Raw genomic sequence first — 56,444 nt, forward strand, 5'->3', positions numbered from 1 at the left:
CGAGCAGCTCCCGGTCGATCGGGGCGCGGTGCAGCTCTTGGAGTCGAGCCACCGCGCGGTGGCCGGTCACGTCCTCGAGGGCGATCTCGCGCAACTCGTCGATCGCCGCCTCAGGATCCTCATGCCGCGCCCACAGGCCCTCGCCGTTGAGGACCGCCAGGCCACCCAGCCTCGAGAACTCCACCGCCGATTCGGGTGAGACCACCGCGTCGGTCGGGTGGGTCATCACGGGCAGGTCCATCCGGTAGGCGTCGATCTGCCAGGACGTCGACACCTCCTTGGAACTGCGGGTGCGGCGGGAGGGCACGATGTCCACCTCGCCGAGCCCGTACATCCGTCGGGCCTCGCGACCCATTCCGATCTCCACGACGTTGCGCACGCGGCTTCAGTCCTTGACGTTGTAGTTGGGGGCCTCGACGGTCATCTGGATCGCGTGGGGGTGGCTCTCCTTGAGCCCCGCCGCCGTGATCTGGACGAACTGGGCGCGGTTCATGTCCGGTATGGTCGCCGATCCCGTGTAGCCCATCCCCGCACGCAGCCCGCCGTTGAGCTGGTGCAGGACCTGTGCGACGTCGCCCCGGTACGGCACCCGTCCCTCGATGCCCTCGGGGACGAGCTTCTCCTCGGACAGCACGTCGTCCTGGAAGTACCGGTCCTTGGAGAACGACTTCTCCTGTCCGGGCTTGCCCCGTCCGCGCATCGCGCCCACCGACCCCATCCCGCGGTAGACCTTGTACTGCTTGCCGTCCACGAAGATCAGGTCGCCGGGCGACTCGGTGCAGCCCGCGAGCAGGGATCCGAACATGCACGCCGAGGCGCCGGCCGCGATCGCCTTGGCCACGTCGCCCGAGTACTGCATACCGCCGTCGGCGATCACGGGGACACCTGCGGCATGGGCCGCCACGGAGGCCTCCAGGATCGCGGTGATCTGCGGCGCACCCACCCCCGCCACGACACGGGTGGTGCAGATGGAACCGGGGCCGATGCCCACCTTGATCGCGTCCGCACCCGCGTCGATCATCGCCTGGGCCGCGCCTCGGGTGGCGAGGTTGCCGCCGATCACCTGGACCCGGTCGCCGAGCTCGCGTTTGACGCGGGCGACCATCTCCAGCGCGTTGCGGTTGTGGGCGTGAGCGGTGTCGACGACGAGGACGTCCACGCCGGCCTCGGTCAGGGCGCCGGCGCGCTGCCAGGCGTCCTCACCGGTCCCGATGGCCGCGGCCACCCGCAGTCGACCGTCCGAGTCCTTGGTGGCGTCGGGGTGCTTCTCGGTCTTGACGAAGTCCTTGACCGTGATGAGCCCGGTGAGACGACCGTCTCCGTCCACGATCGGCAGCTTCTCGATCTTGTGACGGCGCAGGAGCCCGAGCGCGGCCTCCGCCGTCACCCCCTCCCGCGCGACCACCAGCGGTGCGCGGGTCATGACCTCGTCCACCCGCCGCGACTTGTCCACCTCGAAACGCATGTCGCGGTTGGTGATGATGCCCACGAGCTCACCCCGCTCGTCGGTCACCGGCAGGCCGGAGATCCGGTAGCGGGCGCACATCTCGTCGACCTCGGCGAGGGTGTTGGCGGGAGCACAGGTGACCGGATCGGTGACCATCCCCGCCTCGGACCTCTTGACGGTGTCCACCTGAGCCGCCTGGTCGGCCACCGACAGATTGCGGTGCAGCACCCCGATCCCGCCCTGGCGGGCCATGGCGATGGCCATGCGTGCCTCGGTGACGGTGTCCATCGCGGACGACACCAGCGGCACCCGCAACGTGATGTCGCGGGTGAGTCGGGTGCTCGTGTCGACCTCGCTGGGGACCACCTCGGAAGCGGCCGGGAGCAGCAGCACGTCGTCGAAGGTCAGGCCCACCATGGCGACCTTGGTGGGATCGTCGCCGCCGGTGCGCACGGGGCCTCGCGACTCGCTCATCTGCCGTCCTCCTGGGGGTCGTCTCGGTCTGGAGTCCGAGGATAGTGCGTCCGGGGTCCCCGGCTCGAACCGTCGGCCCCGCCGGGTGGCGTGCACGGGTACGGTGAGGGGGTGAACGATCCCCTACGGCACGGCATGCCGCCCGACCCGTTCGCCGGCGATCCGGATGATCCGACGGCGGAGCTGGCCGGGCTCGACCCCGTCGACGACGGCATCCCGTCGGGCCCGCTCGACGCGGAGGAACGCCGCGCGATCGAGGAGGACCTGGCCGATCTCGCGGAGTTCCGCGAGCTCCTGGCACCCACCGGCGTCAAGGGCGTGGCCGTGCAGTGCGAGGACTGTGCCGAGGAGCACTTCCACGAGTGGGACATGCTCCGCGCCAACCTCATGCAGCTCCTCGAGGACGGTTCGCTCTTGCCCCACGAGCCCGCGTTCGACCCGATCCCCGACGACTACGTGTCGTGGGACTACTGCCGCGGGTACGCCGACGCGGTGCGTGCGATCCGCCCGCGCCGGCTGCACTGGCGCCGCTGAGGGCGGGTTCGCGGCCCCGGGTCCCGCCCCGGGAATCGCACCCCCGGTGCGCGGTCTAGCCGGGTATCACACCTAGCCCGTGGGTGGCGCGGTCGCCGGTGCACTGGTGGCCGCCGGTCCCGAGGTCGGGACCTGGGTCACGGTGGTCCGGGTCGGGGTCGGCGCCGGGGTGGTCCCTGCGACCTCGCCCGGGTTCGGACGGCCGGTGGTGGGCGCCAGGAAATCCTGGATCCGCTGGGTGTCGACCGGTATCTGCAACGTCGTCGAGATCCGTAGCCCGTCCAACGGCAACGGGATGACCGGCATACCCGGCGGCGGCGGCGGGATGAGGTTCGTCGGCAGCGGCACGGGCACCCCGGGAACGAGAGTCGCGGGGCCCTGGCCCGGTCCGGGGGCCGGGGCGGGCGCCGGTTCGGGTGCGGGAGCGGGGGACGGTACCGAGGTGGGCGTGATCCGGCTCAGGTCGCGCCGGATGGCGTCGCGGCGCTTCATCAACTCGACGCGTTCCGAGGCGTCCGCGACCTCGTCCAGCCGGCCGGACACCTCGTCGAGGAGACGCTCGGCCCGCTCGCGATCACCTTCGCGAGCCGCCAGATCCGCTGCGGCCAGATGCTCGGTCAGGTCGCTGACCAACTCCACCTCCCCGGCACGGTCGGCGAAGATCGTCTTGGACACGCCCCACAGCGGGTCCCCCGGCATGGCACTGTGCGCGGCCACCGACAGGCCGCCGACGATCACGGCGGCCACCGCCGCGGCCCCGATCACCGCCTGCCACAACGCGGGACGTTGGCCGTGGTGGTGTTCATGGGACCTGGCCCAGCCCCGGCGGGGCCACAGGCGGGAGACGTTGGGTGCGAGTGCGACCCCGATCTCCTCATCTCCCGGCAGCTCGGGCAGGGGTGCGGAGTCGAGCTCCCCCCGCCAGTCGGCGAGCAGCGTCGCGAGGGTATCGGTGTCGGTGGGACGGCCGCCCGCCCCGAGGGCGTCGAGGAGCTGGTCGTCGCGCTCCACCGCCTCGGGGTCCGGGCCGTGCCCGTCGAGCGAGGCGGCGTCGTCACGGGTGCCGGGGCCGACTTCGTCGTCGTTCATCGCCATCGCTCCTCTCCGTCCTGCTCGATCCTCGCCCGGAGCTGCTTCATGGCCCGGTGTTGGGCCACGCGCACGGCTCCGGCCGTGCTGTCCACGATCTCCGCGGTCTCCTCCGCCGAGAGTCCTACTACCACCCGCAACCGGATGATCTCCCTCTGCTTCTCCGGCAGGGTGTCCAGGAGTCGGCTCATGGCCCTGGTCACCTCGCCGTCGAGGATGTGATCCTCCGGCCCCGTCTCCGTCGAGAGCACCTCCGGCAGGTACTCCACGGGGTCCGACTTGTTCCGTGCGGCGCCCCGGTGCGCGTCCGCGACCTTGTGTGCCGCGATCCCGTACACGAATGCCATGAAGGGACGTCCCTGATCCCGGTACCCGGGCAACGCCGAGAGCACCGCGATCAGCACCTCCTGTGCGACATCGTCAGCAGAAAGGTTGACCCTCTCCGCACCCCCGACGCGAGAGCGGCAGTACCGCACCACCCCGGGACGAACGAGCTCGAGCACCCGCGTGGCCGCACTGCGGTCTCCTCTGACCGCGGCGGCGACGGCGAGCTCCAACTCGTCTGCTGTACCTGTCATCGAATTAGGGGGGCCTCTCGTTACACGGGTGTGCTACGGGGCACGGCCTTTCTGTCGGGGTGCACGCCGGGGTCGCGCGGTCGGGTCCGGACCGTGGCGGCCGGCGGGGCGTGGGCACAGGATACTTCCACGGCACCTGTGCGGCAGGGCATCCGGTGAGGGCCCAGCCTAACCTCTCGACGCCGGACGGGACGACACCCCGGTCGTTCCACGACGACCGGGCCCCGGCTCCCGCGGGATGCGGGAGCCGGGGCCCGGTGTGGGAGAGGTCAGTGGGACAGGTCAGTGGGAGTGACCGGCGTGCGAGTGTCCGCCGGGTGCCTCCTCCTCGGGCTTGTCCACGATCGCGGTCTCGGTGGTCAGGACCATCCGCGCGACGGAGCAGGCGTTGACGACGGCGGAGTGGGTCACCTTCACCGGGTCGATGACGCCCGCCGAGACCAGGTCACCGTACTCGCCGGTGGCGGCGTTGAAACCGTCACGCGGACCGAGGTCGGAGACCTTGCTGACCACGACGGAACCGTCTTCTCCGGCATTGGCGGCGATCCAGAACAAGGGAGCAGACAGTGCCTTGCGGACCACGTTCACCCCGACGACCTCGTCGGGGTCGGAGATGCCTGCCGAGAGACGGGTGAGCGCCGCGGCCGCCTGGACGAGCACGGAACCACCACCGGCGATCACGCCCTCCTCGACGGCGGCCTTGGCCGAGTTGACCGCGTCCTCGACACGGAGCTTGCGCTCGGTGAGCTCCGTCTCGGTGGCCGCGCCGACCCGGATCACCGCGACGCCACCGGAGAGCTTGGCGATGCGCTCCTCGAGCTTCTCGCGGTCCCAGTCGGAGTCGGTCGCCTCAACCTGCCGGCGAAGCTGCGCCACCCGGGCGTCCACATCGGCCTGGTCCCCGTCGCCGTCGACGATGATCGTCTCGTCCTTGGAGACGGTCACGCGGCGGGCGTGTCCGAGCACCTCGAGGCCACAGTCGGAGAGCTTCATGCCCAGGTCCGGGCTGACGACCTGACCCTTGAGGACGATCGCGAGATCGTCCTGGAAGGCCTTGCGGCGGTCGCCGAAGAACGGCGCCTTGATCGCGACGACCTTGATGGTCTTGCGGATCGAGTTGACGACCAGCGTCGACAGCGCCTCTCCGTCGACATCCTCGGCCACGACGAGCAGCGGCTTGCCGGTCTCGGCGACCTTCTCGAGCAGCGGGAGCAGGTCCGGGAGGGAGCTGATCTTCTCGCGGTGCAGCAGGACCAGGACGTCCTCGTAGATGGCCTTCTGCTCGTCGGGGTCGGTGACGAAGTAGGGGCTGAGGTAGCCCTTGTCGAAGGCGATGCCCTCGGTCACGGCGACCTCGGTGTGCAGGCCCTGGGATTCCTCGACCGACACGACGCCGTTGACACCCACGGCGTCCATGGCCTCGGCGACCATGCGGCCGACCTCCGGGTCCCGGGAGGAGACCGTCGCGACCTGTGCCACGGCCTCGGACCCCGACACAGGGGTGGCGGCGGACTTGAGGAACTCGACGACCGCGGCCGAGGCCTTCTCGATGCCCTTGCCCATGGCCATCGGGTTGGACCCGGCGGCGACGTTGCGCAACCCCTCGCGGATCAGCGCCTGCGCGAGCACGGTCGCGGTGGTCGTGCCGTCGCCGGCGACGTCGTTGGTCTTGGTGGCGACGCTCTTGACCAGCTGGGCACCGAGATTCGCGAACGGGTCGGAGAGCTCGATCTCGCGGGCGATGGAGACACCGTCGTTCGTGACGGTGGGGCCACCGAAGGCCTTGGCCAGTACGACGTGCCGACCCTTCGGGCCGAGCGTGACCTTGACGGTGTCGGCGAGCTCGTCGACACCGGCGAGCATGCCCTTACGGGCCTCCTCGTCGAACGCTATCAACTTGGACATTGATGGGACTCCTGGAAGGAAGTGGGTGTGCGGGACGGACGGGTCGTGCTGCCTGCTGGACCGGCGGGACACCGGCGAGACACCACCGCCCCGGCGGGGCCGGACACTGGCCGACACCACCGGGGCGGGGTTCTACCGACTCACGTCAGTCGATGACGGCGAGGACGTCGCGCGAGGAGAGGATCAGGTACTCCTTGCCCTCGTACTTGATCTCGGTTCCGCCGTACTTGGAGTAGATGACCTTGTCCCCCTCCTTGATGTCCATGGGGATGCGGTCGCCGTCCTCGTCGAAGCGGCCCTTGCCGACCGCGACGACGGTGCCCTCCTGGGGCTTCTCCTTGGCGGTGTCCGGGATGACGAGGCCGGACGCCGTGGTGGTCTCGGCAGCGGTGGCCTCGACGAGAATCTTGTCCTCAAGCGGCTTGATCGCCACGATGGATCCTCCGTGTGTAGATGGCTGATGTGCTCAGGGGGCGGGGCTCCGGGTGGCGTCGTCGCGGGTGACGCGGCCGGGTCCATGCCTATTGGCACTCTATACGTGCGAGTGCCAGCACTCAAGTGTCCCGGGTGCACGATCCTGTCGCGTTCGCGGATGGCGAACACCGCCCGGCCCCACTCGCCCGACTCGAGCTCCGGACGTGTGCGCGACTCCCGCGTACGATCAGCGGCAGGCCCCGCCAGTCCGGGAGGAGTCGACGTCCATGTCAGGTACCCCCTGCGGTGGCGCGGGCGCGTCCGGTCGTCGCGAACCGGAGGACCCCGCGCACGGCTCCCGCACCGGGCGACCCGAGGTCGACGATGTCAACGAGGTCAACGGGACGGCGCTCGCGGCGGTCGTGTTGGCGGTGGGGAACGTGGTCTTCGGGTCGTTTCTCGGGCTGTTCCTGCCCGCGTTGCCCGCGGTCTTCGCGCTCGCCTCGGTCGTACTCGGTCATCTCGCCCTGGCCAGGATCCGTCGCACCGGTCAGGCCGGGCGCGGGCTCGCCCTCACCGCCCTCGCGGTGGGCTACCTGTGGCTGGTCGTGATCACTGTGTTGGTGTCGGGAATGCTGCTGTTCACCGGGTACGGTCTGGCCCTGCTCGGGTTCTGACGCGCACACCTCACACCACCTGCGTCACCCCGACAGTGAGCCCGGGATCCGCGGCGACGGTCAGGGAACTGGGCCCGGCGCCGGCGGCGAGGAGTGCTGACGCCACCGCGACGACCATCGCGCCGTTGTCCGTGCACAACCGCGGTCGGGGCACCCGGAGGCGGATGCCGGCCGCAGCGCATCTCTGTGCCGCCAGTTCGCGAAGCCGGGAGTTCGCCGCGACACCGCCGCCGACGAGCAGGGTCCGCACACCCAGGTCGGTGCAGGCCCGCACCGCCTTCATGGTGAGCACGTCCGCCACCGCCTCCTGAAATGATGCGGCGACGTCGGCCACCTCGAGCTGGGACCCGTCCCGCTCGGCGGCCTCGATCCGACGCGCGACCGAGGTCTTGAGACCGGAGAAGGAGAAATCGTGCCGGGCGTCCCGGGGCCCGGTCATGCCGCGCGGGAAGGGTATGGCCGCGCCGTCCCCCGACGCCGCTAGCCGATCGATCACCGGACCGCCCGGATACCCCAACCCCAGGAGCCTCGCGACCTTGTCGTAGGCCTCCCCCGCCGCGTCGTCGACCGTCGAGCCGAGTTCGACCACCGGTTCGGTGAGGGACCGCACGTGCAGCAGTTGGGTGTGCCCACCGGAGACCAACAGCGCCACGCACTCCTCGAGTGGTCCACCGTCGAACCCGGCCACGGCGACGTGTCCCACCAGGTGGTTGACCGCGTAGAACGGCGTGTCCCACGCGGCGGCGTAGGCCTTGGCCGCCGCGGATCCCACCAACAGGGCACCGGAGAGTCCGGGGCCGATGGTCGCGGCCACGGCGTCGGGGCGGTCCACGCCCGCCTCGGCGAGCGCCGCACGCACGGTCGGGACGAGCGCCTCGAGATGCGCGCGGGAGGCGATCTCGGGCACCACCCCGCCGAACCGCGCGTGCTCGGACATCGACGACGCGACCACGTCGGCGAGCAGTTCCGCACGACCGTCGTCGTGGACCCGCGCGATCGCCACACCCGTCTCGTCACACGAGCTCTCGATCCCCAGTACGGTCCTCACGGGCCGCTCCCCCCTCTCTCGTCGGGTCCGCCGCGCGCCGGGCGCACCATCAGGTGAGCGTCGGCCATGCTCGGACGGTAATACCGGGGCCGCAGCCCCACCACCTCGAATCCGTGGGCCTCGTAGAGCGTGCGGGCCGGGACGTTGTCGGTGCGCACGTCCAGGAGGACGGGAGCCGCCTCGGCATCCGCCACATCGAGCAGCATGCGCAGCAGGGTGCGTCCGATCCCCCGGCCCCGATAGGCGGGGTCGACGCCGATGGTGTGGACCTCGAACTCCCGGTCCCCCTCCCGCCCGAGCGCCGCCAGCACGGCGTAACCGACCAGCACGTCCTCGACACGGGCGGCACGACAGGTGGTGTGCCCGGCACCGATCTCGGACAGGAACGCGGCGGCCGACCACGGCCCGTCACCACGGAAGAGCACCCGCTCGAGGTCCGCGCAGCGCATCGCGTCGCCAGCGACCAACGGGTCGTAGACGACGCCGGCCACGTCGGTACTCTCCGACCTCCGGCCGCTCACCCCCGTGGTCCGCCGGGCTCGGTGCCCCGCAGGGCGGGCGACGGCTCCACCCGGCGGGGCGGCACGGCATCCGGTCGGCGCAGGTAGAGGGGCTCCAGCGGGGCAGGAGCCACTCCGTTGAGAAGGTCCGCGGCGGCGGCCGCGACGAGCCCGGCCGGGTCCGGTGAGACCAACCGGTCCGGCGCGACGGTCCCTCCGCCACCCGTCCCCGCGCGGGGCGTCCGGCCGACGAGCTCATCGAGTCGGGTGGCGTCGCCGACCACGTGGTCCACCCCCTCGGTGGAGATGTCCGCCGCGGGACCGACCGTGGGGCCGGCCACGCGGCGGCCGTCCGGGGAGTATCGCGCGTGGTAGGCCTCGCGGCGCCGGGCGTCGGTGACGACGAGGAGGTCGCCCGTCACCCCGGCCGCGCGCGCCCGCCACGCTAGGCCGTCGAGCGAGCACACCCCGTACACCGGTCGGCCGAGCGCATCGGCGAACGCCGCCGCGGTCGCCATGCCCACCCGGAGTCCGGTGAACGGCCCCGGCCCCACGCCCACCACCACCGCGTCGAGGTCGTCGGGGACCAGGTCCGCTTCCGCGAGGCAGTCCAGGATGTGAGGGGTGAGCAGCTCGGCGTGCGCCCGCGCGTCCTCGGTCACGCGCGTGGCCAGGGTGATCACGGCCGGGCCGCCGCCCCCCTCCACGAGACGGCAGACCCCTGCCGTGACGGCGGGGGTCGAGGTGTCGACGGCGAGGACCAGCACGGTGGTCAGGGTACCGCCGGGCCCGGTGCCCGATCGGCCCGGCGCCAGGTGGCCGAGCGCACCTCTGTCTCGGCACCGCGGTGGAGAGTGACGACGAGTGGCGCCGCGACCAGGGACTCCACGAACCCGGCCCCCCACTCCACCACCACCACGTCATGGTCGAGCGAGGAATCCAGGTCGAGGGACTCCAACTGGTCGGCCAGATCACCGGACGAGGGCTGCGACCCGTCGGGGTTCTGACCCCCCACCAGTCGGTAGGCGTCCACGTGGACCAGTCCGGGGCCGCCCGGGGCTCCGGGGGCGTGCCGACGGGCGATCACGAAGGTCGGTGAGGTCACCCGGCCCCGGACGCCCAGGCCGGCGGCGATCCCGGCGGTGAGTGCGGTCTTACCGGCACCGAGGGGTCCGTCGAGGACCACGACGTCGCCGGCCCGCAGCAGTGCCGCGAGTTCCACGCCGAGCCGACGCGTGTCCTCCACGGTGGGGAGGGACCGCGCTCCCGGTACCCCGATCGTCACGACGCCGTACTTCGGCGCCCCGACGGCCCGTGCGTGCGCGCGCGCCACTCGACGACGGCGTCCGCGATCAGGTCACCGAGGACCTCCGACACGTGCGCGGGCTCCTCCAGCATCACCATGTGTCCCGCCCCCGGGACCACCACGAACTCGGCGTCCGGTAACGCCTCGGCGATGTCCACTGAGCGGTCGAGGGGGGTGAGCAGGTCGCGGTCACCGCACAACACGGTGGTCCGCACGTCCCGCAGGACGGGCACGGCCGCGGACTCGTCGTGCTGGGTGAGGGTCTCGAAGAAGTTCGCGATGGTCAGCATGTCCGTGGACGCGATGAGCCTGTCGACGAACCGGGCGACGGTCGGGCTCATCTTGGCCGGGTCGCCGAACGAGCCGCCGTAGATGAACGGGGAGATGATCGCCCCGAGGGCCTTGCGGCTGCTGGTGAACACGGCCGGCGTGCGGCCGGCCAGACCCACGAACCTGCTGACGGCCCGGCTGTCGAGTACGGCGCCCAGGCCCGACTCCGACAGTTCTGCCATGGCGGTGGCGACCAACCCCACACCGAGCACCCGCTCGCGGACCGCCTCGGCGTGACGGGCCGCGTAGCCCAGTACCGTCATCCCCCCCATGGAATGGCCGATCGCCACGATCGGGCCGGTCGGGGCGGTGGCCGAGATCACCGAGTTGAGGTCGGCCGCCAGCTGGGCGATCGTCGAGTTCTCGCGCGAGCTCTTCCCGCTGAGCCCGTGACCGCGCTGGTCGTAGAACACCAATCGGACCTCGGACCCGAACCGGTCCTGGAGGTGCCGGCGCTGGAAGTGCCAGGAATCCATCGAGAGCGTGTAACCGTGGGCGAACACCACGGTCATCGGCGCGTCCGTCGGGCCTGCCTCGCGCACCGCGAGCGGGACCCCGTCCGAGGCGGCGACCATCGACCCCCGGTCGACCCCGAGCTCCCACATGTCCTCTCCGGCCCACGGGTCGCTCGCCCGGCGCCCGGGGAGGAGGGTGCCGACGGATCCGATCGTCGCGGCGCCCAGGGCGCTCAGGCCCGCGGCGAGTCCCCCGGGGGTCCGGATCTGCTCGTCGACGGTCTCGGCGTCACTGGCCTGACCGCCCACCAGTTCTGGTGATCGGACCTCGACGGGCTCGCTCGCGGGCGACCTGGAGGGGCGCCGGGGGAGCCGGAGTCGGGGCATCGACCTCCGGCGCCCGGGCGAGTCGTCGTCTCCACTCATGTCGACCCCTCCTTCCGCCGGTCCGGGGCGTGGCGGGTCCCGAGCACGTGATGGCGCACAGCGCGACCTCGGACCGCGGTGACGACCTCGTAGTGGATGGTCCCGAGGGAGCGGGCCCACTCGGCGGCGGTGGGTCCGCCGTCGGAACCGTCGCCGAACAGGACGGCGGTGTCCCCCGCCCGTACCGCCTCGCCCGGGTCGGGGCCCAGGTCGACGACGAACTGGTCCATGCAGACACGTCCGACGTTGGGGTAGCGACGCCCGTTGATCTGCACGTCGAGACCGCCCGAGAGCAGGCGCCACACGCCGTCGGCGTAGCCCGCCGCCACGAGAGCGACGGTGGTGTCGTGCGGCGCGTACCACGTGTGCCCGTAGCTCACCCCCTGACCGGCGGCGATGCGCTTGACCATCAGCACCTCGGCGGAGAACGTCATCGCCGGGATCAGGTCCGCCTCGAGACCGTCGACCGGGTTGAGTCCGTAGAGCGCGATCCCGGGGCGGACCATCTCGAACCCGTCGTCCGGGCGGGTGAGGGTGGCCGCGGAGTTGGCGTGGTGGTTCACCGGGCACTCCAACCCCCGTTCACGGGCCTGCGCCACGCACGCGTGCAGCCTGGCGACCTGCTGGTCGATCACCGGGTTGCCCGGGTCGTCGGCGTGGGCGAAGTGCGCCATCAACCCCGTCACCTCCACGAGGCCCTCCTCGGAGGCGGAGATGAGCCGGTCGAGGAGGGCGGGCCACTCCTCGAGCGTGACGCCGGAACGGGCGAGACCGGTGTCGATCTTGGGCGTCACCCTCGCGCGGCGTCCGGTCCGGCGGGCGGCCTCGAGCACGGTGTCGAGGTGGCCCGGGCTCGGGACCGCCAGATCCACATCTGCTGACAGCGCCGCGCCGACGTCATCACCGACCCCGTACAACCAGGCCAGGATCTCGGAGTCGATGCCCGCGGCACGCAGCTGGAGCGCCTCGGCGATCGTCGTGACGCCCAGCGCGTCCGCACCACCCCGCAGCGCGGCGAGGGAGACGGGCACGGCCCCGTGGCCGTAGGCGTCGGCCTTCACCACGGCCATGACCCGCGCACCCCGCGCGGCCCGCGTCAGGACGCGGGAGTTGTGCTCGATCGCGTCCAGGTCTATCTCGGCGCGACACGGCGACTGGGGGACAATTGGACCCATTTCGTCCATTCTGCCAAACCTCGGCCGGGAGAGGCCATTCACGCTCCGCGGATCGCGGAGATCGCCGCCGGGACCGCGCGCAGCAGATCCCCGGCGCCGATCGGCGCGCCGGGACCGCCCGTGCGTCGCGCCGCGGCCCGCGCGGCCTCGCCGTGGACCACCGCCGCGGCGACCGCCGACCACGCGACCTCCCCGCCGGAACCCGTTCCGCCGGAGTCCACGCCGCTCCCGCCCGGACCGTTCGCGAGCAGGGCGCCGACCATCCCGGACAACACGTCCCCGGAGCCCGCCGTCGCGGCCCAGGAGGAGCCCGGGTCGACCGACCAGGTGGTCTGCCCGTCGTCGACGAGCGTCACCCGCCCCTTGAGCAGCACCGTCGCCGGGATCCCCCGGTTGCGCAGATCCGAGACGTACCTGCGCAGGGCGCTCGGCCGGTCCGACCGGTCCCACCCGCCGGTCAGCCTGTCGAACTCCCCGGCGTGGGGGGTGAGCAGTACCGGGGCCCTCGCACTCCGCAGCACCACGGGATGACTCGCGATGCAGGTCAGTGCGTCGGCATCCAGGACGGTCGGTCGTGCCCGGGCCAGGATGGCCTCGATGTCGGCGACCGCCGCCGACCCGGTCCCCGCTCCCGGCCCCACGACCCAGGACTGCGCGGTGCCGGTCTCGGCGACCGACGGGTGGCACACCACCTCCGGACGAGCCGCGAGCACGTCAGCCGCTCCGGAGCCGACGTACCGGACCATCCCCGACGTCGCCGCCACCGCGGCCGAGGCGCACAGCACGGCCGCTCCGGGGAACCGGCCGGATCCCGCCCGGATGGCGACCACGCCCTGGGTGTACTTGTCGTCCTCCGGCCCCGGGACCGGCCAGGCGCGGCCCACCTCGGACGGGTCAGGGCGGTGTACCGTCAGCGGCCCGGAGGCGGGTTCCGCCAGTCCGATGTCGACCACCTCGACCCGGCCGCACGTGGGCGAGGCGAGCAGGTGGGCGCGCCGGAGGGTCCCGAACGTGACGGTGACGTCCGCCCGGACGTGCGCGTCGTGCACCGTGCCGGTGTCGGCGTCCACCCCGCTCGGGAGGTCCACCGCGACGAACGGCGACCCGGCCCGGGCGAGCGCGGCGACCCTCGCCGCCGCGGGCTCGCGCAGCGGGCCGGATCCCGCGAGCCCCACGACGCCGTCGATCACCACGTCCGGCGTGGCCGCCGCCCCGGAGACCTCGTCGACCCCGCCGGTGGTCACCCGACCCCCGGCACTGCGCAGGGCCCGCAGCGCCCGCGCGTGGACCCGGTCGGGGTGGAGGAGGACGGCCTCCACCCGGCACCCGCGCCCACGCAGGGCCGCGCCGGCGTAGAGGGCATCGCCGCCGTTGTCGCCGCTGCCCACGAGAAGCACGACCGAGCGACCGTAGACCCCTCCGGTGCGACTCCTCAGGAGCGCCGCGGCGTGGTGGGCGACCCCCGAGGCGGCGCGGCGCATCACGGCGTCCGGGTCGCCCGCCGCCTCGGCGGCCTCGATGAGCGGGCGTTCAGCGGTGCGGATCGCCTCGACCGGGTGCGCTCGCAACATGACTTCTACGATTCCAGACGACGTCAGACCCGGGGGCGGGTCACTCCACCGTGACGGACTTGGCCAGGTTGCGGGGCTTGTCCACGTCGTACCCGCGGGCGGCGGCGACCTCGGCGGCGAAGGCCTGGTAGGGGATCGTCGCGAGCAGCGGCTGCAGGAGCGTGGTCGAGGCCGGGATCGGGATGAAGTGATCCGACAGCGGTCGCACCGCCTCGTCCCCCTCCTCGGCGATCACGATGGTGCGCGCACCCCGGGCCCTGATCTCCTGGACGTTGCTCACCAGCTTGGAGTGCAGAACCCCACGTCCCTCGACCGGCGGCATGACGATGAAGACGGGCAGGTCGTCCTCGATCAGCGCGATCGGACCGTGCTTGAGCTCGCCCGCCGGGAAGCCCTCGGCGTGCATGTACGCCAACTCCTTGAGCTTGAGCGCGCCCTCGAGCGCGGTCGGGTAGCCGACATGGCGGCCGAGGAACAGCACCGACTTCGACCCGGCCAGCTCCCGGGCGATCTCGCGGACCGGGTCCAGGGAGTCGACAACGTGCTGGATGGCCTCGGGCATCTTCTCGAGCTGACGGAACTCGGCTGCCACCTCGTCGGGGTACTTGGTGCCGCGGGCCTGGGCCAACGCCAGCCCGACGAGATAGTTGGCGGTGATCTGGGCGAGGTACGCCTTGGTCGAGGCCACGCCGATCTCGGGTCCGGCGTGGGTGTACAGCACCGCGTCCGCCTCGCGCGGGATCTGCGATCCGTTGGTGTTGCAGACCGCCAGGACCCGGGCCTTCTGGGACTTGGCGTGCCGCACGGCCTCGAGGGTGTCGGCGGTCTCGCCCGACTGGGAGATGGCCACCACGAGGGTGGATCGGTCCAGCACCGGGTCGCGGTAGCGGAACTCCGAGGCGATCTCGACCTCGCAGGGCAGACGGGTCCAGTGCTCGATCGCGTACTTGGCGACAATGCCGGAGTGATACGCGCTGCCGCAGGCAACGATGAACACCTTGTCGATGTCCCGCAGGTCCTGGTCGCTGATCCGCTGCTCGTCGAGCACGATGCGACCGTCCTGGAAGTGGCCGAGCAGGGTGTCGGCCACCGCCTTCGGCTGCTCGGCGATCTCCTTGAGCATGAAGTAGTCGTACCCGCCCTTCTCGGCGGCGGCCAGGTCCCAGTCGATGTGGAACGGACGGCCCTCCGTGGGCTCGCCGGCGAAATCGGTGATCTCGTACCCGCCGGCCCGGAGCACGACCACGTTGTCCTGCCCGAGCTCCACCGCCTCACGGGTGTGTTCGATGAACGCCGCGACGTCCGAGCCGAGGAACATCTCGCCCTCCCCCACTCCCAGCACCAGCGGCGTCGACCGACGGGCCGCGACGAGGGTGCCGGGGTGGTCGGCATGGCTGAACACCAGGGTGAAGGCGCCCTCGAGTCGACTGAGAACGGCCCGGCACGACGCGACGAAATCTCCCGCGTGGGGACCGGACCCCATCTCCCGGGCAAGCAGATGGGCGGCGACCTCGGAGTCGGTGTCCGAGACCAACTCGACTCCGGCGGCCTCCAACTCGGCGCGCAGCGGGGCGAAGTTCTCGATGATGCCGTTGTGCACGATCGCCACGTCGCCGGAGACGTGCGGGTGTGCGTTGCGGTCGCTGGGGCGTCCGTGGGTGGCCCAGCGGGTATGTCCGATCCCGGTGGTCCCCGGGAAGCCGTCGTCACCGGCGGAGGCCAGCGCGGCCTCGAGGTTGGCGAGCTTGCCTTCCTTCTTCTCGACCCGAGAGCCACCCGACCCGTCCAGCACGGCGACCCCGGCGGAGTCGTACCCGCGGTACTCCATCCGCCGCAGGGCCTCGACCACGACAGGGAGGGCAGCCTGATGCCCCACATAACCGACGATTCCGCACATGGCCGCTAAGTGTAGCCAGGCCGTCCCGACGCCCCGGCACCGTCGACCCCCCGGAGGCGATACTGTGGCCCCCGTGGCCACCAAGACCAAAGCTCTGCTCGACAAGGTGAACCGGCGGGGCCCCCACGGGGTCGATACGGGCGATCTCGGGTTCACCGGGACGCCGGGCGCCGTGTTCGTGCCCCGTGACGCACCGTCGCCCGCCCCGGTGGTGGGCTTCGCCCACGACTGGACCAAGGGTCCCCGCGACTACACCGACACGCTCAAGCACCTCGCCTCGTGGGGCTTCGTCGTGGTGGCGCCCGCGACCGACCGGTCCCCCCGTCCGAATCACCAGCACTTCGCCGACCATCTGTCGGCCGCGATCGAGGACGTGCTCCAGGCCAAACTCGGCCGCGGGGGCGTCCGGGCGGACCCCCGCCGGATCGGACTGGCCGGTCACGGTCTCGGCGCCGGGGTCGCCGCACTCCTGGCCTCCCAGCGCACCGATATCGGGGCCGTGGCGATGGCGTTCCCCACCGAGACCGTTCCGTCCGCCGCCGATCGGGCGATGACCATCGACGCGCCGGGCCTGCTCCTGTCGGCCTCCGGTGGCGTGCACGCCGAGGACGCGCGAGCGCTCCACCTGGCATGGCGCGGTCCGATCGTGCACCGGCGTCTCGAGAAGGCCATCGAGACCGGCCTGGTCGAGGGCGCGCCGTTGATCAAATACGTCGGGCTCGCGGACCCGGACCGCCGGACACAACGCACGGTGCGGCCGCTTCTGGCGGGTTATCTCCTGACCACGCTCGCGGGCGATGCGACCTACTCGGTGTTCGCCGATCCGGAGAAGACGCTCAAGGACACCGTCACGGTGACCGACGCGATGCTGGACGAGGAGGACGACGACCTCATGGCCGGCGGGCCGCCGCTACTCAGACTCTTCAAGAGCGTCACCGGGAGCTGAGCCGGCTCTCGAGCCCGGCCGGCCCGGGCCTCGTCAGACGGTGGTGTCAGACCGTGGTGACGAGTCCCGCCAACCGCTCGGCCACCCTGCGGGCGCAGTGCGCGTCCTCCGCTTCCACCATGACGCGGACCAGCTGCTCGGTACCCGACGGGCGCAGCAACACCCTGCCGGTCGCGCCCAGTCGCGCCTCTTCCTCCGCCACCGCGTCGCCCACCACCTCGGACGACACGACAGCTGCCTTGTTCTCGACCGGCACGTTGATCAGGACCTGCGGGAGCACCGTCATCACGCCGGCGAGCTGGGCCAGGGAGCTGCCGGTCTCCGCCATCCGGGCCATGATGCGAAGGCCGGTGAGGACCCCGTCGCCGGTGGTCGCGTGGGCGGGGAGGACGAGGTGACCGGACTGCTCGCCGCCGAGGCTGTACCCACCCTCACGAAGACGTTCCAGAACGTAGCGGTCCCCCACCTTGGTCTCGGTGACGTGGATCCCCGCGGCCTGCATCGCCACCTTGAGGCCGAGGTTGCTCATGACCGTCGCCACGAGAGTGTCCTCCACGAGCTCTCCGGCGTCCCGCATCGCCAGCGCGAGGATCGCCATGATCTGGTCACCGTCGACGACGTCACCGGAGGCGTCCACGGCGAGGCAACGGTCCGCGTCGCCGTCGTGCGCGAGGCCGAGATCCGCTCCGTGCTCGCGGACGGCCGCGCGCACGTCGTCCAGATGGGTGGAGCCGCACCCGTCGTTGATGTTGTACCCGTCGGGGCTGGAGTGGAGCTCGATCACGGTCGCCCCCGCACCACGGTAGGCGCGCGGCGCCGCCACGCTCGCCGCCCCGTTGGCGCAGTCCACCACCACCCTGAGCCCGTCCAGCCGCCCCGGCGTCGCGTCGAGCAGGTGCCGGACGTACCCGTCCAGCGCGTCCTCCGACGGCGCACGTGAGATCCGGCCGACCTGCGCCCCGGTGGGTCCGGTGATCGTCCCCTCCGCGAGCGCACCCTCGATGCGGTCCTCCAGGTGGTCACCGAGCTTGTGCCCGCCGGCGGCGAAGAACTTGATGCCGTTGTCGGGCATCGCGTTGTGCGAGGCCGAGATGACCGCCCCGAGCGCCGCACCGTGCCATGCCGTCAGATGGGCGACGGCAGGGGTCGGGAGTTCCCCGACGCACAGCACGTCCACCCCCTGGCTGGCCAGACCGGCGGCGAGGGCCGCCTCGAGCATCTCACCCGACGCCCGGGGGTCGCGGCCCACGACGGCCAGGGGGCGGGCCGGGGCCACCTCGGGCCCGGTGGCGCGGGCCTCGGTCGCGAGGACGGAGGCGGCAGCGGCACCGAGCCGTACTGCCAGGTCCACCGTGAGCGTCCGATTGGCGAGTCCGCGAACCCCGTCGGTACCGAAAAGTCGGGTCATGATGCGTGATCCTCCGGGGTAGGGGGACCGCCACCGCACGCGGCGTGGGTGGTCCGGACCGGGTAAGGATAACCCCGGCCGTGAGGTCCCTCGGGAAACAAGCCAGAGCAGGCCCCCGCGGTAGCGGGCGCCTGCTCTGGGATATCGAGCGCGGTGATCAGCGCTTCGAGTACTGCGGTGCCTTACGGGCCTTCTTCAGGCCTGCCTTCTTACGCTCGACGGCGCGGGCGTCCCGGGTGAGGAAGCCGGCCTTCTTGAGCGCCGGGCGGTCATCCGAGGAGTACTCGATCAGCGCACGGGCGATCGCCAGGCGCAGTGCGCCGGCCTGACCCGACGGTCCTCCACCGTGGAGCAGTGCCACGATGTCGAACTGCTCCTCGCGCTCGACGAGGACGAGCGGGGACTTGACGAGCTGCTGGTGCACCTTGTTCGGGAAGTAGTCCTCGAGACTACGACCGTTGAGGGTGAACTGACCGGAACCGGGCATGAGGCGGACGCGGGCGACGGCCTCCTTGCGGCGTCCGACCGCCTGTGCCGGACCGGAGGAGACGACGGGGGCCAGCTGGGACTCGGCGTCGGCCACGTAATCGGTGCCGCCGGCGTAGTCGGCCTCGCTGTAGTCCTCGGCGACCTCGGCGGCGAGCTCCGCCACCGTGTCATCGGCGAGCTCGGCCTCGGGGGTGATGTTCTCGTCGGTCACTGGGCCACCTGCTTGATCTCGTAGGGCACGGGCTGCTGGGCGGCGTGCGGGTGATCGGGTCCCGCGTACACCTTCAACTTGGAGGCGACGGCACGACCGAGCTTGTTGCTCGGGAGCATGCCCTTGACGGCCTTCTCGACGACGCGATCCGGGCGCGTGTCCATGGCCTTGCCGAGGGACTGCGACTTGAGCCCGCCGGGGAACCCGGAGTGGCGGTGATGCATCACGCGCTCGCGCTTGTTGGACGAGATCGCGACCTTGTCGGCGTTGATGATGATGACGAAGTCGCCGGTGTCGGCGTTCGGGGCGAACTGCGGCTTGTGCTTGCCACGGAGGATGTTGGCGACCTGGACGGCGAGTCGACCGAGAACCACATCAGTGGCGTCGATGACGTACCAGGCGCGCGTCACGTCCCCGGGCTTGGGGGTGTACGTGGACACAGGCGATACCTCTGTCTGTCTAGTGGGGCTGCCGGCCGGTCGGACGCCCTCCCCCTCGCGCGGCGGCCGGTGGTGACCCGCGGAGGCGGTCCGCCGATCTCCGGTTACGGAGACGACACGGACGCCGACGGTCAACCATACCGCCCGGGTGCGGACACTCCAACTCGCCGATCACGGAGACGGGCGGGCATCGGTTAGACTCTCCCCCGGTTCCCGCCCTCGTAGCTCAGTGGATAGAGCACGGCTCTCCTAAAGCCGGTGTCGGAGGTTCGATTCCTCTCGAGGGCACCACGGCGCGGGGCCGGGCGGCGCCCGGTCCCGGCCCCCTCAATCCCCTCGCCGCCCGATATTCAGCCCATACCGGCGCCCCGTTGACATCAATACATGCACGCATGATGATGTATGCATGCCGAGGCCGCGGACGCTGCCTACGACCACGGCGACGAGGAACAGGAGCCCCACCCATGACCGTGACCGACCACCCCACCGCCGAGCCGCACTCCCACACCCACGGGCCCGGCTGCGGGCACGAGGCCGTCGTCCACGAGGATCACGTGGACTACCTGCACGACGGCCACCTGCACCGCGAGCACGACGGCCATTACGACGAGTGCACCACCTGCTCGTGTGACAACTGCGACGACAGCTGCGCGATGTGCACCTGTACGGACTGCACCTGCGAGACCTGCAACCACAACATCTGCTCGTGCGACAACTGCGGCGAGCGGCACGAGTGCGCGAACTGCGTCTGCGACGACTGCAGCTGCGCGACCTGCCGCCACGCGGCCTGACGGTCCCGAACGACGCCAGCCCCGAACGGGCCGGCCCGCAACAGATCTGGCCGAGACGGATCGAGCCCGCTGATGTGTCATCAGCGGGCTTGATCCGTCTCGGGCGATCAGCGTCGCAGAGTCGCGGCGAACGCCCCGGTCAACGCCAGGATCGGCAGGCCGATGAACAGGTGGACTATCGCGGCGGCCACCCCGTCGAGGAACGGGACCGTCACCAGGAGCGGCAGAGCCACGGCCGCGATGATCAGCAACCCCACGGTCCACGAGAAGAACTGCTGCGGGTTGGCGGTGCCGACGAGCAGCAGGTACCAGAGGAGCCCGGCCAGGATCGCGGCCACCGCCCCGTAGACGGCGTACATGGTGGGGGTGTTGCCGCCGTTGGCCCACTGGTGGCCGAACCTGCCGAACGCCGCGTCCACCACCCAGGCGATCAACCACCCGGCGATCGCCGCCACGAGAGCCGTGGCCGCGACGCTGCCCAGGAACTTGCCCATGTCGATCGCCGGACCGCGGGGCGCCCGGCGCTCCTGGTACCCGGCGTCGTTCGCGTAGGGCTCGTCGTACCCAGGGTCCCCGCCCATCTGCGAGTACGCGCGCGAGTCGGGCTGGCCCATGCGCCGCGTCTGGTCGTCCTGTCCGGGATACATTCTTCTACCGCCTCCGAATCGGTGTGGTGGTCACCGAGGGTAGTCCCTTTGTCCACCGACTTCTCGCCTGCCGGGGTGCGGCACGGCCGAACGGCCCGGTCGACGATGCCGGCCCGCCCGACCGTCTTCACGGTCGGGCGGGCCGGTGTCGGGTCCGTGCGGACGAGTGGGATCAGTGGCTGATCGTCTTCTCCACACCGACACCGGTGAGGGAACGGACCTCCATCTCGACCCGCTTCTCCGGGAACTCGTCCTTCTTGCCGAGGAAGGTGCCGATGATCCCGAGCAGGAACGCCAGCGGGATCGACACGATGCCCGGGTTGGACAGCGGGAACAACGAGAAGTCGACACTGGTGATCATCGACTTCGGGCCGCCCGAGACCGCGGGCGAGAGCGCGATCAGCACGAGCGTGCTGATCAGGCCGCCATACATCGAGAACAGCGCGCCCGTGGTGTTGAACCGCTTCCAGAACAGCGAGTAGAGGATGGTCGGCAGGTTCGCCGAGGCCGCGATGGCGAACGCCAGGGCCACGAGGAAGGCGATGTTCTGCCCCATGGCGCCGATCCCCATGATGATGGAGGCGATACCGATCACCACGACGGTGATCCGCGACACCCGCAACTGGGCCTTCTCCGTCGCCTTCCCGTGCTTGATCACGCCGTTGTAGATGTCGTGTGCGAACGACGCCGAGGCCGTGATGGCCAGACCCGCGACCACCGCGAGGATCGTCGCGAAGGCGACCGCCGAGATGATGCCGAGGAAGATCTCGCCACCGAGCGCGAAGGCCAGCAGCGGGGCCGCCGAGTTCACGCCACCGGGCGCCGCCTCGATCACCTCCGGCCCCACCATCGCCGCGGCACCGAAACCGAGGACCAGGGTGAACAGGTAGAACGACCCGATGAGAGCGATCGCCCAGGTGACCGACCGGCGGGCCTCCTTGGCGGTGGGGACCGTGTAGAAGCGCATCAACACGTGGGGCAGGCCGGCGGTACCGAAGACCAGGGCGATCGACAGGGAGATGAAGTCGAGCTTGCTGGTCTCGGTGGCGCCGTACTGCAGGCCGGGCTGGAGGAGGTCCTTCCCGGAGTTCGCGACGGCCTCACCGAGGAGCGCCGAGAAGTTGCCCCGCACGGCCACCAGCACGAACAGGCACATGATCAGCACGCCACCGACGAGGAGGACGGCCTTGACCATCTGCACGTACGTGGTGCCCTTCATGCCACCGACCAGCACGTAGACAATCATCAGGATGCCGACGGCGGCCACGACGATCGCCTGCCCGGTGGAGTCGTTGATGTTGAGCAGCAGGGCCACCAGGCCACCGGCGCCGGCCATCTGCGCGATGAGGTAGAACAAGCAGACCGCCAGGGTCGCCAGTGCGGCGGCCATACGGACGGGTCGCTGCTGGAGCCGGAAGCTGAGCACGTCCGCCATGGTGAACCGACCGGTGTTGCGCATCAGCTCGGCGACCAGCATCAGGGCGACCAGCCAGGCCACCAGGAACCCGATGGAGTAGAGGAAGCCGTCGTAGCCGTTGATGGCGATCGCGCCGGCGATGCCCAGGAACGACGCGGCCGACAGATAGTCGCCGGCGATGGCGAACCCGTTCTGCGGGCCCGTGAAGCTGGAGCCACCCGTGTAGAAGTCCTTGGTCGACTTGGTCGACTTGGACGCCCGGAGGACGAGGGTCATGGTCACGACGATGAAGATCCCGAACACGACCATGTTGAGCAGCGTGCTGCCGACCTGCTCACCGGGGGCGAGCTCGCGGATGTTGTACAGCCAGTCGCCCATCAGGCCACCTCACCTTCCAGCTCGTGGCGGATCGCTTCCGCGCGGGGATCGACCACCCGGTTGGCGAACCGGATGTAGAGGAACGTGGTGACGAACTGCGCCAACCCGATGATCAGCCCCCAGGTGATGTTCCCGAAGACCTTGGTCGCCATGAAGTCGGTCGCGTAGACCGCCAGGAGCACGTACAGGAAGTACCAGACGAGGAAGGCGATCGTCATGGGGAAGACGAACGCCCTGAACTTGCTGCGCAACTCCTGGAATTCCGGGCTGGAATGCATCGCCTCGAAGTCAGCCGGCTCCGGGCTGCGTCGCGACGATCCTCCCACCGGGGGATCAGCTGGCTGGGACACGGAGGTCCTCCGTTTCAATTGTCTCGAGCCGCACCGCTGTAGTGATGGGCCTCACAGATTTGGACGGAAGAAGTGTGACACGGGACACAAGCCTTCGCCGAGACCGATGTGAACGCCAGAGACGGTGTCGGCAAATGCCCTGGTGGAGTCACCCCCATCGGAGGGGTGGACCACCTATTCCGGGGGGGTCACGGGGTGATGCCGGATCAGCGTCCGCGAAACACCGGCGGCCTCTTCTCCGCGCGTGCGGCCCGTGCCTCGGCCATGTCCTCGCTGTGCCAGGCGAGTTGCTGCAGCTCGGTGTGTTCGTCGCGGGGCAGGAGCCGAGCGTCGTCGTCGTTGATCACGGACTTGATGTGCCGGAGGCTCAGGGGGGCGAATCGCGCGAGCTCCGCCGCGAGTTCCATCGCCGTGTCGAGGTCTCCGATCTCGTTGGCCAGGCCGATCCGGGCCGCCTCCTCCGCGCCCACCGGACGCGCGGTCATGAGGACCGACCGCGCGTGCCCGCCCCCGACCACGTTGGCGAGCCGCTTGATCGTCCAGTTGTCCAGGGCCAGTCCCACCTTCACGACGGGTACCGCGAACACGGCGCCGGGGGCCACCACGCGGAGATCGGCGGCCAGGGCGAGCTGGACCCCGGCGCCGACCGCGGGCCCGTTGACGGCCGCGATGACGGGGACCGGCACCGACTCCACCGCCCCGAGCATCGCGGCGTGCGCGTCGTAGAAGTTCAGGTTGTACACGCCGCCGGACAGGTCCGCGCCGGCGCAGAAGGCCGTCCCCGCTCCGGTGATGACGATCGCCCGGACCGGGTCCTCGCCCTCCGCCGCGGCTCCCGCCGCCTCGATCGCCTCACGCAGGGCCGTGCAGACCTCGGCGTCGAGGGCGTTGCGGGTGCGGTGGCGGTCGATGGTGACGACGGCGACGGGTCCGTCCCTGCGTGTGTCGATCATGGCGGCGGGGCCTTCCGGTGCGTCGCGGCCTGGTACGTCGCGGGGGTACTACCCTGCACCCCGCGACCGAGGATACCTGCTGGTGAGCGCACCCACCGTACGATGCGTCCATGGCCAGAACCGGAGCTCTGCAGATCCTCGACATGGTCCTCGACGACGGGTCGTTCCGGTCCTGGGACGGCGCACCCTTGCGCTCGCCCCAGGTCGACTCGGTCCCGGGCTATGCGGACTCCCTTGAGCGCGCGGCGCGGGAGTCCGGGGTGGACGAGGCCGTCATCTCCGGCGAGGGGACCCTGATGGGTCGGCGCGTGGTGTTCATCGCCTGCGAGTTCGACTTCCTGGCGGGGTCGATCGGAATCGCGGCGGCCGAGCGGATCGTGTCCGCGATCGAGCGAGCCACCGCCGAGCGCCTGCCGATCCTGGCGTCCCCCACGTCCGGCGGGACCCGCATGCAGGAGGGCACGATCGCCTTCCTGCAGATGGTCAAGATCTCCGCCGCCGTGGCCGGGCACAAGTCGGCGGGGCTCCCCTACCTGGTCTACCTGCGACACCCGACCACCGGAGGGGTGTTCGCCTCGTGGGGGTCGTTGGGCCACGTCTCGGTGGCCGAACCCGGGGCGCTGATCGGGTTCCTGGGGCCCCGGGTGTACGAGGCGCTGTACGAGGCCCCCTTCCCCGACGGCGTCCAGGTGTCGGAGAACCTCGCCCGCCGCGGCATGATCGACGGCGTGCTCCCTCCCGAGGGGGTACGGGACCTCACCGCGCGGGCCCTGCGCGTCCTGTGCGAGGACCCGCCGTGCCAGGACGAGCCGGCGCCACCGCACGGGCCCGTCCCCGAGCCGGAGACCGACCGCGCCGAGCCGCCCGACGCGTGGGACGCCATCGTCCGCTCCCGCCGGCGCGACCGCCCCGGCGCCCGGTCTTTCCTGGAGCGTGTCGCGCCGGACCGGGTCCCGCTCTCGGGCACCGGCCAGGGCGAGGACAGCGGGTCGCTGTTGCTCTCCCTGGCGCGGTTCCGAGGCCAGTCCGCGGTGGTGCTGGCCCAGGACCGTGACGCGGAGAGCGAGACGAGCCCGCTCGGCCCGTCCGCACTCCGCTCCGCGCGGCGCGGCATGCGCATCGCCGCCGAGATCGGGGTCCCGTTGGTCCTGCTCATCGACACCCGCGGGGCCGCGTTGTCCCGCGAGGCCGAGGAGGGCGGTCTCGCGGGAGAGATCGCCCGCAGCCTGGCCGACCTGGTCACCCTGCCCACCCCGACGGTCTCGGTGATCCTCGGCCAGGGCACGGGGGGCGCCGCCTTGGCGATGCTCCCCGCGGACCGCGTGCTGTGCGCCCGTCACGGGTGGCTCGCCCCGCTCCCCCCCGAGGGCGCGAGCGCGATCCTCTACCACGAGACCACTCGGGCACCCGAGGTGGCGCGATCGCAGGGGATCACCTCGACCGACCTCCTCCGGGCGGGGATCGTCGACGTGGTCGTCCCCGAGCGACCCGACGCGGCGGACGAACCGGACGCCTTCTGCGACCGGCTGGCGGACGCCGTCGCCTCGGCTCTCGTCGAGGTCAGGCGACGTCCCCCCGAGCGGAGGTATGCCGAGCGGATGTCACGGTATCGGGACCTCGGCCTGAGACTAGGGTGAATCGCGTCACAGGCCGTCGGCACTGATTCGGGGGCTGCACCGCCGCACGAGAGGCTCAACCGATGTCGGACTCCACGACCTCGTCGACCTACGCCGAGGCCCACCGGCTCTCGATCACCGATCCCGATGCCTTCTGGCTGGAGGCCGCCGGCGCCGTCGACTGGATCACTCCCCCCACGACGGCGGTCGACGGGTCGAGGCCGCCGTTCTACCGCTGGTTCCCCGACGGCCGGCTCAACACGTCCTACAACTGCCTCGACCGCCACGTCGAGGAGGGCCGGGGGGACCAGGCCGCGTTCATCTACGACTCGGCGGTGACCGGGGCCACCGAGACCATCACCTACTCCCAGTTGCTGGAGCAGGTAGAGGCCTTCGCGGGTGCGCTCACCGCCGAGGGCGTGGGCCACGGCGACCGGGTCGTGATCTACATGCCCATGGTTCCCCGGGCAGCCGTGGCGATGCTCGCGTGCGCCCGGATCGGCGCCGTGCACTCCGTCGTCTTCGGGGGTTTCGCCGCGCCGGAGCTGGCCATCCGCATCGACGACGCCCGACCGAAGGTCGTGGTGACCTCGCCCGGCGGAATCGAACCCACCCGCAAGGTCCCCTACTTCCCCATGGTCGCCAAAGCCCTGGGTCTCACCCGCCACACGCCGGGCGCTGTGATCGTCGCCGGCCGACCTGACCAGTTCCCGGATGAGTCCTTTCCCGAGACCCCCGGCACCACCTGGACCGACTGGGACGAGGCGGTCGCGGGGTCGGACCCCGCCGGGCCCGTCCCCGTCGCCGCGACGGACCCGCTCTACATCCTGTACACCTCCGGGACCACGGGCCTGCCCAAGGGCGTGGTGCGGGACAACGGTGGCCACGCCGTCGCGCTGACGTGGTCGATGTGGAACGTCTACGGGATCCGCCCCGGCGAGGTCTGGTGGACGGCCTCGGACGTCGGTTGGGTCGTGGGGCACTCGTACATCGTCTACGGCCCGCTGCTGGTGGGCGCGACGTCCATCATCTACGAGGGCAAACCCGTCGGCACCCCGGATGCCGGCGCGTTCTGGCGGGTGATCGCCGAGCACGGGGCCACCGCGCTGTTCACCGCGCCCACGGCCGTCCGCGCCATCCGCAAGGAGGACCCGGAGGGCCGGGAGATCGCCCGGTACGACCTGTCCACCATGCGCACCCTGTTCTGTGCGGGCGAGCGACTGGATCCCGACACCCATCGATGGGCCACCGAGAATCTGGGCACACCCGTGGTGGACAACTGGTGGCAGACCGAGACGGGCTGGCCCATCGCCTCCAATCTGCGCGGTCTCGAGCCGATGCCGATCAAGGCCGGGTCCCCCACCGTGCCCGTGCCCGGGTACGACCTCCGCGTCCTGGACTCCGGGGGCACCGAACTACCCGCCGGGGAGGAGGGCAACCTGGCGATCCGGTTGCCGATGGCGCCGGGCACCCTGTCGGGGCTGTGGGACGACGACGAGAGGTTCATCTCCTCGTACATGTCCGTCTTCGACGGGTACTACTCCACCGGGGACGGCGGGTACATCGACTCCGACGGCTACGTCTACGTGATGGGCCGGACCGACGACGTCATCAACGTCGCCGGCCATCGGTTGTCGACGGGTTCCATGGAGGCCGTGATCGCCACCCACCCCGCGGTGGCCGAGGCCGCCGTCATCGGTGTGAAGGACGAGCTCAAGGGCCAGCGGCCGGTCGGGTACGTGGTCCTCAAGTCCGGTGAGGTACGTGATCCCGAGGAGTTGCGGGCCGAGTTGGTGGCGATGGTCCGCGAGGAGATCGGCGCGGTGGCCACCTTCCGCGACTGCACGGTCGTGCAGGGCCTGCCCAAGACCCGCTCGGGCAAGATCCTGCGCAAGACGATGCGGCAGATCGCGGACGGGCAGGAGGACGTCACGGTCCCGTCGACGATCGAGGACCCCGCCGTGCTCGACGCACTCACCCCGTTGCTCCGACAGTCGGACTAGGAGCTTCGTCCACGCAGGGCGCGCCCCGCACGACGACGACGCCCCGCCCTCCGGATGGAGAACGGGGCGTCGGGTGGGACGCGGGACCGTCTCAGGCGTCGAGCAGGTCGATGACGAACACCAGGGTCTTGCCGCCGAGCGGGTGCAGGGCCGCGGAGGTCCCGTAGGCCTTGTCCGGCGGGATGACCAGCTGACGGCGGCCCCCGACCTTCATGCCCGGGATGCCCTCCTGCCAGCCCTGGATGAGGCCGTTGAGCGGGAACGTGATGGACTCGCCCCGGTCCCACGAGGAGTCGAACTGCTCGCCGGTCTCGTAGTCGACACCGACGTAGTGGACGGTGACGTTACCGCCGGCCACCGCCTCGGCGCCCTCTCCGACCGCGAGGTCCTCGCTGACGAGGTCAGTGGGGGCGGGGCCGGTCGGCCTGTCGATCTCGGGCTTGTCCATGGTGTCTCCTCCTGGAGTCCGGTTCCCGGGCTCAGCGCTGGCTGATCGGGGTGAAGCTCCGCTCGGCCGGACCGGTGTAGACCTGGCGCGGGCGGTTGATCTTGGTGGACGGATCCTCGCGCATCTCGCGCCAGTGCGCGATCCACCCCGGCATCCGGCCGAGCGCGAACAGCACGGTGAACATCTCGGTGGGGAAGCCCATCGCGCGGTAGATGAGGCCCGTGTAGAAGTCCACGTTCGGGTAGAGCTTGCGCTCGACGAAGTAGTCGTCGGCCAGCGCGGTCTCCTCGAGCTTGAGCGCGATCTCGAGAAGAGGGTCGTTGCTCTGCGACAGCAGGGCGTGCGCATGCTTCTTCGCGATCTGGGCGCGCGGGTCGTAGCTCTTGTAGACGCGGTGGCCGAAGCCCATCAGCTTGACGCCGTCCACCTTGTTCTTCACGCGATCCATGTAATCGGTGGCGTCGCCGCCCTCCGACTCGATGCGCTCGAGCATCTCGAGCACGGCCTGGTTGGCCCCACCGTGCAGCGGCCCGTACAGGGCGTTGATTCCACCGGTGATGGAGGCGTACAACGGCGCCTCGGAGGACCCGACCATGCGGACGGTCGAGGTGGAGCAGTTCTGCTCGTGGTCTGCGTGGAGGACGAGCAGCATGTCGAGGGCGTCGGCGATCTCGTCGGTGATCTCGTAGTCCGGCCCGAACGTCATACGGAGGAAGTTGCGGACGTATCCGAGCGAGGGGTCCGGATCGACGGCGTCATGGCCGCGTCGGATGCGCTCGATGGCGGCGGCGAGCGTCGGGCCGCGGCCCAGCAGCCGGGCGGTGGCCAGGTCCACGGCCTTGGGGTCGTCGATGTCGAGGTCGTCCCCGTGGGTCCCGAACAGGCTCACGCCGGCGGAGAAGACGGGCATCGGGTGGGTGTCCAGCGGGAACGCCTGCAGCAGCGGCATCATCTGACCGGGCAGCATTGTCTCCCCGAGCACCTTCTCGGTGAACTCCGCGAGCTGGGCCTCCGTGGGGTCCTCGCCGTAGATGAGCAGGTAGGAGACCTCGAGGAACGAGGCGTTGTCGGCGAGCTGGTCGATCGGGTACCCGCGGTGCCGCAGGATGCCCTCGTTGCCGTCGATGTAGGTGATCGAGGAGGTGCAGGCGGAGGTGTTGACGAACCCGACGTCCAGGGTGGTCATCCCCGTCTTGGCCAGCAGCGAACCCAACTGCACCGCGTCGCTTCCGCAGGTCGCGTCCACCACGTCGAGCCCGAGCTCACCGCCGGGGTAGGACAGTGTTGCCTTGCGGTCCGAACCGTTCGAGCCTGCGGTCACGCGATTCCCTCTCCGACGACTGGTCCCGGCGGCATCTCCCGCCACGAATGTGCTGTGCCACACCCTACCGTGAGGGTCGCCCGCGCTCAGAAGCGTGCACCGGTCCGCTCCCCCCGGGCCGCGCCCGCCCGGGGCGTCGACACGCATCCCGGACCCGTCAGCGGGTCAGGGTTGCAGCCGCCGGACCGTCCACCCGTCCTGTCCCCGGAGGCATTCCACCCGGTCATGGAACCGGTCCCGGCCCCCCTGCCAGAACTCGACACGGTCCGGGCGCAGCCGGTATCCACCCCACCGGTCGGGCATCGGGATCTCCTCTACGTCCGCGAGGCGCTCCTCGGCGACCTCGTAGAGCGCGTTCAACTCCTCGACCCCACCCACGGGCTGGGACTGCTCCGACGCCCACGCCGCCACCTGGGACCCCCTCGGACGCGTGCGCCAGTACGCCAGGCTCTCCGCCCGGTCCAGTGGACTGCACCGCCCCTCGACGTGGACCTGGCGTTCCACCGTCAACCACGGGAACGTCGCCGAGGCGTACCCGGAGCGCGCCAACTGCGCACCCTTCCGGGAACTCATCGTGGTGAAGAACGTCAGGCCCCGGTCGTCCGCACCCTTGCACAGCACCGTCCGGGTCGACGGCCTGCCGTCGACGCCGACCGTGCCGAGGACCATCGCGTTGGGCTCGCGCACACCCCGGTGGCCGGCCTCCTCGAGCCACGCGGCGAAGAGCGGTAGCCAGCCGTCGTGCAGATCCCCCACGTCCAGGCTGGGGTGCAGGCCGTATCCGACGCGCATCGTGTCGAAGTCGGCCGGTTCGAGTGTGGGATCGCCCATGTCCCAGACGCTACTCCGGGCCCGACGCGCCCCCGACTAGGATGGTGGCGATCGAGAATCCCACCACCGAGAATCCCACCACAAGGAACGGCACCCCAAGAGCATGAGCGATCAGCTGCCCACCATCCCCGCCGACCTCAAGCCCGCGGACGGGCGGTTCGGCTGCGGCCCGTCCAAGGTCCGCCCCGAGCAGATCGAGGCCGTCTCCGCCGCCGCCACCTCGGTGATGGGCACCAGCCACCGCCAGGCGCCGGTGAGGGACGTCGTCGGCCGGGTCCGCGAGGGACTGTCCTCCCTGTTCTCCCTCCCCGAGGGCTACGAGGTCGTGTTGGGCAACGGTGGCACCACCGCGTTCTGGGACGCCGCGGCGTTCGGTCTGGTCCGCGAGAAGTCCCTCCACCTGACCTACGGTGAGTTCTCCTCGAAGTTCGCCAAGGTCACCGGCGGGGCGCCGTTCCTCGCCGACCCGATCGTGGTCTCGGCCGAGCCGGGGTCGGCTCCCGATCCCACCTCGGACCCGTCCGTGGACCTCATCGGCTGGGCCCACAACGAGACCTCCACGGGCGTGATGGTGCCGGTGACCCGCCCGGCGGGCTCGGAGAACGCCCTCGTCGCGATCGACGCCACCTCCGGGGCCGGCGGGCTTCCCGTCGACATCTCAGACGCCGATGTCTACTACTTCGCGCCGCAGAAATGCTTCGCCTCCGACGGTGGCATCTGGGTGTCGGTCATGAGCCCGGCCGCGCTCAAGCGCGTGGCCGAGATCGCGGCCACCGACCGGTGGTGCCCGGACTTCCTCTCGCTCCCCACCGCGGTGGACAACTCCTCCAAGAACCAGACGTACAACACCCCGGCCGTGGCCACCCTGCTGATGTTCGCCGACCAGATCGAGTGGATGAACACCCAGGGCGGTCTGGACTGGTGCGTGGCGCGCACCCGGGACTCGTCCTCCCGCCTGTACGACTGGGCCGAGGCCAGCGAGTACGCCACTCCGTTCGTCACCGAGCCCGCCCACCGCTCACAGGTAGTCGGGACCATCGACCTCGACGAGTCGATCGACGCCGCGCTGGTCGCCAAGACCCTGCGGGCGAACGGCATCCTCGACACCGAGCCGTACCGCAAGCTCGGCCGCAACCAGCTCCGCATCGGCATGTTCCCGGCGATCGACCCCGAGGACGTCTCGCAACTGACCCGGTGCATCGACCACGTGGTGGGCCAGCTCGGCTGACCCCCGGCCCACGACTATTCCGCAGCCCACCCGGCCCGTCACGACGCCGGGTGGGCTGCGCTGACCTACGATGGTGGGAACGCCCGGGGGCCGGGAGCGCGCCGTTCGAGCCGCCCAGGGGACCGCGAGGAGTCGAGGAGGCGGTATGCGGAAGCTGAGGATCATCGGGGTGGACGCCGACTCGGCCGTGGTCGAGTGTGAGCTCCCCGACTCGGGCGAGACGCTGGCCCTCCCCCTCGACGACAGGTTTCGTGCCGCCGCCCGCGGAGAAGCCGTGACCCCCGAGGCCTCCCGGGGCGTGCCCGTGACGGGCACGCTGCGCCCGCGCGAGATCCAGGACCGGATCCGGCACGGCGCCTCCCCCGAGGACGTGGCCGCCGACGCCGGGGTCCCGATGTCCCGGATCGAGGGGTTCGCCGTCCCCGTGCTCCTGGAGCGCGCGACCGCGGCCGAGCTCGCGCGGTCGTCGCACCCGGTCCTCCCGGACGGGCCCGCACTCGACACCCTCGCCGACAGGGTCGCCGCCGCCCTCGATCACCGCGGCGTCGACCCGGACGTCGTCGCGTGGGACGCCTGGCGCGACCGCGCCGGTGGATGGATCGTCCGGGTCTCCTGGCCCGCCGGGCTCTCCGACGACGCCTCGGCGACCTGGTCGTTCGTCCCCGACTCCCACGGGGGGGCCGCCCGGGCACTGGACGACGAGGCCGAGCGACTCCTCGATCCGTCCCGCGCCACGGCTCTGCGCACCGTGACGTCACCGCCCCCGCTCCCGCCGGGACCTCCGCCGATCCGCTCCGTGCCGACGCCCGTCCGCCCCGCGCGCGGCGGGTCGGAGGCCACCCCGGTGGAGAGGTCGACAGCCCCGGCCGGACACTCCCCCGAGTCCGCGCCGGCAGACACCGGGGACTCCGCCGAGGACCACTTCCTGCAGCACCCGCCTGCCGGACCCGAGCGCCGCACCGCCCGTCGGCACCCGACCATGCCCTCGTGGGAGGACGTCCTGCTCGGCGTCCGCGGCAAGGACGACTGAGACCCGCCATGGGCCACCACGTCGCGACCTTCTGGTATGTGGGAACGGACGACCCGTCCGCTCCCATCAGGTCCGGCCACCCCTCTGACCCCGGGTTCGCCCGGCGCCTGCTCTCCCGACTCCACCCGACCGTCACCCCCGCCTCGCTGGGGATGTTCCCCCTCAACCGGTCAGCATCCGCTGGTCCCGGTGAGGTGTACGTGGGGTCGTATCCCGGGTTGACCGTTGTGCAGACCCAGCTCGACCGGCCCGTCCTGCCCTCCGCGACCGACGAGACGTGGCTACGCCTGGTCGAGGCCCCCACGGTCCTGATGTTCTCGCACGACCCCGACGACGGGATCAGCGGGTTCGCCCGCTGGGAATCGGGTCGGCTGGTGCGCTCGTTCGCCGGGGCGGACGACCGGATCGTCGAGGACGAGGGCATGCCGTTGCCGTTCGAACGGCCCTACTGGGCGGGTGAGTTCCCGCCGGAGGGCGCCGACGACACCCCGCTGGCGCTGCCGTTCTCGCCGTCGTCGCTACTCCACGCCGCCCACCGGGAGTGGCTGGGGTTCGATCTGTCGCCGGGCGGGCTCGACGTCCCCGTGCACGGCTTCGCCACCGACGGGCGACGGGAGGTCCGCCAACGCACCGCGCCCACCGGCGCCGCGGTGCACGTGGTGGGTTCTCCCGGTCGCGCCGAACTCCACGCCGCCAGCCGACGCGACTCCCGCCCCGCCAGCAGGGACGCCGGTACGTCTTCTCCCTACGCCGACGACGACTACGAGCGGGCGCCGCTCGTCCCCGCGGTGGCGCGGGCCTCCTCGCCCGTCACCGGGGCCGTCCGCAGGATCGCCGGCGTCGTCGGTGACGCCGTCCGGCGCGCCGGCGGTGCGATGAACCGCCGCCTGGCGAACCGACGCTGACCACCCGACGCTGACCACCCGACGCCGAGGTACCCGCCGGGCTCAGCCGCGCGACCGCTCGTAGAACGCCACGGCCGCGGCCGTGGCCACGTTGAGCGAATCCGTTCCCGCGGTCATGGGGATCGCCGCCCGCACATCACACGCCCGCATCGCGTGCTCGGTGAGCCCCGGCCCCTCGGCCCCGAGGACGAAGGCCACCTTGTCGGCGTCGACGGCGCGGGAGAGCGGCACCTGGGCAGAGGGGGTCAGCGCCACCGTGCGGAAACCCTGCGCGCCCAGATTCCCGAGAGCGCGGTGCCAGGTGGTGGGGGTCCCCGGCAGGTGCGCGAACGGCAGCCGCAGGACATGGCCCATGGACACGCGCACCACGCGCCGGTAGAGCGGGTCCCCGGTCGCGGCACCGAAGAGCACCCCGTCGACGCCGAGCGCCGCGCAGTTGCGGAAGATCGCCCCCAGGTTCTCGGGGTCGTTGACCCCCTCGAGCACCACGAGGGTCCGGGCACCGTCCACGACCGCGTCGGCCTCGAGCGGGGTCGGCCGGTGGGCGGCGGCGAGGATGTCGCGGCTGGACCGGAACCCGATCACCTCGCCGAGCACGTCCTTGGTCGTGCGCAGGTACACGGCTCCGGCGGCCCGTTCGTCGGCGTCCCAGCCCTCGGCGGCCGCCTCACGGCGCAGTTGCCGCAGGCGCGCGTCGGTCCCCAGCAGGACGTGCGGGCGGAACCGGGACAGCAGCATCCGCCCCACCACGTAGGTGCCCTCCGCGATCACCAGACCCCGCCCGCCCGGTAGGTCGGGGCGACGGTCGGAATGGTTGAGGTCGCGGAGATCGTCCAGCCGGGGATCGGCGGGATCGGAGACGTCGACGACGAGCACTGCCCGCGCCGCTCAGGCCAGCAGGTCGGTGATGGGCCCGATCGCGAAGAACACGAGGAACGCCGCCGCGACCACCCACAGCAACGGGTGCACGGACCGGGCCTTGCCGGTGGCGGTGGCCATCACGACCCAGGCCACGAACCCGATGCCGATGCCGTTGGCGATCGAGTAGGTGAACGGCATGGTGACGATCGTGAGGAAGGCCGGGAGCGCGATCGCGAAGCGCGTGAAGTCGATGTTGACGATCTGCGACATCATGAGCGCGCCGACCACCACGAGCGCGGGGGCGGCCGCCTCCACGGGGACGACCTCGTAGAGCGGTGTGAAGAACATCGCGACGAGGAAGAGGACACCGGTGACGATGTTTGCCAGTCCGGTTCGGGCGCCCTCGGCGATACCCGTTGCCGACTCGAGGAAGACGGTGTTGGAGGAGGATGAGGTGAAACCACCGGCGACGGCCCCGACGCCCTCGACCACGAGCGCGGTCTTCATGTTGGGCAGGTTGCCCTTCTCGTCCATGAGCCCGGCCTCTTTGCCCAGGCCGGTGAAGGTACCCATGGCGTCGAAGAAGTTGGCGAGCAGCAGGGTGAAGACGAACAGGCCGGCGGCCAGGGGGCCGATGCGGACGAACGCGCCGAAGAGATCCACCTGCCCGATGAGGGACAGGTTGGGCAGCCCACCCAGGGTCTCGGGGATCCCCGGGACCGCGAGGTTCCATCCGGTGGGGGACGGCTCACCGTCTACGAAGGACGGGCCGGCGTCCGCGACCGCCTCGACGATGATGGCCAGGACGGTGGTGACCACGATGCCGATGAAGATGCCGCCGCGCACCTGCCGGGCCACGAGGATCCCGCACAACAGGAGCCCGAAGGCGAACACGGCGGTCGGCCACGAGGCGATCGACCCCTCGATCCCCAGTCCCACCGGGACCGTGGTGCCCGCGGCGTCGGGGAGTCGACGCACGAAGCCGGAGTCGACGAAGCCGACCATGGCGATGAACAGCCCGATGCCCACCGCGATGGCGGCCTTGAGGTCCGAGGGGATGGCGTCGAAGACGGCCTTGCGGAACCCGCTCACCGCGAGGATGACGATGATGATGCCCTCGATGACGATCAACCCCATGGCCTCGGCCCACGTGACCTGCCTGGCGATCGTGACCGCGACGAGGGAGTTGATGCCCAGGCCGGTGGCGAAGGCGAACGGATAGCGGGCGATCGCGCCGAAGGCCACCGTCATCACCCCGGCGGTGAACGCGGTGACCGCGGCGATCTCGATGATCGACAGCTGGTTGCCCTCGACGTCGACACCCGAACCGAGGATCAGCGGGTTGAGCACGATGATGTAGGCCATCGCGAAGAAGCTGACCACCCCACCGCGCACCTCGCGGGACACGGTCGACCCGCGCTCGCTGATCTTGAAGTACCGGTCGACGGCCCCACCTACTGGGGTCCGCGACGGGGCCCCGGTGCTCTGCGACATCTGGAGACCTTCCTGGCGGTGGTGAGGAACCGTCATAGAGTAACCGGCCCTGGAGCCTGCGGTAGCGTCGCGGTCATGACGGAGAGGCCGACAGAGCCGCAGGTGCCCCGGATCCCGGGTTACCTGCTGGACCCGCGGCCCGTCGTCCTCATCGGGACCCTCGCGTGGACGATCGCCCTCCTGGCGATGATGCTCATGGACGAGGTGGACATGCGCGCGGTCATCCTCTGCGCGGTCGGCGTGGGTGTGGGTGCGATCGGCACGCTGGTCTACGCGCTCCAGCGGCGCGCGGTCCTGCGCGGCAGCGCTGGGGCACAGGTCGGTCTCGACTTCGACCACACCTGAGCCGACCCCACCCGGGGCGTCTACGGGGTCAGACCTGGTCGGGAGTGATCGCCCGACCCGTTTCTCCCGCCTGGTCCTGCGCCTCGGCCGCCCCGCGCGCCCGGGCGGCGGAGGCCGCCAGCTGCTGGGGAAGAACCACCACGTCCACGGCGGCGTCGTCATACGCCTCGGTCGCGGGCGCCGTGGACTCGGTGGCCACCTGCACCTCGCTGTGGGCGCCGCAGCCGTACTGGAGATGGACCACCTGCCCGTCGGCGGAGTACTCGTTGGCGCACACCCCGAACATCGCCCCCAGCGAACCGGAGATCGGGAGCAGGAAGCCACAGGACCCGCAGTGGTGCTTGGCCCCGCGGGCGATCTCGGAGTCCGGCCCACGTGCGGCGGCCCATCGGGCGGCGGCGGCCGATCGGCCCTCGCGACTCAGGTGCCGGGGGCGTCCGAGACCCACGGGGCCGGCGACCTCGTCGAGCTCGTCGTCGCCCGTGAGGAGCTGCCCGGGGACCAGCCGCTCGTCGTCCTCGGCAGGGGGCAGGAGATCGCCCGCACCCAGATCGCCCGGCCGGATCCTCTTCTCCCAGGGCACCCATTCCGGGGCCACGACGGAACCGGGACCGGGCAGGAGGGAGATCTCGTCGACCGTCACCTCACCGCCGGGAACCAACGCCAACACGCAGGCCCAGTACCACCCCCGGTAACCGGCGAGGTCGGACGCGAACCGGTGCGTCGTGGTGAACGGCGCCTCGACGACGCTCCCCAGATGCTCTCCCACTCCGTCTGTCGCGAACTCCTCCACGGCGGAACGCGCCACGTCGACGCCCGAGGCCAGTCGCTCGCGCAGGGCCTCGTCGAAGCCCGAGGCCTGATCGGTGCTCACGGGGTCCGCCTCCTGATCCGTGTCTACCTCGGTGTTCACGCGACCCATTATGCGCGTCATCACCACGACGTCGCGGTTCGGCCCGCAGTACGGCATTCTTGAGCCATGCGTAGCGTCCTCGGCACCCTCGGCCCTCTCGCCGTCTCACTCTCCCTCGTCGGTGCCGTCGCGGCGTGCACCTCGACGGGTTCCGACTTCGCCGGGAGCCCCACGCCCGCCGAGGCCTCCCTGGCGTCGTCGAGCATGCCCACCGGGTCGGGTTCGGGCTCGGGCGCCACGGCAGGCGACCACGTGCCGGTGGGCCCGTCCGAGCCGCGGCCCACACGGGGCTCGGTCGAGGTCGTCCGCACCCTTGCGCACGACCCCACGTTGTTCACCCAGGGTCTGCAGGTGGTGGGGGACGAGATCTATGAGTCGACCGGGCAGTTGGGCCGTTCCGAGGTGCAGCGCCGCCCTCTCGCCGGCGGCCCGCCCACCGTCTCCGTGAAGATGGCCGATAACGAGTTCGGCGAGGGCCTGGCCGTCACACCGGACACGCTCTGGACCCTGACCTGGACCAATGGGATCGCCCACAACCGGGACCCCCAGACGCTCGAGGTGCGCTCGGAGGCGCCGTACGTGGGCGAGGGATGGGGCCTGTGTTACGACGGATCGCGCTTGATCATGAGCAACGGTTCGGACGAACTCACCTTCCGTGACCCGGTCACGTTCGAGCCCACCGGCACGGTCTCGGTGACCTCGGGGGGCGCATCGGTCGCCCGGATCAACGAACTCGAGTGCGCGGACGGCTCCGTCCTGGCCAACGTCTGGATGACCGACGAGGTCATCCGCATCGACCCCGCCACCGGCGCGGTCACCGCCATCTACGACGCCTCGGCGCTCGAACGGCCCCGGCCGGCCAGCCGGGAGGCGGTCCTCAACGGGATCGCCGCGCTCCCCGGATCGGAGAACGTGCTGCTGACCGGGAAGCTGTGGCCCACGATGTACGAGGTGCGCCTCATTGGGTGACCGCTCCCCCGGTCCGGCCCGCCGCGCCGCGGCCACCATCGGCCGGGGCGTCCGGCGGGTCTTCCACGCCGACGGGGCGAACCGATCGGGCCTGTCGCAGCTGAGCTACGTCACCGTCGCGAACTTCGCGTGCGACGCCATCCTCGCGGTCGCCCTGGCCAACACGCTGTTCTTCTCGGCCGCCACCGCCGAGTCGCGCAGCAACGTGGCCCTGTACCTGCTCGTCACGGTGGCACCGTTCGCGCTGATCGCCCCGGTGATCGGTCCGGCCCTCGACCGGCTTCGCAGCGGGCGGCGCCTCACGGTGTCGCTGACCTTCACCCTGCGGGCGGTGCTCGCGGTGATCCTCGCGCTGAATTTCGACTCCTGGCTGCTGTACCCCCTCGCGCTGGGAATGCTCGTGCTGTCCAAGACCTTCGGCGTGGTCAAGGCCTCCATCACACCCCACGTCCTGCCGCCGGCGCTCGACCTGGTCCGGACCAACTCCCGGCTGACCGTGCTCGGCCACGTGTGTGGGTCACTGATCGCGGGCGCCCTGGCCGGGGCCGTGTCCTGGCTGTGGGGCTCGGACGCGGCCCTGTGGCTGCTCGCCGTGGTGGCGCTCGTATCGGCGTACGTCGCGATGACCATCCCCGCCCGCGCCGAGGCCTCTCTCGACGAGGAGTCCGCGACCCTGCGTATGGACCGCGGCCGTCCGCTCGTCAGTGGTCTCAAGGCCGTCCTGACCCGGCCGCTGGGCCGTCAGGTCCTGGCGAATCTGTGGGCCGTGTCAATGGTTCGCTTCATGACCGGCTTCCTCACCCTGTTCCTGGCGTTCGTGGCCAAGGCCCAGGAGAACGCCACGGCGGCGGAACAGGCCGGGATGCTCGCGATCGCCGGTGTGGCGGGAGGTCTGGGCACGTTCGCGGGCAACGCCGTGGGTGCCCGCCTTCCGCTGGGCCGCCCGGGACGCATCACCACGACGGCGGCGGGCGCCGCGCTGTCGGCGGCGGTGGTGGCGGCGTTCCTCGGCAGCATCTGGGCGGCGGCCTCCCTCGCACTCGTCGCGGCGGTGAGCAGCGCACTCGGCAAGGTGGCGCTCGACGCGTCGATCCAGACGGACATCCCGGATTCCGCGCGGTCGTCGGCGTTCGGCCGGTCCGAGACGGCTCTGCAGCTGGCGTGGGTCGCGGGCGGCGCGCTGGGGGTCCTCCTGCCGCCGGACTTCACCGTGGGCTTCGGCGTGATCGCGGTCGTGGGCGCCCTGCTGTTCGCGCAGTCCCTCCTGACCGCACGCGGATCCACGCTCGTGCCGGGACTCGGCGGCAACCGACCCCGGTTCCCCGGAGCCCCACGTGACCCCCGTTCGTTCGGCGCACGCCTGCTGGGCAGAATGGAGGAGTGAGTTCCCGCAGCACTGCCCCCGCCTCCGGCCCCCGCGTTCGTCCAGTCACGTGGGCGATCCTGGCGTGGGTGCTCATCATGATCGCCGCGATCGTGGGGGCGTGGCAGGGGTCGGCCTCACGCCACGGGTCGGTACCGTCGATCACCGTCGCGACCGACCGCGATCACGTGGAGGTCCCTCCGTTCGCGGCCACGGACCTCGACGGCACCAGTTACGCCAATCCGGTCGGCCGGTTCACCATCTCGGGTGAGCACACGCTCACGGTTCGGCTCCCGGTGGAGCTGCGCCGCGCCACGCTCGACGTCTACGAGGTCCGCGCGGACGGGTTCCGCGAATACACCGTCGAACCCGACGGACCCGGCGAGCTGCTCGTCCCGGTGACCCTGCCCGACGAGGGACGGATCGAGGGGTTGGCGCTCAGGGCGGTCGCGCTGGTCTACGCCGCGGACGGCTCGGAGACGATCCTCAGCGGTGAGTGGTCGGTCGGGTTCGACTACGCCGACTGACCCTGCTGGTCACGCGTCCAGTTCGCGGGCGACCGCGCGGAGAACCGACGCCACCCGGCTCGACACCTTGTGGTCGGGACGGTGGCCGCGCCGCAACTCGGGCTGGACGGTCGACTCGAGCACCTTGATCATGTCCTCGACCATCCCGTGCAGCTCATCCGGGGAGTGCCGCGGCCCACCCCGGGGCGCCCGGTCCTGCGCGACGGTGGGCTCCTCGTGGACGATTACCCGGAGCGCCTGGGGGCCACGCCGACCGGAGACCATGTCGAACTCCACCCGCTGACGGGGCCGGAGCGTGTCCACACCGTCCGGAAGGGCGTCGGACCGGACGTAGACGTCCTCCCCGCCCTCATGGGACAGGAAACCGAAACCCTTCTCCGCGTCGTACCACTTGACCCTGCCACTGGGCACCGCGAACCACCTCTCCACACGATCGCGCACAGGTGCGACCGACTATCACCACGTCGCGCCCGAGCCTACCCTCGCCGAGGTGGTGGTCCTGTGCCCCCACCGGGCCGGTAGCCTGCCCGGTGTGACCTCAGATGCACGACCCCCGGCCGACGACCCCGACCCCTGGACCCCCCACGCGGCGGAGCCCGCCCCGGTCCGCCCCCGACGTCGCGGTCTGTTCGTGGCCGCCCTGGCCGTCTTCGCCGTCGGGGTCGTGTTCACGATCTTCGCCGCACTCACCCCGTTCGTGCTGGACCGGGACGCACCCACGTTCCTCTACGTCGGCGCGATGGTGTTCACCCCGATCGGGTTCCTCATGGGGCTGCTGTACGCGATCCTCGGCTCGCGGCCGCCCAGGGCGTGACGGAACCCACACTTCCGCGAATCTCCAGGTAACGAGCGGATAACACTGATAGCCGCCCTTCCGCGTGACCTGGTTTTATCTCAGAATGGTGACGATCCGGCATCAACCCGCTACTGTTCGAGTCAGACTCGTCAGCGAGTTGGCAACGGACGCACCACCGAACCCCGCCCTGCGGCCGTTGCGACAGTGACCGTAACCGGGCGGGGACGGGGGACCCGATCAGGGCCCTTGCCGGGCCGGCGACCAGAGGTCGCCTTGGGGTCAAGCCGCCTTGCGCGGCCGGGCGCACTCGTCCGAACCCGACAGCTCACCCCGTAGGCACAGAGTGAAAAGGACTGACGCGTATATGACCTCGTACACCGGACGCCACCGCGCTGCCGCCCCCGCCTCCGCACCCAGGACGGCGGTGAAGGTCGTCCTCGCGGGCACCGCGTTCTCCGCCGCCGGGCTCGCCCTCGCCCCGGCCGCCAACGCCGCCCCGGACTCCGACTGGGATCGACTCGCCCAGTGTGAGGCCGGCGGCAACTGGGGGATCAACACCGGCAACGGCTACCACGGCGGACTGCAGTTCTCGCCGAGCACCTGGGCGGCCTATGGCGGCACCCAGTACGCGCCGACCGCCAACCAGGCGACCCGCGAGCAGCAGATTGCCATCGCCGAGAAGACCCTGGCGGGTCAGGGTTGGGGAGCGTGGCCCGCCTGCTCGGCCAAGCTGGGCCTGAACTCCGCGCCGACGCCGCGCGACCTGTCCAACCCGGCGCCCGCCCCGGCCCCGGCCGCGCCCGCCGCTCCGGTGGCGATCACGGCCGCCGATCACGTCGCGACGCTCACCGCGTTCGCCGAGGGCCGCGGTCTCGCGCTGCCGATCGCGGACGGCTACCAGGCCAACAAGGACCTCGTCGACGCCGCCTACGCCGGGAACCAGGCCGCTGTGGACGACTTCTTCGCCACCTACCTGGCGAACTGATCCGGGTCGGACCCGGCCACGAGAACGGCCCGCCACCCCCTCTCAGGGGGTTGGCGGGCCGTTCTGTCGTCTACGCCGGCGGCGTGACGCCGACGGACGCGCCGATGTTGACCACCGGTCGGCGGGTCAGCGGGACGGCAGGGCCCTGTTGACCACCGTCTCCGGATGGACGTAGTTCAGGCGCTCCTGCGGCAACGGGAAGATCTCCTGCCCGAAGGGGGACAACCCCCCCGCCACGAGCGCAGCCAGTTCGGTCACCGGGTGCTCGCCGAACGAGGCGTCGGGCCATCCCGGGTTGTCGTAGGTCAGTTTCTTGGCAGCCACGTGGACATCATCTCACCTCGAGCCCGATCCGTCAGCACCTGGGTCGGACACCGCCGCCACCGGTTCCCGCCGACGGCCGCATCTCACTAGGCTGGTGCGGATATGTCGACCTCCCGCACCACGCCCCGGCACCCCACCAGTGGGGAACCCGATTTCCCCGCCTGGCTGGCCGGACTGTCCGACGAGACCCTGGTGCGACTGTGCGAGGGACGCGCGGACGTGGCCACCCCTCCCCCGGCGTCACTGGGCGTTCTCGCCTCCCGGCTGAGGTTGCCCGCGTCGACCGCCCGCGCGCTCGGCACCCTCACCTGGCCGGAACTGCTCGTGCTGTCCACGGCCGCCGCGCTCGGTGCCGACTCCGGCCCGGTGCCGGTCGGTGCACTCTTGGAGCGTCTCGGTGTCGACCACGACGACGCGGCATTCCGCGCGGCCGTGGATACCCTCCGTGAGCTCGCGCTGGTGTGGGGCGACCCCGCTTACGCCCGGATCGTCCCCGTCACCGGCGCGGCGGTCGACGCCGCGCCGGTGACGGCCCCTCATCCCGGGGAGCCCGTCGGGGCCCGGCTCGACGCCGCGTGGAACGGTCTGTCCGAACGGGCGCTGGGTGTCCTCACAGCGGTCGCCCGCGGCCGCACGCCCGCGGGTTCCCTCGGGCCCGCCGCGTCGGAGACGGTCCGGGCAGCGGCCGCGGAGCTGGTCGAGGCCGGCCTGGCCTCGGTCACCGGCACCGCCGACGGCGAGGTGGTCGTCCCCCGTGCCCACGCCCTGGACCGGGCCAGACACGGAGCCCGGGCGAGCGGCTCGACTCTTCTCGACCTGCCCTGGTGGTCGGAGTCGGGCACGGGGAACCGGGGTTCCGCGGGCACCGGGCCCACAGCCGGGACGTCGTCCGCCGACGGCATCGACGCGTCCGGGGGCGTGGCCGCCCTCGACCTCCTCCACCGCTGCGACGCGCTCATCGCGACGCTGTCCCTCCACCCGGCCGCGACCCTCAAGGCCGGCGGGGTGGGAGTCCGGGAACTGCGCCGGATCGCCCGGGCCGCCGGGGTGGGCGAAGCAGAGCTCCCCCTGTTGCTCGAGGTCCTCGCCGCCGCGGGACTGATCGCCGTCGGCGACACCGATGTCGGCGAGACCGGGTTCGACTCGGTGTGGGCACCCACCGAGGCCGCGGACGTGTGGTCCGGACGCGGCCGCGCGCGGCGCTGGGCTGACCTCGTCCTGGCCTGGTGGTCGATGCCGCGAGCACCGTGGCGGGTCGGTTCCGAGATCGAGGGCGGCGGCACGGTCCCCGCCCTCGGCGATCCGGTGGGCCCACCCGCGGCGGGCGAGCGCGACCGGGTCCTGCGCGCACTGTCCGGGCTCGAGCCCGGGGCCGCACCAGGTGACGACCTGGTGCCGGAGGTGGTGCGCTGGTTCTCACCGATGTGGTTCTCGCGGGCCGGAGCACGGCCCTGCACGGAGATCGTCGCGGAGGCGAGACGGCTCGGACTCGTCGTGGGCACGACCGCCACCCGCGCGGCCAGACTCCTGGTCTCCGGGCGCCCCGCCGCCCCGGCCCCCCCGGTCGAGGACCTGGAGCCGATCCTGACAGCGGCGCTCCCCGAGCCCGTCTCGGAGGTGATCGTCCAGGCTGACCTCACCATCCTCGCCCCCGGGCCGCTCGTGCCGGAGCTCGCGGCGGACTTCGACCTGCTCGCCGACGTCGAGTCCGCGGGGGCCGCCACCACCTACCGGGTGACCGAGACGTCACTGCGTCGGGCGTTGGACTCGGGACGGACCGCCGCCGGGATCAGGGAGCTACTCGCGCGGACCTCCGTCACCCCGGTCCCGCAGTCCCTGGACTACCTCATCGAGGACGTGGCGCGCAGACACGGCCGGCTCCGGGCGGGGGCCGCGCTGTCGTTCCTGCGATGTGACGACCCGTCGCTGGTGGCGCAGGTCCTGAGCTCGCCGGTGGTGGAGAGGTGCGCATTGCGATCGGTCGCCCCGACCGTCCTCATCTCCCAGGCCCGTCCGTTGGATCTCGTCGAGGCGCTCCGGGAGCACGGATTCGCCCCGGTCGTCGAGGACACGTCCGGGGCCGTCGTCGCCCTCACCCGTCCGGTGGCCCGCGTCCGCGCCGCCTCCCCCGGTCGGGCTCCCCGCGTCCCGACGCGTGTCGCCACCCCCTCGGAGCTCCGTACGGCGATCACGGCGATGCGCTCGGCCGACCGCGTCCGCGCGGCCCGTGGCCCCTCGGGGGGCGGGTACTCCGGTGAGGCCGCCATCGCCCGCCTGCACGAGGCCGCCGGGTCGGGCACCGCGGTGACGGTCTCGGTGGTCGACGCGCAGGGGCGTTCGACCTCCCGGCTGGTCGTCCCGGTCTCCGTCGCGGGGGGACGGATCGAGGGGGTCGAGCCCGACTCCGCCGAGGCCGTGAGCCTGCCGTTGCACCGCGTGATCTCCGTCTCCGACGTCGACCCGACACGCTGAGCAGGATTCCGGGACACTGGAGGGTCGGGCCCGGTCGGGCCCGCGACAACCGAGGAGAACCGACGTGAGTGGTGGACCGCTGATCGTCCAGTCGGACAAGACCGTGCTGCTGGAGATCGACCACGACCAGGCGGGCGACGCCCGGCAGGCCCTGGCACCGTTCGCCGAACTCGAGCGCGCGCCCGAGCACGTGCACACCTACCGGATCACGCCGCTCGCCCTGTGGAACGCGCGGGCCGCCGGTCACGACGCCGAGCAGGTCGTCGACGTGCTGGTCACCTTCTCCCGTTTCCCCGTCCCCCAGCCGCTGCTGGTCGACATCGCGGACACGATGGCCCGCTACGGCCGGCTCCAACTGGTCAAGAGCCCGGTCCACGGCCTGACGTTGATCTCGCTGGACGCCGCCGTGCTCGCCGAGGTCAGACGGCACAAGAAGATCGCCCCGATGCTCGGCGCTGAGATAGACGCGGACACCGTGATCGTCCACCCCTCCGAGCGTGGCCGCCTCAAGCAGGAGTTGCTCAAGGTCGGGTGGCCTGCCGAGGACCTGGCCGGGTACGTCGACGGCGAGGCGCACGAGATCGCCCTGTCCACCGAGTCCGAGCCCTGGGAGCTGCGCGACTACCAGCAGATGGCGGCTGACTCCTTCTGGGCCGGCGGGTCCGGCGTCGTCGTGCTGCCCTGTGGCGCCGGCAAGACCATGGTCGGTGCCGCGGCGATGGCCCGCGCCAAGGCCACGACGCTCATCCTCGTGACCAACACCGTCGCCGGGCGGCAGTGGAAACGCGAACTACTGGCCCGCACCACCCTCACGGAGGACGAGATCGGCGAGTACTCGGGCGAGCGCAAGGAGATCCGCCCGGTCACCATCGCCACCTACCAGGTCGTCACCCGCAAGACCAAGGGCGTGCACCGGGCGCTCGAACTGTTCGATTCCCGCGACTGGGGGCTGATGATCTACGACGAGGTGCACCTGCTCCCGGCACCGGTCTTCCGGATGACCGCGGACCTGCAGTCGCGTCGCCGACTCGGGCTCACCGCCACCCTGGTGCGCGAGGACGGACGGGAAGGGGACGTGTTCTCCCTCATCGGCCCCAAGCGATACGACGCCCCCTGGAAGGACATCGAGGCACAGGGGTGGATCGCCCCGGCCGACTGTGTGGAGGTGCGCGTGACCCTCACCGAGAACGAACGCATGATGTACGCCACCGCCGAGGCGGAGGACAAGTACAAACTGTGCTCGACCGCGCGGACCAAGACCGCGGTGGTCAAGAGCATCCTCGCCCGGCACGCGGGCGCGCCGACCCTGGTGATCGGCGCCTACCTAGACCAGTTGGAGCAGCTCGGGGGCGAACTCGACGCACCGGTCATCCAGGGTTCCACGCCCACCAAGGAGCGGGAGGCACTGTTCGACGCCTTCCGCTCCGGGGAGATCTCCACCCTCGTGGTGTCCAAGGTCGCGAACTTCTCCATCGACCTGCCCGAGGCGAGCGTGGCGGTCCAGGTCTCCGGGACCTTCGGCTCCCGTCAGGAGGAGGCGCAGCGGCTCGGACGACTCCTCCGTCCCAAGCAGGACGGCGGGCAGGCCCACTTCTACTCGGTGGTCTCCCGGGACACCCTCGACGCCGAGTACGCGGCCCACCGCCAGCGCTTCCTCGCCGAACAGGGATACGCGTACCGGATCGTCGACGCCGACGACCTGCTCGGCCCGGACCTGCCCGAGGTCGGCTGAGGGCGCACGGGCCACCCTGGTCGTCGCACCGGCCCCGCGACGCCTGGGATACTGGACCCATGGCCTCAGACCGCACCTCCCGCACGCCGCACGAGCAGTACCGCCTCGCCGACTTCCCCGTCGACGACGCCTGGGTCCGCAAGAACAACGAGAGCCTGGCCGAGGTGCGTCGCCTGCAGTGGTCGGCGGGCGTCCTCGGCGTGGTCGTCCTCGCCGCCGGGGCCGGGATGCTCCTGTACTCCGAGCTGGCCGCGTGGGGGTGGATCGTCGCCACCGTGGCCGGGGTCTTCGCGATCGGGTGCCTGGCGATGATCTGGTACATCCCCCGCAAGATGGGGTCGATGGCGCACACCTACGCCACCTCGGAGCTGGTTCCGGCGATCGTCGCCGAGGTCCGGCCGCGCGGAGTGACGCTGTTGGCCCTGGTCGACCGCGCCGTCGACCGGTCCGCCGGCACGCTGCCCGCCCTGGCGGTCCGCAGTTGCGAGAAGATCCCGGGTCACGACGCCCGCGTGGGCGAGCGGGTCCCATGCGTCGCGGTGGTGGGCAACCGCAGCGCCCGCGGAGCCGACAACCTGTATCAGTTCATCTCTCCCATGCCCGTCTCCTGGGCCACCCCGGATGCCGCCGTCCTGCGACGACTGACGAGGGAGATCCCCGCCGGCGAGTGGGAGTCCCTGCGCCAGAAGCTCGATCGGGTCGACGAGGTGTCCCAGACCCCCACCAACCTCCTCCCACTGGACTGACCCGGACTCCCCCTGCGGGCCCCTCCTCCCGCCACCCCGCCGGGTCCTCACCCGGCGCCCCGTGACCTGTGAGCAAGTCGTCACGGCGCCGTGATCCGCCGCCATTCCACGGCAACACGCGGTTTCTAGCCTGGTCGGCACAGGCTAGAAGGAGGTCCTCACATGACCGAGCACATCGTCGTCGTCGGGCACGGAATGGTCGCCCATCGGTTCGTCTCCACCCTCGCATCCCGGTGGGCCACCGCTGATCTCACCGTGACGGTGATCGGCGAGGAGTCGGACCCGGCGTACGACCGCGTGGGCCTGTCCACCTACGTCGGTGAGTGGGACCGCGAGTCGCTGCACCTCGAGGACGCGCGGCACACGGCCGACCCCCGGGTGACCGTGCGATCAGGCCAGCTGGTCACCTCGATCGACCGCGAGGCCCGGGAGGTCGAACTGACCTCGGGTGAGCGGATCGCCTACGACACACTGGTCCTCGCGACGGGGTCGCGGGCGTTCGTCCCGCCCGTACCCGGCCACGACCTGCCGGGGTGCCACGTCTACCGCACCCTCGACGATCTCGACGGGATCCGCGCGGCCGCCGACCGCGCCGGGGCCGGCTCCCACGGGGTGGTGATCGGCGGCGGTCTGCTCGGGCTCGAGGCCGCCAACGCGGTGAGCCTGCTCGGGCTCACGCCACACGTGGTGGAGCGCAACGACCGGCTCATGCCGCTGCAGGTCGACGCCGGGGGCGGGCATGTTCTGGCCTCGCTCATCCGTGACCTCGGGATCGAGATCCACCTCTCGATCACCGGAACGGAGATCACCGAGACGGCAGACGGCGTATCCGTCCGGCTGACCGACGACGAGGGCGTCACCACGGTCGTCGACGCGGCGTTCGTGGTGTTCTCGGCGGGTGTTCGACCGCGGGACGAGCTCGCGAGGCTGTCCGGGCTGGACACCGCCGAGAGGGGCGGCATCCTCACCGACCTCGGGTGCCGGACCTCCGACCCGAACATCTACGCGATCGGCGAGTGCGCCGCCATCGACGGCACCTGCTACGGACTCGTCGGCCCCGGATACACCTCCGCCGAGGTCGCCGCGTCCACGATCCTCAGCGGAGAGGGTGAGTTCACCGGGGCCGACCTGTCCACCAAGCTCAAGCTCCTCGGGGTGGACATGGCGAGTTTCGGCGACGCGCACGGCGTCACGCCCGGCTGCCTCGAGGTGGTGGTCAACGACCCCGTCGCGGGAACCTACTCCAAACTTGTCATGAGCGACGACGCCACGACCCTCCTGGGCGGTGTGTTCGTCGGTGATTCCGGGCCGTATTCGCTGCTCAAGCCACTCGTCGGCCGCGCCCTGCCCTCCGACGACCCGATCTCACTCATCTCACGGTCCACCGATGCCGGGTCCGGGGTCGGTGTGGAGGCGCTCCCGGACGAGGCGCAGATCTGCTCGTGCAACGCCGTGACCAAGGGCGATGTGCGCGAGGCGATCTGCGGCGGCGCCTGCGACGTGGCCGACCTCAAGTCCTGCACCCGGGCCGGTACGTCGTGCGGATCGTGTATCCCCCTGCTCAAGCAGGTCCTCGAGGCGGAGGGGGTCGAGCAGTCGACGGCGCTGTGCGAGCACTTCGAACAGTCCCGCTCTGAACTCTTCGAGATCGTCACGGTCACCGGCATCCGGACCTTCTCCGGTCTCATCGAGCGCTTCGGCCACGGGGCCGGCTGTGACATCTGCAAGCCCACCGTCGCCTCGATCCTCGCCTCCACGAGTTCCGACCACGTCCTCGACGGCGAGCAGGCCGCCCTGCAGGACACCAACGACCACTTCCTCGCCAACATCCAGAAGAACGGCACGTACTCGGTGGTGCCCCGCATGCCGGGGGGTGAGGTGTCCGCGGAGCAACTCATCGTGATCGGGGAGATCGCCCGCGACCACGACCTGTACGTCAAGGTCACCGGCGGTCAGCGCATCGACATGTTCGGTGCGCGCGTCGAGGAACTGCCCGTGATCTGGAAGCGGCTCGTCGACGCGGGGATGGAGTCGGGGCACGCGTACGGCAAGTCGTTGCGCACCGTCAAGAGCTGCGTCGGCACCTCCTGGTGCCGCTACGGACAGCAGGACTCCGTCGGGATGGCGGTGACGATGGAGAACCGCTACCGCGGGCTGCGCGCCCCCCACAAGATCAAGATGGCGGTCTCGGGCTGTGCCCGCGAGTGCGCGGAGGCCCGCGGCAAGGACGTCGGCGTGATTGCCACGGAGACCGGCTGGAACCTCTACGTCGGCGGTAACGGGGGCGCGACGCCCCGGCACGCGCAGCTCCTCGTGGGGGACCTGACCGACGAGGAGCTGATCCGCTACATCGACCGGACGGTGATGTTCTACGTCCGGACCGCCGAGCGGTTGCAGCGGATGGCGCCCTGGCTCGAGTCGATGGACGGCGGGATCGACCATCTCCGCGAGGTCGTGTGCAACGACTCGCTCGGCCTGGGGGCGGAGCTCGAGGGCCGCATGGAAGCGCATGTGGCGGGCTACGTGGACGAGTGGTCCGCCGTCCTGGACGACCCGGACAAGCTCGCGCGTTTCGTGTCCTTCGTCAACGCCCCCGAGTCCCCGGACCCCACCGTCGAGTTCGAGGAGCAGGACGGCCGCAAGGTCCCCGTTCTCCTCGGCTCCCCCGCGATGCCCGCACGGGCCTGACCATTCGGCAGCACTCCCAGCAGCACACCCAGAAAGGACACCATCATGACCGCCACCCTCTCCCCGACCGAGATCGTGGTCTGCCCCCTCGATCGACTCATCCCGGGTCGGGGCGTCGCCGCCCTACTGCCCGACGGCCGGCAGATCGCCGTCTACCTCCTGGACGACGGGAGCGTCCACGCCCTGTGCAACATCGACCCGATCGCCCGGGCCGCCGTGATGAGCCGCGGTCTCGTCGGCGACCGTGGGGGCGTCCCCGTGGCCATCTCCCCCATCGGCAAGCAGGCGTACGCCCTGGACGACGGACGTGGGATCGACGACAAGGCGTACGGACTGTCCGTCTTCCCGGCCAGGGTCGTCGACGGCACGGTTCTGGTCTCGACGCAGCCCGCGATCCGGCACCAGACGAGTCGGGCCGCCGCCTAGCTGTTCTGTCCACGCAGGTTAGGTACGCGGTCGGCGGGTGAGGCACCTTCGAGTGCGGTGTGGCCGCGGTGGTGATTGTAGTAGTGCAGGAACTGCGGTAGCAGGGCCTGGCGCTCCCGCTCGCTGGTATAGGGGCGGGCGTAGGCCCATTCCTCGAGCAGGATCCGGTTGTAGCGTTCGACTTTGCCGTTGGTTTGCGGCCGGTACGGCCGCGTGCGTTTGTGCTTGATGTCGGGGCCGAGGGCGTCGGCGAAGGCGCGGGAGCGGTAGCAGGAACCGTTGTCGGTCAGCACCCGACGCACGGTGATCCCAGCATCGGCGAAGAAGGCGTAGGCCCGGCGCCAGAACGCCGCGGCGGTCTCCTTGCGCTCATCGCTGAGCAGCTCGCTGTAGGCCAGGCGGGAATGGTCGTCGACGGCATTGTGGACGTACCAGTAGCCGGTCCCGCGTTTGCTGTTGCGCCTACCCTTCGCTCGGCCGTGGACCTTGTGCCCGCCGCCGTCGGGGATGCGGCCGAGCTTCTTGATGTCCACGTGCACCAGGTCGCCCGGAGCAGGATGTTCGTACCGGGTCGGGCGGCGTCTTGTGGCGCGGGTCGGGGCTCCGGTGGCCGGGTCGGTGGTCGCCAGGCGCACGCACCCGTAGCGGGACAGGATCTTGTGGACCGTCGAGGGGTGTATGCCCAGGTGGTAGGCGATCCGGGCCGGCCCCCACCGGCGTGAGACCCGCAGGCCCACCACCCGCCGTTCGCGGCGTCGGGGCGTGCGATGGGGGCAGGAGTGGGGCCGGCTGGAGCGGTCAATCATGCCCGCCCTGCCGTTTTCGCGGTACCGACCGGCCCAGCGGCGGGCCGTGGTGACCGAAACGCCGAACCGTTCGGCGGCTCGGGCGGGCGTCCAGCCGCCCTCGACGACACACCGAGCCAGGCGCAGGCTTCCGGTCGGCGTCAAGGTCGCGTTAGCGTGGGACACGAAGACCTCCGTTGTGGATGTGGGTGCTTGGTCGCTTCCACACCTCACACGGAGGTCTTCCTCATTTCATCTCGCCATGCCGACCGGAGACACAACCTCCGTGGTCAGTACACCTAGCCGAGTACACCTGGCGCGCCCCAGACCGAGCGCCGACTCTAGACCGAGAGCCGGTACCCGCGTTTGACCACGGTGGTCACGAGGCCCGGGACCCCGAGCGCTCTGCGCAGGCGCCCCATCGCCGTCTCCACGGCGTGGGGGTCGGCACCGTCGCCGGGCAGTACGGCGAGGAGTTCCTCCCGGCTCAGGCACTTGCCCGGCCGTTCCGCCATCGCCTGCAACAACGCCAGCGGCGCCGGCGAGAGTTCGATGGGCTGTCCGTCCATCAGGACCCCGGCCGCGCACACGGTGAGGTCGTGCCCCTCCACCGTCACGGTCCGGGACCGGGCGACCAACTCGTCGGTGACGTGTCGCATGAGCGCGCCGAGCCGCATCCGGTCCGGCATCGACACGGGCACCCCCAGGTCGACGAGCGGTTCGGCGGTCACCGGCCCCACGCAGAGGGCGGCGACCGGGCCGGACAGGGCGTCCAGCACGTCGTCGTGGATCCCCATCAGGTCGGCCCGCTCGAGCATCGACACCACGGCCGGGGCGGCGGTGAACGTCACCCCGTCGACTCCCGCCCGGGCGACGGTCCGGACGAGGTCGTCGAAGGCCTCCAGGTCCTCGGGGAGCTCCCAGCGGTAGATGGGCACCACGATCACCTCGGCTCCCGCCGCGCGGAGTCCCTCCACCAGCGGGGCCATGGGGTTCCAGTCCGAGCTCGCCCCCTGCAGCTGCACGGCCACGGTGAGGCCGTCGACCCCACGCTCCAGCAGCATCTCCAGGAGTTCGGGCGTCGCCTCGCTCGCCGCCGACGCGTGCTCGCGCAGGCCGGCCGCGCGGAGTGCGCCGGTGACCTTGGGTCCGCGTGAGTACAGCGGCACCCGGTCCATCAGGGCGTGCAGGTCCGTCGAGTACCCCCACTCCTCACAGACCTGCGTCCACCACCGGACACCGGTCGCCGTGGTGAGGACCATGAGATCGGCGGGCGCGGCGAGCACCCGGGCGGTGGCGGAGCGGACGAGCTCGTCCTCGGCCACGGGGATCATCCGGATCGCCGGCGCGTGCAGGACCGTCGCACCCCGGCGTTCGAGGAGGACCTGCTGTTCCGACGCCCGGCGCGCAGCCGTCACCGCGACCGTACGGCCCAGCAGTGGTAAGTCGTCGTTGGTCGTCACGATGTCCATCCTGCCTCAGTCCTGTGTCGTCCGTGTTTCGTCGGTGCCCGGCGCGCTTCACTCGCGAGGTCGCCCGTCCCGGGTCCCCGGGGAGGTGGTTCGTCACGCGCAGTCCCGCAGCCACCCGCAGATGCCGTCCACGGCGGCGGAGCACCCCCCGCACCCGGTCCCGGCGCGGGTGTGGGAGGCGATCGCCGCCACGTCCCGGTGCCCCTCGGACCACGCGTGGACGAGGTCGGCCTTGCTCACCCCGTTGCACCGGCAGACCACGGCCGCGGCCGGCATCGTGGACGGTGTGTCGGTGGTCGATGCGTCGGCCCGGCCGAGCACGACAGAGAGCACGTCGTCGGGGACGGGCAGCGCGTGTTCGTAGAGCTGGGTGAGGAACCCGACGGGCTCGGGATGGCCCACGAGCACGGCGCCGGCGACCCGGCCGTCCACCACGTCCACCCGCGCGTACCGGCCACGGGAGGGCTCGCAGACCACGGTCACCTCCACGGCGGTGTCATGGATGTCCTCGGCGAGATCCCCGAGCGAGACCACGTCCACCCCGAACGCCTTCAGCCTGGTCACCGCGACGCCGCCGGTGTACAGCGCGGCCGGGGTCGCTCCCGTGATCCGTGCGGCGACCACTCCCGCCTGATCCCAGGCCGGACCGACCAGCCCGGTCACGCACCCGCGGTGCTCGGCGCAGTCGCCGATCGCGCTGATGTCCGGGTCGCCGGTGCGCATCGTGTCGTCGACGACGATCCCCCGGCCCACCTCGAGTCCGGCGGCCGCGGCCAGCCGGGTGCGCGGTCTGGTCCCGGCCGACAGGACGACGGTCCGGCAGTCGATCTCGGTCCCGTCATCGAGCCCCAGCGCCGAACCGTCCCACCGCGCGGCCCGCGCACCGGTCACCACGCGGACCCCGAGCTCGTCCAGTGCGCGGATGAGCACGCGCCCGCCGCCGGAGTCGAGGTGGGAGTCCATCGGCCAGGCCCGGGGGTGGACGACGACGACGTCGCGGCCCGACCGCGCCAGTGCGCAGGCCACCTCGAGCCCGATGAAACCGCCGCCCACCAGGGCGACCCGCCCGGGGTGCTCCTCGAGATGGGCGGTGAGCCCGCGGCAGTCCGAGGCGTCGCGGAGCGGGAACACCCCCGGGGCGAGGGAACCGTCCGGGCCGCGGACCCCCTCGATCGGCGGGATCGTGGGCTCGGATCCGGTCGCGAGCACCAGGTGGTCGTAGGGGACGCGCTCACCGTCGGCGAGTTCCACCTCCCGGGCCGCCCTGTCCACGCCCTGCACCGAGGCGGCCGTGCGCACTCCTATGTGGTTACGCTCCCACCATCCGGAGGGCTTGAGCCGGGTGGTTCCCGGGTCGCCCATTCCGCCGGCCACCACGTGCGAGAGCATGATCCGGTTGTACGGCGCCTCGGGTTCGTCTCCGAGGACGGTCACCGACAGTGTCTCGGGATCCGGCTCGGCGCGCCGCAGCTCCTCGGCGAGCCGGGCACCGGACATCCCGGCTCCCACCACCACCACCCGCATCACGCGGCCTCCAGCCGGACGGCACACGCCTTGAACTGCGGCATGCGACTGTAGGGATCGAGCTCCGGCAGGGTCACCAGGTTCGCTCGGGCGGCCCCGGCGAAGTGGAACGGCAGGAACAGGGTGTCGGTCCGCATGTCCTCGTCGCATCGCACGAGCGCCTCGACGGCGCCGCGGCGGGACACCACGCGGGCGCGTCCGCCGTCGTCGATCCCGGCGGCGCGTGCCACCACCGGGTGCACCTGGACCCACATGTCGGGTTCGGCGGAGGCCAGCTCCGGAACCCGCCGCGTCTGGGCGCCGGACTGGTAGTGGGAGAGCACGCGTCCCGTGGTGCCCAGCAGCGGGTAGTCCGGGCAGGTGTCCTCCGCGGGCCGGTCCACTGCGGCGACGGCGAAACGGGCGCGGCCGTCCTCGGTGGCGAAGCGGTCGAGGAACATGCGCGGCGTCCCGGCCGGGGAGTCGGCACCGCACGGCCAGAACAGCGCCTCCCCCGCGTCGAGCCGGTCCCAGTCCATGCCGGAGTAGTCCGCCTTGCCCCCGGCGGAGGCGCGCGCCAACTCGTCGAAGACCACCCGCGGGTCGGTGGGGTAGCGATCCGGTCGTCGTCCGAGCCGCCGCGCGAGTTCGTTCCAGATCCACAGCTCGTCGCGGGCGCCTTCGGGGGGAGTGACCGAGCGGCGACGACGCAGCACCCGGCCCTCGAGGTTGGTCAAGGTGCCCTCCTCCTCCGCCCACTGCGGGACCGGCAACACGACGTCGGCGAGTTCGGCGGTCTCGGAGAGGACGAAGTCGGCCACGACGAGGGTGTCCAACGCGCGGAGGCGACCCGTGACCCGGTCGGCGTCGGGGGCGGAGACCACGGGGTTCGACGCGTGGAGCAGCATCGCCGTGGGCCCACCGGGTTGTCCGAGCGCGTCCAGGAGCTCGAACGCCGAGAGCCCGGGGCCGGGGATCTCCTCGGGCTCCACGCCCCAGACCCCAGCGACATGCGCGCGGGCGGCCGGATCCGTGATCATCCGATATCCGGGAAGCTGATCGGCCTTCTGCCCGTGTTCCCTGCCTCCCTGGCCGTTCCCCTGCCCGGTAAGGGTGCCGTAACCCGTACCCGGCCGGCCCGGTAGGCCCAGTGCCAGGGCGAGGGCGATCACGGCGCCGACGGTGTCGGTCCCCCGGGAGTGCTGCTCGGCGCCCCGGGCGGTGAGGACGTAGGCGCCGGTGCCCGCGTCCCGGGAGTTCGCCAGCAGCTCCACCGTGCGGTCGAGCTGGTCGGCCGAGACCCCGGTGACACGTTCGGTTCGATCGGGCATCCAGTCCGCCGCGATCGCCCACGCGTCGTCGAAACCCGACGTACGGGCGGCGACGTAGTCGACGTCAAGGTGCCCACCCACCACGGCCACGTGCAGCAGCCCCAGGGCCAGCGCCGAATCCGTGCCCGGCCGCAGCCTCAGATGGATCCCGCCGCCGTCGACGGCACGGTGCGCGGTCGCGCTGAGGCGCGGGTCCGCCACCACCATGCCGCCGGCCGAGGCGGCGGTGTCCAGGTGCTGGACGAACGGGGGCATGGTGTCGGCGGGGTTCGCGCCGATCAGCAGCACCGCCCGGGCCTCGTCGAGGTCGGTCACGGGGAACGGCAACCCCCGGTCCAGACCGAAACTCCGGTTGGCCCCGGCGGCCGCGCTCGACATGCACCACCGCCCGTTGTAGTCCACCAGCCTGCTCCCCAGCGCGAGGCGGGTGAACTTGCCCAGCGTGTAGGCCTTCTCGTTGGTGAGGCCTCCCCCACCGAACACGGCCACCGCGTCGGGTCCCCCCGAGGCCTGCGCCCGCCGGATGCCGTCGGTGACCCGGGTCAGCGCGGTGTCCCAGTCGGTCGGACGCAGGTGCCCGTCCACCCGGATCAGCGGCGTGGTGATCCGCTCCGGGTGGTCGAGCAACGCTGCCGACGTCCAGCCCTTCCGGCACAACCCGCCCTGGTTGGTGGGGAACTGCTCCGGGGTGATCGTCGCCTGCCCGCCGTCCGCGGACGGGGTCACCGACATCGCGCACTGGAGCGCGCAATACGGGCAGTGGGTGTGTGTCGGGGGGCCGGTCGTCGTCAGCGCGTGCACCATGTGTCCTCTTCGTCTCGCTCAGCCGTGCTCTGTCCGCGGTGCTTTGTCCGCGGTGCCCTGTCAGGCCTCGGCGCCCACGGGGACCCGCGAGCGGGTGGGTGCCGCGGCGACGGAGTCGACGCCGGCCGAGGCCCGCATGTACACCACGCGCGTGATGATCGCGGCCACCACGTAGAAGACCATGAACACGACGAACGCCGAGGTGGCCGCCCCCGAGGACTGGTAGGAGGTGCGCAGGGTCATGTTGATGAGGAACCCACCGAACGCCCCGACCGCGCCGGCGACCCCGATGAGTGCTCCCGCATGAGCCCGCGACCACGAGGTCCGTGCGGCCTCGTCGAGTCCGAGCGTGTGGCTGCGGGCCTCGAAGACCGACGGGATCATCTTGTACACCGAGGCGTTACCGACCCCGGTGAGCCCGAAGAGCGTGAGGAAGGCCGCGAAGAACAACACGAGCGCGCCCCCCGAGAGGCGACCGTCGTTCGAGGCCTGGATGTTCGAGGTCACCACGAGTGCCACCGTGGTGACCGCCATGCCGCAGAAGACCGCGAAGGTCACCCGCGCGCCGCCGAATCGGTCGGAGAGCCGACCGCCGGCCATGCGGGTCAGCGAGCCCAGAAGCGGACCCAGGAAGGTGATCTGAGCAGCGTGCAGCGCCGCCTGGGCGGGA

General features: G+C 71.3%; 54 protein-coding genes, 1 tRNA gene and 1 riboswitch (2 of these 56 cut by a window edge). Of the genes, 21 read left to right on the forward strand and 34 right to left on the reverse strand.

The genetic code is table 11. From position 1 onward, the window contains the following. Positions 1-379, reverse strand: the 5' portion of a protein-coding gene (locus tag CEY15_RS07285) for a GuaB3 family IMP dehydrogenase-related protein (protein ID WP_017837213.1). Its footprint begins 761 nt before the window's first position; only the first 379 of its 1,140 coding nucleotides appear in the window; its start codon is at positions 377-379; its stop codon lies off the left edge, out of view. A 6-nt stretch (positions 380-385) separates the two neighbouring features. Continuing rightward, positions 386-1,921 carry an IMP dehydrogenase gene (guaB, locus tag CEY15_RS07290; RefSeq protein WP_017837214.1) on the reverse strand — a complete coding sequence of 512 codons (1,536 nt, stop codon included), beginning with the start codon at positions 1,919-1,921 and terminating at the stop codon, positions 386-388. 111 nt (positions 1,922-2,032) lie between these two features. Here guaB and CEY15_RS07295 point away from each other — a divergent pair, with 111 nt between their 5' ends. Continuing rightward, complete coding sequence (locus CEY15_RS07295; protein WP_017837215.1) at positions 2,033-2,455, forward strand: DUF5319 domain-containing protein; 423 nt, start codon at positions 2,033-2,035, stop codon at positions 2,453-2,455. A 72-nt stretch (positions 2,456-2,527) separates the two neighbouring features. Here the strand turns inward: CEY15_RS07295 and CEY15_RS07300 are convergent, their stop codons facing one another. The 4 genes from CEY15_RS07300 to groES form a co-directional block, all read right to left on the reverse strand. After that, the gene (locus tag CEY15_RS07300) at positions 2,528-3,544 is read right to left on the reverse strand and encodes an anti-sigma-D factor RsdA (protein WP_245847368.1); all 1,017 of its coding nucleotides are present in this window, start codon (positions 3,542-3,544) and stop codon (positions 2,528-2,530) included. Further along, a complete protein-coding gene (locus CEY15_RS07305; RefSeq protein ID WP_017837217.1) occupies positions 3,541-4,122 on the reverse strand; it encodes a sigma-70 family RNA polymerase sigma factor in 582 nt (193 codons plus the stop codon). Before CEY15_RS07305 ends, CEY15_RS07300 begins: the two co-directional genes overlap by 4 nt. Before the next feature lie 282 nt (positions 4,123-4,404). Further along, positions 4,405-6,027 (reverse strand): chaperonin GroEL, encoded by a 1,623-nt coding sequence (gene groL / locus CEY15_RS07310; RefSeq protein WP_095717878.1) that lies wholly within the window; start codon positions 6,025-6,027, stop codon positions 4,405-4,407. A 145-nt stretch (positions 6,028-6,172) separates the two neighbouring features. Then, positions 6,173-6,460, reverse strand: coding sequence for a co-chaperone GroES (gene groES, locus CEY15_RS07315; protein WP_017837219.1), 288 nt, complete (start codon positions 6,458-6,460; stop codon positions 6,173-6,175). A gap of 268 nt (positions 6,461-6,728) precedes the next feature. Between groES and CEY15_RS07320 the strand changes: the two genes are divergently transcribed. Continuing rightward, the gene (locus CEY15_RS07320) at positions 6,729-7,118 is read left to right on the forward strand and encodes a DUF4190 domain-containing protein (RefSeq protein ID WP_095717879.1); all 390 of its coding nucleotides are present in this window, start codon (positions 6,729-6,731) and stop codon (positions 7,116-7,118) included. A gap of 10 nt (positions 7,119-7,128) precedes the next feature. Here CEY15_RS07320 and tsaD read toward each other — a convergent pair whose 3' ends face one another. The 8 genes from tsaD to glmS are packed head-to-tail and all read right to left on the reverse strand — an operon-like array spanning position 7,129 to position 15,826. Then, entirely contained in the window at positions 7,129-8,166 is a 1,038-nt protein-coding gene (tsaD, locus tag CEY15_RS07325) for a tRNA (adenosine(37)-N6)-threonylcarbamoyltransferase complex transferase subunit TsaD (protein WP_095717880.1), read from the reverse strand. Then, positions 8,163-8,657 carry a ribosomal protein S18-alanine N-acetyltransferase gene (gene rimI / locus CEY15_RS07330; protein WP_017837222.1) on the reverse strand — a complete coding sequence of 165 codons (495 nt, stop codon included), beginning with the start codon at positions 8,655-8,657 and terminating at the stop codon, positions 8,163-8,165. Before rimI ends, tsaD begins: the two co-directional genes overlap by 4 nt. A gap of 26 nt (positions 8,658-8,683) precedes the next feature. Further along, positions 8,684-9,433, reverse strand: coding sequence for a tRNA (adenosine(37)-N6)-threonylcarbamoyltransferase complex dimerization subunit type 1 TsaB (gene tsaB / locus CEY15_RS07335; RefSeq protein ID WP_017837223.1), 750 nt, complete (start codon positions 9,431-9,433; stop codon positions 8,684-8,686). Between the two features lie 5 nt (positions 9,434-9,438). After that, positions 9,439-9,951, reverse strand: coding sequence for a tRNA (adenosine(37)-N6)-threonylcarbamoyltransferase complex ATPase subunit type 1 TsaE (tsaE, locus tag CEY15_RS07340; RefSeq protein ID WP_042329893.1), 513 nt, complete (start codon positions 9,949-9,951; stop codon positions 9,439-9,441). Further along, positions 9,948-11,183 carry an alpha/beta fold hydrolase gene (locus CEY15_RS07345; RefSeq protein ID WP_095717882.1) on the reverse strand — a complete coding sequence of 412 codons (1,236 nt, stop codon included), beginning with the start codon at positions 11,181-11,183 and terminating at the stop codon, positions 9,948-9,950. Before CEY15_RS07345 ends, tsaE begins: the two co-directional genes overlap by 4 nt. Further along, entirely contained in the window at positions 11,180-12,358 is a 1,179-nt protein-coding gene (gene alr / locus CEY15_RS07350) for an alanine racemase (protein WP_428844190.1), read from the reverse strand. Before alr ends, CEY15_RS07345 begins: the two co-directional genes overlap by 4 nt. 38 nt (positions 12,359-12,396) lie before the next feature. Then, positions 12,397-13,929: an NAD(P)H-hydrate epimerase gene (locus CEY15_RS07355; protein ID WP_095717884.1), complete on the reverse strand. Its 1,533-nt coding sequence runs from the start codon at positions 13,927-13,929 to the stop codon at positions 12,397-12,399. A 40-nt stretch (positions 13,930-13,969) separates the two neighbouring features. Then, complete coding sequence (glmS, locus tag CEY15_RS07360; protein WP_095717885.1) at positions 13,970-15,826, reverse strand: glutamine--fructose-6-phosphate transaminase (isomerizing); 1,857 nt, start codon at positions 15,824-15,826, stop codon at positions 13,970-13,972. A 73-nt stretch (positions 15,827-15,899) separates the two neighbouring features. Between glmS and CEY15_RS07365 the strand changes: the two genes are divergently transcribed. Beyond that, positions 15,900-16,772 (forward strand): chlorophyllase/cutinase-like alpha/beta fold protein, encoded by an 873-nt coding sequence (locus CEY15_RS07365; protein WP_245847370.1) that lies wholly within the window; start codon positions 15,900-15,902, stop codon positions 16,770-16,772. A gap of 46 nt (positions 16,773-16,818) precedes the next feature. Here the strand turns inward: CEY15_RS07365 and glmM are convergent, their stop codons facing one another. The 3 genes from glmM to rplM all read right to left on the reverse strand — a co-directional run bounded on the left by glmM (position 16,819) and on the right by rplM (position 19,320). Then, positions 16,819-18,180, reverse strand: a complete 1,362-nt coding sequence (gene glmM / locus CEY15_RS07370; RefSeq protein ID WP_095717887.1) for a phosphoglucosamine mutase — start codon at positions 18,178-18,180, stop codon at positions 16,819-16,821. 157 nt (positions 18,181-18,337) lie between these two features. Next, on the reverse strand, positions 18,338-18,880 hold the full coding sequence (gene rpsI, locus CEY15_RS07375) for a 30S ribosomal protein S9 (RefSeq protein ID WP_017837231.1): 543 nt from the start codon (positions 18,878-18,880) through the stop codon (positions 18,338-18,340). After that, positions 18,877-19,320, reverse strand: coding sequence for a 50S ribosomal protein L13 (rplM, locus tag CEY15_RS07380; RefSeq protein ID WP_017837232.1), 444 nt, complete (start codon positions 19,318-19,320; stop codon positions 18,877-18,879). Before rplM ends, rpsI begins: the two co-directional genes overlap by 4 nt. Positions 19,321-19,535: 215 nt before the next feature. On the opposite strand from rplM, the gene CEY15_RS07385 reads away from it, so the two are divergent. Together CEY15_RS07385 and CEY15_RS18450 are read left to right on the forward strand one after the other, a co-directional pair. Then, positions 19,536-19,611, forward strand: a tRNA-Arg gene (locus CEY15_RS07385). A gap of 173 nt (positions 19,612-19,784) precedes the next feature. Further along, a complete protein-coding gene (locus tag CEY15_RS18450; RefSeq protein ID WP_176475040.1) occupies positions 19,785-20,111 on the forward strand; it encodes a hypothetical protein in 327 nt (108 codons plus the stop codon). A 107-nt stretch (positions 20,112-20,218) separates the two neighbouring features. On the opposite strand, the gene CEY15_RS07395 is transcribed toward CEY15_RS18450, so the two are convergent. The 4 genes from CEY15_RS07395 to CEY15_RS07410 all read right to left on the reverse strand — a co-directional run bounded on the left by CEY15_RS07395 (position 20,219) and on the right by CEY15_RS07410 (position 23,856). Further along, positions 20,219-20,758: a hypothetical protein gene (locus CEY15_RS07395; protein WP_017837234.1), complete on the reverse strand. Its 540-nt coding sequence runs from the start codon at positions 20,756-20,758 to the stop codon at positions 20,219-20,221. A gap of 172 nt (positions 20,759-20,930) precedes the next feature. Beyond that, entirely contained in the window at positions 20,931-22,553 is a 1,623-nt protein-coding gene (locus CEY15_RS07400; protein WP_017837235.1) for a solute symporter family protein, read from the reverse strand. Further along, complete coding sequence (locus CEY15_RS07405; protein WP_245847375.1) at positions 22,553-22,831, reverse strand: DUF485 domain-containing protein; 279 nt, start codon at positions 22,829-22,831, stop codon at positions 22,553-22,555. The genes CEY15_RS07400 and CEY15_RS07405 overlap by 1 nt, the downstream gene beginning before the upstream one ends. Positions 22,832-23,109: 278 nt before the next feature. Next, positions 23,110-23,856 (reverse strand): enoyl-CoA hydratase, encoded by a 747-nt coding sequence (locus CEY15_RS07410; protein WP_095717890.1) that lies wholly within the window; start codon positions 23,854-23,856, stop codon positions 23,110-23,112. A gap of 110 nt (positions 23,857-23,966) precedes the next feature. On the opposite strand from CEY15_RS07410, the gene CEY15_RS07415 reads away from it, so the two are divergent. Both CEY15_RS07415 and CEY15_RS07420 read left to right on the forward strand, forming a co-directional pair. Next, positions 23,967-25,493: a carboxyl transferase domain-containing protein gene (locus CEY15_RS07415; RefSeq protein WP_095717891.1), complete on the forward strand. Its 1,527-nt coding sequence runs from the start codon at positions 23,967-23,969 to the stop codon at positions 25,491-25,493. 62 nt (positions 25,494-25,555) lie between these two features. Next, a complete protein-coding gene (locus CEY15_RS07420; protein WP_095717892.1) occupies positions 25,556-27,475 on the forward strand; it encodes a propionyl-CoA synthetase in 1,920 nt (639 codons plus the stop codon). A gap of 91 nt (positions 27,476-27,566) precedes the next feature. On the opposite strand, the gene CEY15_RS07425 is transcribed toward CEY15_RS07420, so the two are convergent. From CEY15_RS07425 to pdxH, 3 genes are all read right to left on the reverse strand, one after another. Beyond that, positions 27,567-27,923, reverse strand: coding sequence for an FKBP-type peptidyl-prolyl cis-trans isomerase (locus CEY15_RS07425; protein ID WP_017837241.1), 357 nt, complete (start codon positions 27,921-27,923; stop codon positions 27,567-27,569). A gap of 31 nt (positions 27,924-27,954) precedes the next feature. Further along, positions 27,955-29,244 (reverse strand): citrate synthase, encoded by a 1,290-nt coding sequence (locus CEY15_RS07430; protein ID WP_017837242.1) that lies wholly within the window; start codon positions 29,242-29,244, stop codon positions 27,955-27,957. Positions 29,245-29,409: 165 nt separating this feature from the next. Then, a complete protein-coding gene (gene pdxH / locus CEY15_RS07435; RefSeq protein ID WP_017837243.1) occupies positions 29,410-30,075 on the reverse strand; it encodes a pyridoxamine 5'-phosphate oxidase in 666 nt (221 codons plus the stop codon). Positions 30,076-30,178: 103 nt separating this feature from the next. Between pdxH and serC the strand changes: the two genes are divergently transcribed. From serC to CEY15_RS07450, 3 genes are all read left to right on the forward strand, one after another. Beyond that, positions 30,179-31,303, forward strand: coding sequence for a phosphoserine transaminase (gene serC, locus CEY15_RS07440; RefSeq protein ID WP_095717893.1), 1,125 nt, complete (start codon positions 30,179-30,181; stop codon positions 31,301-31,303). 145 nt (positions 31,304-31,448) lie between these two features. Then, positions 31,449-32,333 (forward strand): septation protein SepH, encoded by an 885-nt coding sequence (gene sepH, locus CEY15_RS07445; protein ID WP_095717894.1) that lies wholly within the window; start codon positions 31,449-31,451, stop codon positions 32,331-32,333. Positions 32,334-32,341: 8 nt separating this feature from the next. Continuing rightward, positions 32,342-33,238, forward strand: coding sequence for a DUF6928 family protein (locus CEY15_RS07450; protein WP_095717895.1), 897 nt, complete (start codon positions 32,342-32,344; stop codon positions 33,236-33,238). Between the two features lie 42 nt (positions 33,239-33,280). Here CEY15_RS07450 and CEY15_RS07455 read toward each other — a convergent pair whose 3' ends face one another. Both CEY15_RS07455 and CEY15_RS07460 read right to left on the reverse strand, forming a co-directional pair. Beyond that, the gene (locus tag CEY15_RS07455) at positions 33,281-34,114 is read right to left on the reverse strand and encodes a TrmH family RNA methyltransferase (protein WP_095717896.1); all 834 of its coding nucleotides are present in this window, start codon (positions 34,112-34,114) and stop codon (positions 33,281-33,283) included. Positions 34,115-34,126: 12 nt separating this feature from the next. Beyond that, positions 34,127-35,593, reverse strand: a complete 1,467-nt coding sequence (locus CEY15_RS07460) for an NCS2 family permease (RefSeq protein ID WP_017837248.1) — start codon at positions 35,591-35,593, stop codon at positions 34,127-34,129. 75 nt (positions 35,594-35,668) lie between these two features. On the opposite strand from CEY15_RS07460, the gene CEY15_RS07465 reads away from it, so the two are divergent. Continuing rightward, on the forward strand, positions 35,669-35,938 hold the full coding sequence (locus CEY15_RS07465) for a DUF2530 domain-containing protein (RefSeq protein ID WP_031264944.1): 270 nt from the start codon (positions 35,669-35,671) through the stop codon (positions 35,936-35,938). Between the two features lie 28 nt (positions 35,939-35,966). On the opposite strand, the gene CEY15_RS07470 is transcribed toward CEY15_RS07465, so the two are convergent. Then, the gene (locus CEY15_RS07470) at positions 35,967-36,860 is read right to left on the reverse strand and encodes a DUF3027 domain-containing protein (RefSeq protein ID WP_176475041.1); all 894 of its coding nucleotides are present in this window, start codon (positions 36,858-36,860) and stop codon (positions 35,967-35,969) included. A 57-nt stretch (positions 36,861-36,917) separates the two neighbouring features. On the opposite strand from CEY15_RS07470, the gene CEY15_RS07475 reads away from it, so the two are divergent. The 3 genes from CEY15_RS07475 to CEY15_RS07485 are packed head-to-tail and all read left to right on the forward strand — an operon-like array spanning position 36,918 to position 39,710. Further along, positions 36,918-37,820: a glutaminyl-peptide cyclotransferase gene (locus CEY15_RS07475; RefSeq protein ID WP_095717898.1), complete on the forward strand. Its 903-nt coding sequence runs from the start codon at positions 36,918-36,920 to the stop codon at positions 37,818-37,820. Next, positions 37,813-39,204, forward strand: coding sequence for an MFS transporter (locus tag CEY15_RS07480; RefSeq protein WP_095717899.1), 1,392 nt, complete (start codon positions 37,813-37,815; stop codon positions 39,202-39,204). The genes CEY15_RS07475 and CEY15_RS07480 overlap by 8 nt, the downstream gene beginning before the upstream one ends. Next, positions 39,201-39,710, forward strand: coding sequence for a DUF2771 family protein (locus CEY15_RS07485; protein WP_095717900.1), 510 nt, complete (start codon positions 39,201-39,203; stop codon positions 39,708-39,710). The genes CEY15_RS07480 and CEY15_RS07485 overlap by 4 nt, the downstream gene beginning before the upstream one ends. Before the next feature lie 9 nt (positions 39,711-39,719). Here CEY15_RS07485 and CEY15_RS18955 read toward each other — a convergent pair whose 3' ends face one another. Beyond that, positions 39,720-40,121, reverse strand: coding sequence for a cold-shock protein (locus CEY15_RS18955; protein WP_095717929.1), 402 nt, complete (start codon positions 40,119-40,121; stop codon positions 39,720-39,722). A gap of 121 nt (positions 40,122-40,242) precedes the next feature. Here CEY15_RS18955 and CEY15_RS07495 point away from each other — a divergent pair, with 121 nt between their 5' ends. Both CEY15_RS07495 and CEY15_RS07500 read left to right on the forward strand, forming a co-directional pair. Further along, the gene (locus CEY15_RS07495) at positions 40,243-40,524 is read left to right on the forward strand and encodes a hypothetical protein (protein ID WP_095717930.1); all 282 of its coding nucleotides are present in this window, start codon (positions 40,243-40,245) and stop codon (positions 40,522-40,524) included. 178 nt (positions 40,525-40,702) lie between these two features. Continuing rightward, a riboswitch (cyclic di-AMP (ydaO/yuaA leader) is annotated at positions 40,703-40,859 on the forward strand. A gap of 11 nt (positions 40,860-40,870) precedes the next feature. Further along, a complete protein-coding gene (locus CEY15_RS07500; RefSeq protein ID WP_095717901.1) occupies positions 40,871-41,491 on the forward strand; it encodes a transglycosylase family protein in 621 nt (206 codons plus the stop codon). 126 nt (positions 41,492-41,617) lie between these two features. Here the strand turns inward: CEY15_RS07500 and CEY15_RS07505 are convergent, their stop codons facing one another. Beyond that, positions 41,618-41,815 (reverse strand): hypothetical protein, encoded by a 198-nt coding sequence (locus CEY15_RS07505; protein ID WP_095717902.1) that lies wholly within the window; start codon positions 41,813-41,815, stop codon positions 41,618-41,620. A gap of 102 nt (positions 41,816-41,917) precedes the next feature. Here CEY15_RS07505 and CEY15_RS07510 point away from each other — a divergent pair, with 102 nt between their 5' ends. From CEY15_RS07510 to nirD, 5 genes are all read left to right on the forward strand, one after another. Continuing rightward, positions 41,918-44,287: a helicase-associated domain-containing protein gene (locus CEY15_RS07510; RefSeq protein ID WP_095717903.1), complete on the forward strand. Its 2,370-nt coding sequence runs from the start codon at positions 41,918-41,920 to the stop codon at positions 44,285-44,287. A 64-nt stretch (positions 44,288-44,351) separates the two neighbouring features. Next, a complete protein-coding gene (locus CEY15_RS07515; protein ID WP_095717904.1) occupies positions 44,352-46,019 on the forward strand; it encodes a DNA repair helicase XPB in 1,668 nt (555 codons plus the stop codon). Positions 46,020-46,078: 59 nt separating this feature from the next. Then, on the forward strand, positions 46,079-46,765 hold the full coding sequence (locus CEY15_RS07520) for a DUF3239 domain-containing protein (protein ID WP_095717905.1): 687 nt from the start codon (positions 46,079-46,081) through the stop codon (positions 46,763-46,765). Positions 46,766-46,927: 162 nt separating this feature from the next. Further along, entirely contained in the window at positions 46,928-49,453 is a 2,526-nt protein-coding gene (gene nirB, locus CEY15_RS07525) for a nitrite reductase large subunit NirB (protein ID WP_095717906.1), read from the forward strand. Between the two features lie 45 nt (positions 49,454-49,498). Beyond that, positions 49,499-49,879: a nitrite reductase small subunit NirD gene (gene nirD, locus CEY15_RS07530; protein WP_095717907.1), complete on the forward strand. Its 381-nt coding sequence runs from the start codon at positions 49,499-49,501 to the stop codon at positions 49,877-49,879. Here nirD and CEY15_RS07535 read toward each other — a convergent pair. The 5 genes from CEY15_RS07535 to CEY15_RS07555 all read right to left on the reverse strand — a co-directional run. After that, positions 49,876-50,850 carry an IS481 family transposase gene (locus tag CEY15_RS07535; RefSeq protein WP_095717908.1) on the reverse strand — a complete coding sequence of 325 codons (975 nt, stop codon included), beginning with the start codon at positions 50,848-50,850 and terminating at the stop codon, positions 49,876-49,878. The two genes, nirD and CEY15_RS07535, sit on opposite strands and share 4 nt — an antisense overlap. 155 nt (positions 50,851-51,005) lie before the next feature. Then, entirely contained in the window at positions 51,006-52,136 is a 1,131-nt protein-coding gene (locus tag CEY15_RS07540) for a uroporphyrinogen-III synthase (RefSeq protein ID WP_017836324.1), read from the reverse strand. 93 nt (positions 52,137-52,229) lie between these two features. Next, a complete protein-coding gene (locus tag CEY15_RS07545; RefSeq protein ID WP_095717909.1) occupies positions 52,230-53,660 on the reverse strand; it encodes an FAD-dependent oxidoreductase in 1,431 nt (476 codons plus the stop codon). After that, positions 53,660-55,774 carry a molybdopterin oxidoreductase family protein gene (locus tag CEY15_RS07550; protein ID WP_095717910.1) on the reverse strand — a complete coding sequence of 705 codons (2,115 nt, stop codon included), beginning with the start codon at positions 55,772-55,774 and terminating at the stop codon, positions 53,660-53,662. The genes CEY15_RS07545 and CEY15_RS07550 overlap by 1 nt, the downstream gene beginning before the upstream one ends. A 60-nt stretch (positions 55,775-55,834) precedes the next feature. Further along, a protein-coding gene (locus CEY15_RS07555; RefSeq protein WP_017836321.1) for a nitrate/nitrite transporter crosses the window boundary here: on the reverse strand, positions 55,835-56,444 show its 3' end. The gene runs 803 nt beyond the window's last position; the window shows 610 of its 1,413 coding nt (coding positions 804-1,413); the start codon falls outside the window, past its right edge; it ends in the stop codon at positions 55,835-55,837.

The organism is Dietzia natronolimnaea (genome assembly GCF_002289575.1).
Classification (GTDB): Bacteria; Actinomycetota; Actinomycetes; order Mycobacteriales; family Mycobacteriaceae; genus Dietzia; species Dietzia natronolimnaea_A.

Bases quoted from the DNA above. Each gene is read 5' to 3' on its own strand.
- CEY15_RS07410 (WP_095717890.1), bottom strand. From the start codon at position 23,856: ATGATCGACACACGCAGGGACGGACCCGTCGCCGTCGTCACCATCGAC.
- glmS (WP_095717885.1), bottom strand. From the start codon at position 15,826: ATGTGCGGAATCGTCGGTTATGTGGGGCATCAGGCTGCCCTCCCTGTC.
- pdxH (WP_017837243.1), bottom strand. From the start codon at position 30,075: ATGGGCGATCCCACACTCGAACCGGCCGACTTCGACACGATGCGCGTC.
- guaB (WP_017837214.1), bottom strand. From the start codon at position 1,921: ATGAGCGAGTCGCGAGGCCCCGTGCGCACCGGCGGCGACGATCCCACC.
- CEY15_RS07415 (WP_095717891.1), top strand. From the start codon at position 23,967: ATGGCCAGAACCGGAGCTCTGCAGATCCTCGACATGGTCCTCGACGAC.
- CEY15_RS07400 (WP_017837235.1), bottom strand. From the start codon at position 22,553: ATGGGCGACTGGCTGTACAACATCCGCGAGCTCGCCCCCGGTGAGCAG.
- CEY15_RS07550 (WP_095717910.1), bottom strand. From the start codon at position 55,774: ATGGTGCACGCGCTGACGACGACCGGCCCCCCGACACACACCCACTGC.
- CEY15_RS07395 (WP_017837234.1), bottom strand. From the start codon at position 20,758: ATGTATCCCGGACAGGACGACCAGACGCGGCGCATGGGCCAGCCCGAC.
- alr (WP_428844190.1), bottom strand. From the start codon at position 12,358: ATGGGTCCAATTGTCCCCCAGTCGCCGTGTCGCGCCGAGATAGACCTG.
- sepH (WP_095717894.1), top strand. From the start codon at position 31,449: ATGCGGAAGCTGAGGATCATCGGGGTGGACGCCGACTCGGCCGTGGTC.
- CEY15_RS07465 (WP_031264944.1), top strand. From the start codon at position 35,669: ATGACGGAGAGGCCGACAGAGCCGCAGGTGCCCCGGATCCCGGGTTAC.
- nirD (WP_095717907.1), top strand. From the start codon at position 49,499: ATGACCGCCACCCTCTCCCCGACCGAGATCGTGGTCTGCCCCCTCGAT.
- CEY15_RS07450 (WP_095717895.1), top strand. From the start codon at position 32,342: ATGGGCCACCACGTCGCGACCTTCTGGTATGTGGGAACGGACGACCCG.
- CEY15_RS07305 (WP_017837217.1), bottom strand. From the start codon at position 4,122: ATGACAGGTACAGCAGACGAGTTGGAGCTCGCCGTCGCCGCCGCGGTC.
- CEY15_RS07425 (WP_017837241.1), bottom strand. From the start codon at position 27,923: ATGGACAAGCCCGAGATCGACAGGCCGACCGGCCCCGCCCCCACTGAC.
- CEY15_RS07500 (WP_095717901.1), top strand. From the start codon at position 40,871: ATGACCTCGTACACCGGACGCCACCGCGCTGCCGCCCCCGCCTCCGCA.
- glmM (WP_095717887.1), bottom strand. From the start codon at position 18,180: ATGACCCGACTTTTCGGTACCGACGGGGTTCGCGGACTCGCCAATCGG.
- CEY15_RS07405 (WP_245847375.1), bottom strand. From the start codon at position 22,831: ATGCATTCCAGCCCGGAATTCCAGGAGTTGCGCAGCAAGTTCAGGGCG.
- CEY15_RS07345 (WP_095717882.1), bottom strand. From the start codon at position 11,183: ATGAGTGGAGACGACGACTCGCCCGGGCGCCGGAGGTCGATGCCCCGA.
- CEY15_RS07540 (WP_017836324.1), bottom strand. From the start codon at position 52,136: ATGGACATCGTGACGACCAACGACGACTTACCACTGCTGGGCCGTACG.
- serC (WP_095717893.1), top strand. From the start codon at position 30,179: ATGAGCGATCAGCTGCCCACCATCCCCGCCGACCTCAAGCCCGCGGAC.
- CEY15_RS07475 (WP_095717898.1), top strand. From the start codon at position 36,918: ATGCGTAGCGTCCTCGGCACCCTCGGCCCTCTCGCCGTCTCACTCTCC.
- CEY15_RS07420 (WP_095717892.1), top strand. From the start codon at position 25,556: ATGTCGGACTCCACGACCTCGTCGACCTACGCCGAGGCCCACCGGCTC.
- CEY15_RS07460 (WP_017837248.1), bottom strand. From the start codon at position 35,593: ATGTCGCAGAGCACCGGGGCCCCGTCGCGGACCCCAGTAGGTGGGGCC.
- CEY15_RS07355 (WP_095717884.1), bottom strand. From the start codon at position 13,929: ATGTTGCGAGCGCACCCGGTCGAGGCGATCCGCACCGCTGAACGCCCG.
- CEY15_RS07545 (WP_095717909.1), bottom strand. From the start codon at position 53,660: ATGCGGGTGGTGGTGGTGGGAGCCGGGATGTCCGGTGCCCGGCTCGCC.
- nirB (WP_095717906.1), top strand. From the start codon at position 46,928: ATGACCGAGCACATCGTCGTCGTCGGGCACGGAATGGTCGCCCATCGG.
- groL (WP_095717878.1), bottom strand. From the start codon at position 6,027: ATGTCCAAGTTGATAGCGTTCGACGAGGAGGCCCGTAAGGGCATGCTC.
- CEY15_RS07520 (WP_095717905.1), top strand. From the start codon at position 46,079: ATGGCCTCAGACCGCACCTCCCGCACGCCGCACGAGCAGTACCGCCTC.
- CEY15_RS07300 (WP_245847368.1), bottom strand. From the start codon at position 3,544: ATGAACGACGACGAAGTCGGCCCCGGCACCCGTGACGACGCCGCCTCG.
- CEY15_RS07510 (WP_095717903.1), top strand. From the start codon at position 41,918: ATGTCGACCTCCCGCACCACGCCCCGGCACCCCACCAGTGGGGAACCC.
- CEY15_RS07470 (WP_176475041.1), bottom strand. From the start codon at position 36,860: ATGGGTCGCGTGAACACCGAGGTAGACACGGATCAGGAGGCGGACCCC.
- CEY15_RS18450 (WP_176475040.1), top strand. From the start codon at position 19,785: ATGACCGTGACCGACCACCCCACCGCCGAGCCGCACTCCCACACCCAC.
- CEY15_RS07320 (WP_095717879.1), top strand. From the start codon at position 6,729: ATGTCAGGTACCCCCTGCGGTGGCGCGGGCGCGTCCGGTCGTCGCGAA.